Source organism: Bacillus sp. 16GRE42, assembly GCF_019837435.1.
In the GTDB taxonomy this organism is placed as follows: Bacteria; Bacillota; Bacilli; order Bacillales; family Bacillaceae_G; genus Bacillus_A; species Bacillus_A wiedmannii.
Map to the genome: position 1 here is coordinate 692,057 of NZ_JADAXF010000001.1, position 57,671 is coordinate 749,727.

Genomic DNA, 57,671 nt, shown 5'->3' on the forward strand with positions numbered 1-57,671 from the left:
GTGCTCGAGTAGCTGCTTCTTGAATTTCTACACTATAACTAAGAAGGTCAAATAAACTAACAGGACTGTCTAAAGGTATGTGATTTACACTTCGTCCACTTGCACTCAATATGACTTGATCCTTCCCATTTAATCCAAAGCGTTTTAAAATTCGGTTGACATTTTTCTCACTATTAATTGGCAGCACCCCAAGGTGGTCACCTTCTTGATACGTAGCACCTACTGGCAAGGATATCTCAATATGTCGCGTGCTTCTTTCACTGCTAGATGATTGAAGTTCACGATTTTCTAGTATAGATGCATAAACTGCTTCATATGTTCGTGCAAGAGGAGATCCTCCAAGACGACTAACAAATTGTAAACTTAATGTACTACGTTCTTTCTCAATGTTTTTGTTAAGTTCCAATCCAAATGCCTTCATCGCATCAGACCATATACTTTGTTTCCATTGCTCAAGTTGTTCCTCGAAATCACCACTTGCATCCGCTTCTCCACGTGTAGAAAATCTTGTTGCTCCTTTTTGAGCCATTTGCTCATCAATGTATCTTGGAATCCGCTGATAAGTACTAGCCCAATTATGATCTCCACAACCAAAAACTGCGTATTGAACACCTTTTAGCTCATCCGGTTTTAATTCCTCCAACCATTGCACAAACTGCCCTGCATTACTTGGTGGTTTTCCATTATAAGAAGAAGTTACAATAAGAACCGCCCCTTCTTTTGGCAGACTTCCAATTCGATCGTTAAGAGCTACCACTTCCGTTTGAACACCTTCTAAACTAGCTGTATCTGCTAGTTCTCTTGCAATACCTTCCGCTACCCCTGTATCCGATCCATACAGAACAAGAAGCGAAAGATTATCGGCTCCAATAATAGAAGGAGTTTTCTGAACTTGCTGTTCGATTTCATGGTTTTTCAGTTTCTCCTCGATAGGCGCAAGAACAGTAGTATGGCTAATAGTTTGTTTTCGTGGTAGAATCCTAATTTTAAAATCACCAGGCTTTAGCGTTAATGTTTGTTTTACGTCCAGCTGATAGTCTTGATAATCGATGAATTCAAAATGTTGAAGAAGCATTCCCATTACGAGTGTGGCTTCATGAAGTGCAAACTGCATACCGATACATGCTCGTTGACCATTTCCAAATGGCTTATAAGCATGATGGGGAATCTTATCCAGCTCTTCAAATCGTTCAGGTTGGAATTCTTCCACATTGTCTCCCCACGCGTCTTTATCCCTATGTAGCTGTGGAATAAGAACAGAAATACGATCTTCTCCTTTCTTAATAGGATATTTCCCACCAATCACTGTATCCTCTTTTGCATAGAGACTGAATGCTGGAGCAGTAGGCCATAGACGTAGCGATTCATTTAAAATCATCCGGATATACTTTAATTTCATAACTTGTTGGTATGTTGGAGTGGGATCTGTTAAAACCCGATCTACTTCTTCATAAGCTTTTTTCAATTTATCTGGATTCTTTAATAAAAAATAGATTGCAAAAGATAATAATCCACTTGTTGTTTCATGCCCAGCTATTAAAAAAGTGATAATTTGGAAACGAATATTTTCATCATCTAATTTTTCACCAGTTTCCGGATCCTGCACATTTAACATACGGGAAAGTAAATCATTTTCTTCCTGATTTCCATTACTTTTACGTTCAGCAATAATATTATCTACTAAAGAAAACATAGATTGAATATCATGCTGAAATTGACGTTTCGTTCTCCACATGAGTTTATCTTCTATATCCAGCCGCTGTAATTGGTGCATTGCCTCATCTAGAGCACGGCTCATGCTAGTAATAAAAGGATGAGGGGTCTCACGATAATAGCTATTAAATCGATAATTAAAACCACATAGACCAATTGTATCCAATGTAAGGCGAGTCATATCCTCCGGAACATCTACGTTTTCATTCGGATTAAGCCGTGCCCATTTTTGAACGAGTTGTACGGCAATATCGACCATCATAGCATGATAATCTTTCATTGCTCGTTGGCTGAATGTAGGCATCAAAATATTATGAGCTTTTTTCCAGTTAGGCTCTTGAGTCTCGCTTGTAAATAATCCATCTCCAGCAAAGGCACGAACTTTTGCTAAAGCACCCTCTATACTTTTATCGAACCGTGTTTCGTCACAGACTTCTGCTACCAGTTCATGTCCAGAAACGACAATGATGGTATCACTTAAAGTTTGAATTTGAAAAATGGGACCATACTCTTCCGCTATCTTGATAAAGGATAGGGTCGGTTTATCTTTATCGATTAGTGGGAGATTCCCCAGCAATCCATATGTTTTCGGTTGAGGAATGGCAGATACTTTTTTTTCCATTAAAAACACCCTTTCAAAAAAAACATGAAATAAAATATCCCATTCAATAAAAAGAAGATAGCAATGAATCGCCTGGGATAAAGATATGTAATTGATTACCTTATTTTATCTTTTCCCTAACTATTCACGATTATGATATTGCTTATAAAGTTGGTAATCTAAATTGTTTGTTGCTATTACATTTATAACTTGCAGAGAAAATACTAAATTAAAATGAAGCGTATTATTATAATGTTTATCAGAAATTGAGAGCTAAAGATTGTAGTATTGGGAAAACCAGTAGTTTCTAATGTCAATTCAAACAAATACGATAAGTAAGTATACTGTGTTGCTAATGAAAAAGGATCTGATATGAATATCAGATCCCTTTTACTATATATAATTATTTCACTGATTCTTTTCCAGATTTAAATACCAGCGCCTTAGCGGCAGAAATTTGCATTTCTTCATAGTCTAACTAAACAGTAAAAACTTAGAGGAATCATGATCTAAAGTTTTATTTTACTCTACCGATTTAACCTCTCGACAGCTTCCGCGCTTGTATCTACACGTTTAACGAAAAAAACTAATAGTAGTGCAACAATATTCATGCCAAGCGCTACATAAAATGAATATTGAATTCCAGATAATAAAGCCTTCTGAGTTAACATTGCCTTCGTAGCTTCTGTGAAGGTTGTTGGATCTACATCAGCCATTAGACTTTCAGCTTTTGTTTTTGTTACCGAATTCATAATCGTAACAAGGATAGCAGTACCAATCGAACCGGACACTTGTTGAGCTGTATTATTAACAGCTGTACCGTGCGGATTTAAGCGAGTTGGCAATTGATTAAGGCCATTTGTCATAAGTGGCATCATCACCATCGCCATCCCAAACATCCGCAGTGTGTAAATCAGAATAATATGTGTGTGACTAGAGTCGAGTTGCAGGTTTGCTAGCATATAAGTTGAAACAGCTGTAATGGAAAGTCCTACTATACCAAGAATCCGAGGGCCGTATTTATCAAATAGTTTACCTGTAATTGGTGACATAACCCCCATTATTACCGCACCTGGAAGCATCATCAGCCCAGAGCTCAGCGGCGAAATACCGCGGACGTTTTGTACATAAGCTGGTGTTAAAATCATACCCGAAAACATGGCCACTGCGTTAACAATCGCAATTACAGACGCAAGTGCAAACATTGGGTACTTGTAAACACGTAAATCCAATAACGGTTCATTCATTTTTAATTGACGGATAATGAAAGCGATTAGGGAAATAGCGCCTATGATTAAGGTTGTTAAAACAACTTTATTCGTCCAACCATCGGAACTTGCAGAACTGAATCCATATAACAAACCGCCAAAACCGATAGAAGATAATAGTAATGAGAGATAATCAAGTTTTGCATTTTTGTTTTGTCTCATGACATTCTCTGATTTCCAAATCCCTAACAGTAAGCTAATGATTGCTAACGGTAAAATCATTTCAAAAAGCAAACGCCAGTCATAATACTCTACAATATAACCCGATAGTGTCGGTCCAATTGCTGGTGCCGTAATCATAACTAATCCAAAAATCCCCATCGCTGTTCCCCTTTTTTCTCTTGGAAAGCTTACTAGCATAATATTCATTAACAAAGGCCCCATGACTGAAGAACCTGCTGCTTGAACCATCCGACCAGTAAGTAATAAACTAAAGTTCGGTGCTAAAGCCGCTAAGGCCGTACCAAGAATAAAAATTAACATAGATGTAATAAATAAGCTCCTATTGGAGAAGCGGGTTATTAAAAATGCTGAGGCCGGAATTAATACACCACTTACAAGCATATACCCTGTAGAAAGCCACTGAATCGTTGAATAATCTTTAATATCTAAATCCTTCATTATTGATGGCAAAGCAACATTTAAAAGCGAGTTATTTAGAAATGAAACAAATGCTCCAATAAAAAGGATTACAAGCATTAAATATGGTGGCTTTCTTTTATGTAATGTCTCACTCATATATTCATTTGCCCCTTCATTATAAATTCCATCGATTCGTTTAAATCGTTTGTATATCTACACAAGAATACATTATCCTTTCAGTATTTTGCCAAACTCTTCGAATGGATATTCTCTTTTTAGTAATTCTACTTGCTCGACATAACATGTTAAAATTTTTTTGTTGATTAAACCTTTATAAACGCGTTTGTTAACCAAAATTAAATTAGGCTAAATTAAACAAAAGGAGCGACTGAAAATACCCTTCTAAAATAAAGTGACACTTGAATCAGTGGTTCTTTTACAGGCAGCCGCTTTCACTTAATTTTGAGGTGGTGTCTTATGCCCACAAATAGCGGGATAAATATGACCACACACCCATTCCTTTCAATACAGGCTTGTAAATCTAGATATGTAACCATCCATAAAAAGGAATATTACATAGGCTAAGTCTAACATTACATTTTTAAAGTGAGGGGAATAAGCTTATGCACCAATATTGGTATTTGAATTCAAATGGAAACGGGGAGCAATATAATAACCAAATTTCAATGTCATCATTATATTCACAACCTCAAATAATTAAAGCTCAGGGAATGGATGGTCTGAAGGTTCCTGAGAATTGGAGTTGTCGAGTCTATCCATTTGGTTGGGATTCACCAGCCAATTATACGGGTTTCAATCCCGAGCCCCCTCCCTTCTCTTTAGGTCAGCCAATCCATTATGCAGGGATGATGCCCCATGGATATCCTGCTAATTGGGCTCCATTACAAGGTCATGCAGGTTTTAATTTTCAAAAACCTCCCCTCCCCTGGGCTCAACCATTCAATCATACAGGGATGTTCGCACAAGGTCATCTTGCCGCTTTACTATCGCCGCCAGCCAAGCCTTTTCATTTTAATACCAATAATAACTGGGGTATTTTGGGGAATTCTCCAGGATGGGGAGGACAGATAAGTCCCATGGGATGGGGGAATAACGGAGGTAACGGTCAGCCAGGAATGCTTGGAAACTTATTGACAGTAGGAAAAGGCACCATGAATGGAATCGGGATGCTTAGTAGTCTAATCGGTATGGGAAAGTTCTTCTTTTAGTTAATTAGAACGGGAGGATAGGTCCATAGCTCAAACATGCCCCCTCAATGTATTTATTGTACGCTTCCCATACTCCCTCCAAGTTCGTTCCCTCTCCTTTCAAATTATAAAAACATCTATTACCTTGTATGTGATAACTTGATAGAGGTGTGGTGACATCAACAAAACGCAAATTTCATCCGATAAGCAAAACGCTACAAAAAAAACCGGTTCCTTTACGAAAGAACCGGTTTTTTGTAGCGTTTATTTATTTGAAAAGTATTCAAATCTTTTTTCACTAGTTAACACTTTGAACACGGCCAATTTGTCCATCTTGTAATCGAACTTTAATTCCGTACGGATGTGTTTCACTATGCGTCAAAATGTCTTTCACAACACCACTTACAGTTTTACTATAGTCATTATCCAATTGAATAACTACATGTGAACCAACTGAAATTTGTGATCTTGTTGGTTTCCCACCTGTTGCTTGTGTTGTTTTTTCTTGTTTTTGTGTTCTCTCTTGTTGTATAGACTGTTGTTGCTGAGTCTTCTGCTTTTCTTGTTTACGTTTTTCTTCTTCTACTCTTTGTTGCTCTTCTTGCTTACGTTTTTCTTCTTCTACTCTTTGCTGCTCTTCTTGTTTACGTTTTTCTTCCTCTGCTCTTTGTTGCTCTTCTTGCTTACGTTTTTCTTCCTCTGCTCTTTGTTGCTCTTCTTGCTTACGCTTCTCTTCTTCTACTCTTTGTTGTTCTTCTTGTTTACGCTTTTCTTCCTCTGCTCTTTGTTGCTCTTCTTGCTTACGTTTTTCTTCCTCCGCTACTTTTTTATCTTCATCTATTTTTTGCTCATCCTCTGCTACTTTTAATTTTTCTTCATCACCTTTACAAGCACTTAAAGCCATTACACACAAGCTCATAAGTACACATAATAACAATTTCTTTAACATTAAAAAAATCCTCCTATATATACATTACAAATTAATAACTTTCATAGCATAACAAAAATATATGTATTTATTTGTCAAAATTTGTCGTAAATATTTAATTTCTACTAAAAGACTGACACTACAATAAAAGCGGAAATTATTATATCGATTCGTGCACAGGAATTACGTTCGTTTGCTAGTCAATTAAACTTAATTAATGAAATACAAAGAAAAACCTTCATCTTATGTATAAAAGGATCTTTCAATTAAAGATCCTTTTATATCGCTCATTCAACTAAATAAATTGGTTAATTGCATAACGCTTTTCTAACTTTCCTTGCGAAGCTTAGCGGATCATCAACGTCTTCGATATTAACGTAAATTAAATTCGGCTCATCACATAACCACTCATTGTGTATAGACGAAACGATTATTCCTTGTTTAATAATTGTAGCAACAAACCCATTGACTTCTCTTTGCAAGAGCGCTATCCTGCCTAAACATAATGCTCGTCCAGTTTTATTATCTCGTGATTCGAATGAGAAGGAAGTTGTTACTCTAAAACGTTTTCCTAAGATAGTTGCTTGTATTTCATCCCGATTTATTGTAGCCACGCATTTTCCACCGGCGAACCCTTCTTGGCCACCTATAATTCTCGCAAACTGTTGACAGATTAATTCATCATAAAACGCCATACCTTGAATCATCCCCCCTTTTACTGTTAGGTTATGAATGAATACTTAGGTCTGAAACGGTAATGAATCTATTCTATTACAAAAAATATTATCGAAATCTAACGAAGTCTATTATATGGTAAGGCATTTTTAGAGAGCACAAAAAAACACCCTAAGGTGCCATCCTCCGACTTGAGAATCATATCTATGTATGGAGAAATTTAGAAAAGAGAAGGTTCTAACTATAATTTATAGAGCTCTTATACCATGAATTACTTACATACATATTTCCTTATTTACTCGAAGAAGAATCCCGTTATATTACTTTCTGATCAGTCTCGTTAAAGCCATCCCAATAAATCCAGCACCCATCCCTATTAGCCATCCAGCATGAGTATCACCTAATATAGATCCCACTCCTCCGCCAAGAAACATGCAGCCAACAAATACTAATCCTCCAATTCCCCAATTCGGCCTTTCCATAATTCAATCACATCCTTTCAATAAAACATATGCTTTTAGCTATCTAAACTTTCTTGCATAGGATGGTTAATTTTTTGCTTAAGTTTAGTACTTTCAGGGAATTCATAAGATGCGAAGATTGAACCCTTTGAATGAATTACAGAAGGAGAATTTCATTTTTTCATATTAAATAACTTAAGAATGTGTTCCACAATTTATGACTCACCCCACCGCTATCCAGCTCAGAAAAGAAAGCAAAAACGAAAATTATATGCATCATTGACTACTGTTAATGAGACGTTATGTTAACCTCACATGAAGATCCTATTCATCCAAATTTACACAAAGTTGTCCTTGCTGATGGTACAATTAAAATTATGGAGGGATATTATGGGAATTTTTTTGTAATAACACTACTTCTTATAAACGGCACTGCAATATTCTTATTTTTCTTGTCTGTTTCACCAAAAATTAAGGCTAAAAACCTATCTTCAATAATGATCTGTTTAGGGATAAATCTAATCATAAGTCCAGCGGCTTTTCTTATAGGTGGGATAGCTGATTATGCAGGTGTAGCGGCTAATTATGGGGCTTATTTTGCGGGTGAGTCGGCAACAGCCCCTCCTCTAGTTAGTCGTGCACTTTATTTTTTGGGAGGATTTCTCTTTATTCAGGGAATTCCACTGCTCATACTACTTGCAGCTTTTTGGAAGTTTGCTAGAGCAAAGAAAATAAAACAAGTATAGAAGGATGAGTGGATGCTTTTTAGAGTAGGGATCCGCTTTTTTCTCGCTACCAATAATAGGATTTCATGTCATACAATGGAGTTAATATTAGAAAACTGTGAGGATGATTAACGTTGATGAAATTTGTAATTAGTTATGCTGCAAGTCTGTTTGCTTTTATTTTTGGATGGTTCTTGATTTCATATATTTCTCATCCTAGCTTTATTCACCCGAACGTTGTATTAGGATTCATTAAAACGATCGTCACTTATGGTAGTATACCGGCTCTTGTAGCCTGTCTAATTGGGGAAGTGTTATACAGGAAAATCAAACGATGTAGAGAATTTCAATTTGGAATTCCTGTATTTATAGGACAAGCAGTTATCTATACACTTATACCATTTCTTTTTCTTTTTCCTTTTAATTTTTCCCATTTCTTTGATTTCGTTGCACCTGTTATTATGGGGGCCTTATCTTTTTATTTAGTACGTAGAAAAATATAATTAACTTCAAGAGTGTGACAGAAAGAAGCCGGAGTGAGTAAAACCACACTGTATAACCATACAGAACTCAAAGAACGCATCAATTCTTGCGAAATCAACAAGAAAAATTATTTGTGGACTCTAGGTTTAAATAAAACGAGAACAATCAAAATGCCTTCATTGCTTCTCTTAAAAGAAGAATTGAAAAGAGAGAGAAAAAAGAATAAAGGGCTTGAAGAAAAAAATAAGTAATTGCGTGAAAAAGAAAATGTAAAACTTACTGATTACTTCATGAAGTTATAAAATTAGGACCGTACATATTAGACATATCTAAAATGTACGGTCCTTTTGTTTACTAGTCGTTCACTTATCTAACCTAAAGATAAGTATGTGGTCCTTTTACAAATTGAATTTCTTTTTAAGCTTCTTATATTTTCTATACGAACGTCTAACAATGTTTAACATAAAATACGGTATTTTAATAGGGAAAGGAAAATTATAAATGAAAGGCAAATAAAATATAAAATATGCCTTTTCTAGGTCTCTCCACTTACTATCTTCTTTTGTTTTTAAGAAATCAGATACATCGACTACATATCCCCTTCCGTTTTCCATCATCACATTTTTCCCGTGAACGTCACAAGGAGTTAATCCTTGTTCCCTTGCATACTCTAAAGCTTCATTGATATCAAAGATCACCTGCTTAGGAATTTTAATCCCCTTATGAAGGGCATCGTATAAAGTAATTTCTTTTAAACGTTTCAATACTATGAAATTTTCTCCTTTATATATAAGCTTCGAATAAGAAGGATGGTTTCCAATTCTTCGGTATACTTCTGATTCTTTTTCAATTCCTTCTCCTTCTCGTGCGTAAACTTTCACTACCCAATCTTTGTATTCTTTGTGCATAAATACTGCGGCATAATTACCTATCCCTAAACACTTCCAAAGTCTAGGAATATCTTTAACTACTACAGGCTCAAATTCATCCTCACTTCTTATCCTTACCTCTTTTAATAATTCATCCTTTATCAATCTCACAAAACTGTTTATACTCATCATTTCCACTCCGGTTTTGCTAAAAGGGGGCCCACCCACATTTTAACGAAAATATACACTAAGTGAATTTTAGCATAAAATGAGTCATCTTTTTTCTTAAAATAAAAAGATGACTCGTTTTATTTGAACTGTTGAATACTTAATATTTATTCCACTATTCATAGCCAAAAACCGTACAACATAAAAATATCCCCAACTATTTTTACGTATTTTCATTTTTTCAGAGGCAGCCGTATAAGAGCTTTTCTTAGTGCAAGTTCTCTTCGTTCATTGGTCATGCAAATCCATGTTTCCCCATAAGCATAACCTAACTTTTCATCTGGATCGGCAAAACAAAATGATCCTCCTGCGCCTGGGTGACAAAAAGAATTTTCACTTCCATAAAAATTATGATTCAGGGATGTCTGCTTTCAAATCGGATGCTTAGTACTCTATTTTATAATCTAAAACATTGTTTATGTTGTTAACACCACATGTCTATAAACCTAACAAAAAAGGTTTCCTCAAAACGTTAAAAATGAACCTCGGTGCTGTACAAAACACAAAATTATCGTTCTGGGGTATTTACTTTTCTTAGCTTGATAGCGATATGGTAGGGCCCTATATTTGACTCTTTTTCTACACCTAGATATTCTAGAGTTCGTTCTAACATAAGTGCAGCCTGTTGACGTGTGAGTGTGCCATATGGCGTAAACTTAGTAGCTGAAACACCTCCGATAATTCCTGTATCGTATAGGGCTTGTACATCATAATACCGGCTGCGAACGTATTTACATCAAGAAGATTAATGGAGCAAATGATGATTGCCCTGAATTAGTATGATAGCTGTTTTTGCAGAGTTTGAGCGTGATATTATTCGTTGAAATTCTCTTCTTAAAGATAATACGTAAATACAAACAAAACCAGCAAAACACCGTTCCTATGTCGTACTGGTTTTGTTGAAGTCCATCTTGAATTGTAGCTAGTTCAACGTAATTGCAAATTCTGAGTTCGGTGCCCCAGCAATTACAACCGTTCCATTCTTCGGCAGTTTTACTTTGTTATTGCCGCTCACGATGGTAAAGTTGACGCATACTCCATTCTCATCATACACCGCGAACGCACCCTTCGATGGCAATGTCACGGTCATCATTTTTCCTACTGCCGCTTGCGGGATCGTAAACCATTTAGCATGCCCATTTGCTTGCAGCGTAACTTTGGATGATTGGCCAGCATCGAGTGGTTTTACGTTGGCTCCACTTACGTATAACAACCCGGCCATTTCCATATATTCATTACCGCCTTCTGTATAGAAATGCGTTTCCATCGTATCACGGCCATTCATCACGGGGATCTGGAGCTGATGCGTCGCGGTGTTCGGACCTGTAATTTTTCTGCCCTCCCAATAGCCCGCCAGGCCTTCCTTACGAGTAATTTGTGTGGTAATAAGTTTCGGTTGTACGAGATATTCAATAGAACTAAATTTCTCATTCACCAGATAGAACTTGACACCTTCCCGCTTCGCCCATGCGGCAGCGGTTTTCTTCGATAGCACATTGTCTTCTAGTTTCTCGGCTAAATAGTGAGTCATCGCACCTTGCCCTAAGTCTGGTGTCGATTTATATGTGCTCTCCCTCAAATAAGTTCTTCCATTCTTCTCGGTGACAAAGTTGAGCTTAGAAGTACCCTTCTCATTAATAAAGCTTCCATCCGCAGTATATACATATTTTTCTTCTCGATTAGATGGTAAGAACAGTTCTCCATTCTTCGTAATTTCAATTTTGAAATGAGTTTCGCTATTGCCATAAAAGCCCGCTTTCTTTGCCACGTCTTGAGGCATCTTGACCTTGACCGGCTTGCCAAAAGATTTGTTCGGCTTGATGTTCTTAATTGTACCCTTCTCTTTAAGCACGGCGAGCAGCAATTCTGTTGCCAGCAGTTGATTTGTAGAGCTTCGTCCACCGGATGACAACACAGCCGCTGCCATTTTCTGTTCTGGAAGCACAACCAGTATAGCATGTTGCAGTGCCGTGTCGCCGCCTTTAGCCAAGCCTCTTATCCCATATTCACTGAATGGGTATAGTTTCACACTATCCCAGCCAAGACCATAGTTAAAAATATTATCTCCATCCCCCGGCCACATTCCTTTTTTATATTCCTCTTGCTCCATCGCCTTGACTACCTTATCAGAGAGGATCCCTTTTCCCTGTCCCATAAATAATTGTGAGAATCGTACCATATCTTCTGCTGTGGAAGAGACCCCTCCCGTACCAATCACATTCACCGATTCAATTGGAAGCTGCCCTTGGTACGCCGGAAAATAAAGTCCAGCCCGCTTTTCGTCTCTCCATTTGTCCTGTGGCGTTTTTGTATGATTCATCTTTAAGGGCTCTGTAAACCGTTGATGTAGAAATTCGGTAAAGCTCATACCGCTGACTCTTTCCACCAAAATTTCGGCCAGCGTAAAGCCATCGTTGCAGTATACCGAGAACGCACCAGGGTCTGCTTTCAGGCTCTGGTTGGACAATTGCTGCAACAAGAAATCATGGGAATAGGTATCATTATCGTTAAATAAAAATGCATTACTTAACGTGGAACCTTGCAAGCCGGAGGAGTGATTCAACAACATACGCGGAGTAATGCGTTTGTACCGCCCATCTTTCATCTTAAAATCAGGAACATAGTTGACCACAGGAGCATCCAAATCGACTTTTCCTTCGTCGACCAATTTCATTACAGCCGCTGTTGCATACATTTTACTGACTGAACCAATCCCGTATAGAGTATCTTTGGTTAGTGGCTGTTCCCCTTCCATATCGTTCTTTCCAGCCTGCCCCGACAAAGTAAGCTTGCCATTATCAATTAGCGCATACTGCACGCTAGTCGTCCCATGGGACTTCGTGAGTAGCGCAGCCTTCTCTGCTGCAAATTTCTTCAGCTCTTGGCTAGCTACTTCTGCGTTAGATACAACTGTAGTCTTACTGTCAGAAAATGCTTTCGCCCCTGTTGGTAGAATCATAGTTAGCGCTAATGTAGCGGCTAATACACCAGTTAGTTTATTTTTCATGAGGGAATTGCCTCCTTAGATAAGTAATCAATTTCATCATTTATTTGTTTAACTATGAAAATATGATAAAAATTATCCGTTCTTTCTTTTGGCCTACTTGCTAAATTCAGCAAGTAAAATATTTTTAAAAGGATCAGGACTATCAGCTTTAAGGCTGTTCAAATTCACGGCCAATGTATGCTTGCCTCCAAGTGTGCCCCCAGCAAAAGTTAAAAATCCAGGAATGGTTCCTCCATGCCCCCATATCGATACACCATTTGAAAGCTTCATTTTGAAAATTCCAAGCCCGGAATCGCCAAGTTCATCTATTCCTGTAGGGACTGTTGTAAGCATTTGCTTTAGTTCCTGTTCTTTCAGTAATTTACCCCCAAGTAAATAAGAGAAGAATTTGTTTAAATCATCAGCTGTAGAAATCATATCTCCGGCCGAGCTCCCCATACTTGGGTTATAATCAGTAACATCTTTTGGCTCACTTGCTCTGTCTAATTGGATATATCCACGGGCATGTTTGGTTCCTGGAATAACGCTTGAATTTCCGGGTAAGAATGTATTCGATAATTCAAGTGGTTCAATAATTCGATTTTCAATTTCTTCCGCATAGCTGTTACCAGTTACTTTTTCAATAAGAATCCCTAGTAATACGTATCCTGTATTTGAATACGACCAGCTCTTTCCTGGAGCAAAATCTAGAGGCATGGATATTCCCATCTTTACTAATTCTTCAGCAGTATAAGATTTTTTTGTATCCATGATATTAAAATCCTTTGACCCTGTGTAATTAGCGATACCACTTGTGTGGTTCAATAATTGCCGGATAGTAATCTGTTTATCATCATATCCATTTCCTTGAATGACACTAGGCAACCATTTTTCAATAGAATCGTCTAGATTCAAGCGGTTTTCTCCTGCTAATTGAAGTATAACTGTTGCAGTGAACGTCTTTGTCAAGCTGCCAATTCGGAATCGAAAATCTGTTTTCATTGGTTTCTTGGTACTTAAATCCGCTACCCCAGCTGCATAATTCCATGTTTTTCCACCCTTAGAAACTTTAGCAAGTATCCCTGGATATCCAAGTTTCAATGTATCCCACATTGCCTCTTTGACGGAATTTTGATCTCTTTGGTTGCTTGTTTGTAACGAACTAGATACATTTTGAATGGACTCTGCTTTTACACTTGAGGTTGGAGTTGTATAAAACAGGGAACCTCCAGCTACTAAAAGGGCAAGACTTGCAAATGTAATTTGACTACGTGTTTTCATTGGGCATTCCTCTCCTCTATTCATATTGTATAGGTGGTTTCTTGCTATTTCGTATTAACCACACAGCTATCATCTCCACCAAAGAAAAAAAGTCAACATTGAATTCGTAATCATCTTCATAATTATTATTTTTACAAACGCCATTCTGTCCTGGATAAATCCCTCTTTTTCTACATATATGTTAACCACATAAATTACTTCTTTTCCTTGAAACAGTCTTGTTACTGGTCTGTTTTTCATATATAAGTCATATCTGTTCCGCCTTTCACGCCTCTTTATATTTTTATCATACACAATGAAAATTTCTTTTTTCTTACCCATTTCTTACAAATTACTTACGTTCAAAATCGCTTTTATAATAGGATAGAAGGAGCATCTGTGCCGGAAAGTTCAGTAAATATATTAATCAAAAAGAAACACAGAAGTTTTTACTTCTGTGTTTCTTTTTTCCATCCTTTTAAATATTAAGATTCGATTTACCCTTAACAGGATGTATTCTGGCTCTTTTCTAATGTAATTTTTCTTCTTGCAATACAAAACAAATGACATTGTGCTGCATGAAACACTCCTAACGTTGTTAAAATCACTTGTTTTTAAGTCAAAATTTATTTAACTTAGGGGCGGATACTCCATATCCATCAGCTTAAGAAAAATAAACTACCTTCTCAAAGTAACTACCTGTAGAAAAAGAAAATGTTCATTTAGGAGATATATTAATACCTTAGCTTGATAGTAATGTGGTGCTACCCCACATCCATCAACTTAAGGAGAATAAACGCCACGAAAACAAAAAAGCCCCAAATTTGTCTTGAAAATAAGTTGGGGCTTTTGAACCAGAAAAGTATATTTTTAACTATGAAAACTACGATAAATTTCTTCCTTTTTTCCTACTTGCTAAATTCAGCAAGTAAAATATTTTTAAAAGGATTAGGACTATCAGTTCTACCCAAACTATTCCAATTGACGACCAACGTATGCTTGCCTCCAAGTTTACCTCCAACAAGAGTAGTAAATCCTAGAATGCCACCTGTGTGTCCCCATATCGAGACACCGCTTGGAAGCTTAGTTTCATAGATTCCAAGACCATATCCATCGATTCCTTCTTTTCCTGTAGGAACTGTAGTAAGCATTTGTTTTAGTTGCTGTTCTTTCAGTAATTTGCCACCGAGCAAGTAAGAGAAGAATTTGTTTAAGTCGTCAGCAGTAGAAATCATATCTCCAGCAGAGCTACCTGCACTTGGGTTATAATAAGTAACGTCTTTTAGCTCACTTGCTCTGTCTGGTTGGTCATATCCACGGGCATGGTTGGTGCCTGGAATAACACTTGAATTCCCAGGTAGGAATGTATTCGACAATTCAAGTGGCTCAATAATCCGATTTTCAATCTCTTCCGCATAGCTGTTTTTGGTTACTTTTTCAATAAGCATACCCAGTAATACGTATCCTGTGTTTGAATAAGACCAGCCCTTTCCTGGTTCAAAGTCTGGGGGGAGAGAAATCCCCATCTTCACTAACTCTTCAGCCGTATACGATTTTTTTGTATCCGTAAAATCAGCGTCTTTTGACCTTGAGTATTCAGCGATACCACTTGTATGGTTCAATATATGCCGGATAGTAATCTTGTTACCATCATATCCATTTCCTTGAATGACACCAGGCAACCAGTCTTCGATGTAGTCGTTTAGATTCAGGCGATTCTCTCCAGCTAATTGAAGTACAACTGTTGCAGTGAACGTCTTCGTCACACTCCCAATGCGAAAGCGAAAATCTGTTTTCATCGGTTTCTTGGTTCTCAGATCCGCTATTCCAGCGGCATACCCCCACGTTTTTCCACCCTCAGAAGTTTTAGCAAGTATCCCCGGGTATCCAAGTTGCAATGTATCCCGCATTGCTTGCTTGACGGAAGTACGATCTCGTTGAGTATTTGTTTGTAACGAACTAGATACATTTTGCGTGGGCTCTGCTTTTACAATTGAGGTTGGTGTTGTATATAACAGGGAACTTCCAGCTATTAAAAGGGCCAGACTTGCACATGTAATTTGACTACGTATTTTCATAAGGCATTCCTCTCCTCTATTCATATTGTATAAGTGTTTGCCTACGGTTCCTTACTTCCTGACAAGACTTAGGGAAAGGCCCTCACGCATATAGATAAAGCCCCAGTACAAAGGTATCTATCAATACCAACAATTTGAGCCATTTAAATCTCCATCCCTCCTATAACAAAATTATTCAAAGGTATGAAAGCATATTATGTACCCTTAGTTATTGTTAGGATTAACACAACATGAGACATAACCCCAAACCATATTTTACTTTATTTATCCATAATATGTATTGAGAAAGAATGTAATTTCGAATCCTTTCCGTAACCCAACTATTGATCGTTTTTTCACCTATTATAATTAGTTATTTAGAATTTCATAATAAAAAACTGTAAAAAAATAACGAGTCCCTTAACGTACAGGAAGCGGTTGAAAAATATGTCTATACGCACAATTTTCTTTTTTTGATATGGTGACCCCATCGCAATCAAGCTAAGGTTTTGAAGTACCTACTAAATGAAATTTTTCTTTCTCTACAGTTAGTTATTCTGAGAAGTCAGTTCATTTTTTTGTTTTAGGGGTGTTTACTTTTCTTAAGTTGATGGGTATGGGTGGGACCCCAAACAGTGCAATTTTATTTCAAAGACACAACGATCTTACTACACACTTTTTATTTATCCCACACTCTCATCTGCTAGTATTACTATTTTTTATTACTAATGTTGCCGTTTCACTCGGATGGCTAAGAGGAAAATGATGGCCATATGGAACAAAATCAACCTTACCAAGATGCGATGGAGCAGAATAGCCTCTGTCATAATCCCCCCAAATAATGTGAAGATTATACTTTGTTACTTCATTGAAATCACCTTGATCGTTTTTAAGTAGTAAACTGTTAAGCTGAACCGTAGTATTTAAAATTCTAGGAGAAGTAAAACTGTTAATTATTTTTTCAATATAATGTCCAGGGATGCTCTCCGTACTTTCAAACAAACCATTACTTAATAAATAACGCTCTATCAAATTAGCAGTTGCCAATTTTAATGTCCATTTGTTCATAAATCGAGGAACATTTAGCGATTTAGCATTTTTTTTAGCAACAGGTGGCTGAAGTAAAGTGATTGAATACTTCTTATCTATGTACTCTTGTACCAATGCTTCCAGAAGAATAAACGCACCGAATGAATGGCCAATTAGATGTGCACCATTAGTAGCTTTCTCCAATAACTTTTTCACTACATTCAAATAGATATCTAGAAGATTTTTCTCTCGTTTAAAAGGAGAACGTCCCAAACCTGGAAGATCCAAGATCCATACAGGTTGACCAGTTTTTTCATGAAGCTCTTGTGCTAAAGGAAATAAATCCTCTCCATCACTCAATAAACCATGTAATAAAATAAACGGTTTACCCTCTCCTTGTAATTCGTAAAGGGTAGTGTTATCGCATAATGTTCGTTTAAATAAATGATTATGCTGGCCATTTTGATACATCATTCGATAATCCAGATCAGCTACTACGGCAGGGAAAAATTTCATTACACTCGTCTTCTTAAACCAATCTCCTCCCATAATTTTTTTCGCTGAAACATTTGAAAATTTTCGTTTTGTAATAAAATTTAGTCCATCAGAAGGAATTTTTGTTATTTTACTTACTCCACTATTCATAATTGCTTTCATAAGTGGCATTGGGACAGAGATTTTTGGTGCCCTCATATTCATACTTTCCGACATAATACTTAATAATTCAGCAATGTTCTGATCGTGCTGTTTGTCTTCAACAAGTGTAAATGTTTGAATAGTCGGTTGCTCCAATCTGAAAACCTGCACAATAAACTTCGCAAGCTCATCGTTTGAAATAAGTGGTAACCTATATCCCTTACCTCCAGGAATCACTGGCATGAGCCCTCTTCGCATACTCATCACAAGCAAACCTAATCCTGCTATCTGCTCTGTACTCCCTGTTTTACTACTACCTACTACAGTTGGCGGATTAATTACAGAAAGCGGATAACCTACTACTGATGCCTGGTGACGGATATAAAGATCTGCTAAAAATTTTGTTCTCTCATATGGATTTTTTATTTTCAAATAATTGTTTCCTTCTTTAAACACATCAATTGCAATCTTGCTATTTTTATCATCAAAGGGACTCATATAACCTACAACATGAATAAATTGTTGCAAGCCCTTCAATTGATGAATACTTTTAGCTAATTCACTAATATGTTTGGCACCATTTAAAAATACAGACGCTGCATCTTTACTTGTCACTTGAATATCCATGGGGCCTCCTGCGTGAATAATCACATCCGTTTTCAATATCCTCTCCTTATCTTCAGCACTTAGGCCTAAATCTATTTTCGTCAAATCACCTTCAATAAAGTGCATAACTGCCTTTTTTAAGATGCCTCTTTCTTGAAAAATGCGTGTTGCTTTACTTTTCGACCTCACTAAAAGAAGAATTTTAACATCCTCTTTGGCTAATTCTTTCACTAATTGCTTTCCAATAAAGCCTGTTCCACCAATTAAAAATACTGTTCTCATATAAAATCTCCTTTTTAGTACTATTTAGTACTAATTTGATGTAAAAAAAAAGCTTCTTTTATCGAAGCAAGTTTAAAAAATTATCTGCTGTTTTCGTGATTACAGTTGCATCCTTCAATGTTTCTGAAATAAATAACGCTCCTTCAAGATTTGTAATAAAAAGTGATGCAACCTCATCAATATTAATCGTATTTCTGAATTCCCCATTCTCTACCCCTTGTTTAAGTAATAGAGAAACTTTCTTTTGTAATTCTGTAAAAAAAAGACCTATTTTTTCTTTTATTTGCGTGGCCTGTGTAGGACTTTGAATATAAAGAGTAATAAATGGACAGCTCCCCTTATACTCTCTCGACTGAACTCCTTGTGATAATTGCTTTAAAAACAGTTGGATACGATCTTCAACTAAAAATTGGTTCTGAGAAAGTACGTCATCAATTGCAGATTGATACATTTCAATCCAATAATCAACGACCCCTTCTAATAATACTTCCTTATTAGAAAAGTGATAATACACATTAGACTTTGAAACTTTGCTTACACGTACTAATTCATCCATACTTGTATAAGCAAACCCTTTTTCTAAAAATAATGTTGCAGCTACTTCAATCACACGTTTTTGATTCATTAATTTTACCTTTGTCATAACTAGAACTATATAGTACTAATTTAAATGTTGCAAGTATTTATGTTAATTTAGAAAAAAGTTTGATTAAAAAAGTTCCACTAACATTGATTTTACTGCAAAAAATTCTTATTTTGAATAAAGTTGAACTGAACCCCGAAATTGTTAATTCACTATCGTCTAATAGGGGGCACCATACATGCCCATCAACTTAAGAAAAAGAAATTCCCCCAAAACGAAAAAATGAGCTGCTTCTCAGAATAACTATCTGTAGAGAAAGAAAATTTTAATTTAGGAGGATATGAAAATATTAGCTTGATGGTGATGGGGTACCGCCAGAATTTCGGAAAAAACAACACTAAGAGTATACAAGATTTTATACAGTTTTTTGGTTAATCCAATAACAGACAAGAAACCTAAAACCGCGGCAGGATAGAAATGTATAAGAAAATGCATAGATCCATAGAACAAAAAAAGACGATTCCCTTGTGAAATTAGGGATTCGTCTTTTTCTTCGCTACCGATAACAAGTATTGTGTAAATAAGCTGTCCATATGGGCAGCTTATTTTATTTTTGCTTAGCCTGAATTTTTTCAAATATACGATATTTTATTTGTCGATATTTTTTTAATCTTCTTTATCGATTTCTATTGTACCTGTTCTAGCACTAACCTTTAAAATATTTAACAAATTATCAGGTGTCTTAATTTCCATTTCATATTCAAATGTAGATTGTGCTAAGTTGTCATCTTCTAATTCGAATTCTTTTTTCACATTAATAATTTCTCCCTTTGTATGAGCTAAAGAAATTTCACGAACTTGTTTCTCTGTGTAGTTTTCATTCTTTTTCGCATAATTGTAACCCATACCATAATATCCACCAACAATAGCAATACCACTTACTAAAATAGCAATTACACTTATCATTATTTTCTTTTTATGTTTTAACATTTTCATCCACTCCTTCATGATTAATCATCTATTCCAAATCTTGTTTCAAGTGCATTTTCTGCTTGCTCTAATTGATCTTCCAATATATCGTGTTCTCTTTCTTGCGTTTCATATTGTTCAACAGTTATCGTTCCAGCGTGATAATCTGCTTCTAGCTGATTATCAGATAGATCTATCTTGTCATCTAATTGATCAATTTCTTTTTTTGCTGCTAAGTACGTATTTAAGTTTTCTTCTTTTGCTCCAACTGGTTTCGTGTTATTTGCCTTTTCAACGATAGATGTGACTTCGTTTTTGAAATCTTGTATTTGCTTCGTGTCATTCGTAGCAGGCCCTGTTTTGTTTGGTTCTTGTTGTAGTTGAGCACTTTCTTTTTGCAATGTATCATTTTCCACTTTCAGTTGTTGTACTTCTGTATTGTTATCAGCTTGAGTAGAACAAGCTGTTAAGAATAAACAAGACATTGCTCCAATCAACATCCACTTTCTCATTCTGTTTTCCTCCCTTTACATGTGCACCTTATCCTTGCCTTTATATTACTGAACAAACATTAAAGGAAGATTAATGTACAAAAAAATAAAATGATATAATTAAATAGTTTCTAATCTTTCTTTAATGTTTTGGAATTATACTGATACATATTAATAAGAAGAAAAGGAGAATGTTAATGCGAGTTCTTATTGTCGAAGATGAACAAGACTTACAAAATATATTAGTAAAACGATTAAATGCAGAACATTATAGTGTCGATGCATGCGGGAATGGCGAAGATGCCTTGAATTATATAAATATGGCTACGTACGATTTGATTGTGCTTGACATTATGATTCCTGGAATAGATGGTTTACAAGTATTACAAAGATTACGCACGGATAATCATACAACTCCTGTCTTGCTTCTTACAGCTAAAGATACAATTGATGATCGCGTAACAGGACTCGACTTAGGTGCGGATGATTATTTAGTAAAGCCGTTTGCTTTTGATGAACTGTTAGCAAGAATTCGAGTGTTAATGCGAAGAAATACAGGAAACACATCTAATGTGTTTGAAATCGCTGACCTAGTGGTAGATTGCAATATGCATAAAGTAACAAGAGGAGATCAGATTATCACTCTTTCCAGTAAAGAATTTGCTATTTTAGAATATATGATTCGTAATAAAGAAGTTGTGCTCACACGAGATAAAATTGAGCAACATGTGTGGAATTACGACTATGAAGGTGGCTCGAATATTATTGATGTTTACGTCCGCTATCTTCGTAAAAAAATTGATAGCCAGTTTGAAACGAAGTTAATTCATACAGTCCGAGGAACTGGTTACGTATTGCGAGTAGAATCATGAAAAGACTATCAATCAAAATGAGAGTAACCCTGTGGTATACAGGGCTAATTGTAATTATTATGGCACTCGTGTTAGCTTTTATTTTAACTTCTTCAGATAAAGTTTTGCTTTTTAATATGAAAGATCAATTGAAGAGTACAGTAAAAGAAAGTATTGAAGATATCGAATATAAGCATGGACAATTAAAGATGGACGATGATTTTGAACCCATAGAAGATGGAGTAAATATCATCATTTATAATAAACAAGGTGAGCTGCTGGCAGGAAATAGTCCAACAAGCTTTAATAAAAAGATATCGCTTAAATCCGATGAAATACAAACCATTAAAGACGGTAATAAAGAATGGATAGTCTATGATTTTCTCCATAATGCAGGCGGCGATGAGCAAGTCTGGGTTCGTGGAATAATGACTATGAACCAATTATCATCAACGATGAATACGCTTATTGTGGTAACACTCATCTCATTTCCATTACTTATTCTCATTGCCGCAGTGGGAGGATATTTTATTACGCAAAGAGCGTTTCGACCTGTACAACAAATGAGTGATTCAGCTAGTAAAATTGGTGATGGTAAAGACCTTTCGAAGAGAATTCATTTACAAGGTTCACCGAAAGACGAAATGTATCATTTAGCACAAACCTTTGACAAAATGTTTGAGCGATTAGAGACATCATTTGAAAGTGAAAAACAATTTACATCTGACGCATCTCATGAATTAAGAACACCAACATCTGTTATTATTTCGCAATGCGAATACGCTTTATCACAGAGGAATAATCCGAAAGAAATGGAAGAATCGTTAGAAGTAATTTTAAAGCAATCACGTAAAATGTCCACGCTTCTATCCCAACTCTTATTATTAGCAAGAGCTGACCAAGGAAACCATAATACTTTCCAATTTGAATGTATCAATATGAGTGAATTAACGGAAATCGTTGTAGAAGAGCTTTCATTAATGGTTCAAGAAGCTTCGATTGATATCACAACTCATATAGAGGAAGACTTGTTTATGAAAGCAGATCAAACATTGATGATGCGTTTATTAATGAATTTACTAACGAATGCGATTGCTTATAGCAAAGCGAACGGCACTGTGCATATGCAACTGTTCCGTGATGAAACCAACATAATAGGTAAAGTCTCCGATAATGGCATAGGCATCAGCGAGCAACATATTACGAAAATATGGGACCGCTTCTATCGAGTTGACGGGGCACGAACATCTTCAAACATCGGAAATACAGGTTTAGGATTGTCGATGGTAAAATGGATTGTCGAACTACACGGAGGAGAAATTACAGTTGAAAGTAAATTAGGAGAAGGCAGTACTTTTACCTTTAAACTACCAATTGAAAAACGAGCATAATGTATGAATGTTTATAGCTCCAGAATAAAGATTCTTCAATCCTTATATAAAAGTAACCGACGCATTTTAAACAGCATTGATTTTATCATTTTTGACAACCCTTTCTGTTAAGTTGATATGCATATGGAAAAGATATCGAAATAAAACCCCAGAAATCCAAAGGTCTCTGGGGTTTTATTATATATTTAGCTCTTTTTGCTTTTTGTTTTGTTTATGTTTATGCAGCAATTTTCGGCTTATGAGAGAAATCAGTAATAAGATCAGTATTAGTACGAAAAGTTGCATAAATGATAAATCAAAATATTTAGCACCTGTAACAATTAAAAGTGTAGAAATCGTACCTTTTACAATGAAAAAAATAATAATCCATAATCCGCCTTTTTTCCAGTTCATTTTTATATTACCCTTTCCTACGTTTAAATTCTTAAATGGGACACCTTATTAAAAATCTATTATATTAATAAAAAAGTCATGTCTAATTAAATGCAATGATTACATAATAAGTGAAAATGATATTCAATGTCAATTTTATTGACTGTTTGAATATCTGTTTCTTCACTTCAACCTCTTCCTACTTTGTTTCTTACAGGCAATGAACTCTTGTTTCCAAACAAAAAACACCTCCATTGAATTTACATACTTCGCATGCGAATTCAAGAGGTGTTTTTTCATATACCATCAAGTAAAATTTCCTGCCTTATTTCTTGATACGTACCTATTTTCTAGTACACAATAACTGGATCATACGTGTTCAAACTATCATATACAGTTTTTGCAACGTTAGGCAGAAGGTTTACACACCCACCTGATCCCCCTGTTAAATAAGCATTATTTCCCCAGTCTTTTCGCCAGCCTGCATCATGGAATCCTTGACCACTATTTGTGAATGGAACCCAGTAATCTACTTTAACTGCATAATCAGCTTTCCCTACTGCGCTTCCTTTCAGCGTGTATGGTGTTCGTTTATATAGAACGTACCACACACCTGGTGATGTATCTTCACTCGTGCTATGTTTACCCGTTACTACATTTGTTGTGACGACTAATTTCCCATCTTTATAAATCCAAATTTGCTGATCTGCAATGGAAACTTCTGCATATGTATCTCCGATGCCATTATTCGATGTTGTTTTATAGCCGATTCCTTCCTTCTCCCAACCATTCCCGTGAATATTAGAAGCAGAAAGCGATTTTTCGCCTTTCTCAAAGGCTTGTTGAACTTGTTTTGTTTCTTTTTCCACATCTAGTGCCCAGCCGTATCCTTGTCCTTTTACTGATATAACCGAACCCGAATGTGTTTTAAAAGCGAAGTCTTTATGTAATGTAGATTTAGCCTTATTAATTTCAGCAACCTTATTTTTAATGTCGCTCGCATCGATTGTCACTTTCATATCCTTTGACATAGAGGCATTTTGAATTAAATCTTTCGCTTTTAATGAGTACACTTCATCCTGCACTTTATAATCAACAGACTGCTGAAGAAGATTTTGTAATGCTTTCTCTTCTTTTTTGATAATCGGATCGTCTTCTTTAATAGGCTGTATGTATGTAGACTTTAGATGAATTTCGCTTTTATGCTTCTGCTTGTCGTAATCTTTTAGTAGATTCTTAACGTCATACTGTTTTCCATCAACGCTCTTCGAAATAACAACTTTTCCTTGTTCGAGCTTCGCCATAGCATCTTGAGGCGCTTTTAATTTTTCATTCATAGAAACAAGCTTTTCTTCTACAAGTTTTTTCATCGTTTCACTACGATACTGATCCGCTTCTTTCGGTAGCAATGAATAATCTTTGTCCTTTGCGGAAGGGAAAAATGTCCACTGGCTTTTTAATAGTTTCTTAACCTGTGGCAAATCGTTTTCTGTCAGTTCCGTTTTTGTATCTTGTTCATCTAAAATTTGTTGTTGATCAATATAGACTTTATTTGCTAGTCCCGATGTTTTTAACTTCTGTATTGCCTGATCAGCGCTCAAACCACCGACTTTTGTATCGTTAATCGTAACATTCGAATTGAAGTGAGTTGCCTGATAATAACTCATTCCTCCAATAAGAAGTGCAATTACACCGCCACCCGCAGCGATTAGCTTCCAATTTGTAAAACGTTTTCTCGATCTTACCCGTTTTTTCTCAACTTCTTCCACAGATTCATTTACTGTATTGTTGTTCATCAATCTTTCCCCCGTATACATAAACGTCAATTGATTTTAAACCAAAACCATTGATTAGTGTACCTTATTTTCCCTGAAATTTCATTGTTTTTTACCAGTTTCATCTAACTTTAATCGATTAAAGTTAGATTTTTTAATAGAAAGATATATAAAGATGGTAGATAAAGTGAAAAAAGGACCATATCAATCGAGTTATTACGCCCCCCCTCGCATTTCCCTAATGTTAAAGGGTAATCCTCTCTATAAATATTTTAACCTAGTGAAATAATTTTGAGAAGTTTCAAGTTAGAGGAAGGCAACATAGAATGCCTTTTATTTGTGAATAATTTAATGTCGCATATTTTATAAATTTAAATGTAAACTATGCTTCCCACATTTCACCAGGTTTCACAACCTCTACTATCGGCCTAACGAATTTCACCTTATGACCTTATCATCAACAATTTCAAGTTTCTTTAAAACTATTATATATGTTTGTACCACGCTTTATTAATACGATTAATCTTTTCAAGTGTTGAATTTTCAGACTCATTCTTTGGTGTAATCCTAGTATTAGAACATCCTGCAATAGCGAGACAGTATGTAACCAATAAAACTAATAATATTAATTTCTTCAAATAGCCACTCCTATATAAGGAAAATATTATATTGAGAAAATTAAACATAACATCGAATCTTTGTAAAAACAATATATTTCCTAGTATTATTATGTAATGGCGGATTAATGCACACCTTAAGGTTCATTAATCCGCTTATAAGCGTAGAACCTCATGCTCATCAAGTAAATGTTCAATTTACATTTTATCCGATTCTCAATGTTTATTCCAATATAAAAAAATAGCTATTTTTGTTGAAAACTAAGTGTCTCCCAAAATGATAAATACGAATTGAATTCCTATAACCATATATATTTATTCAGCTAACTTCTCCCCTGTAACAATCCGAAATAAAGTAGCTGCATGTTTTCCTTCTAATTGAGCGTACAGATGATTCCCCGACTTAATTTCCAATTTCTCCTTATTAGTACTTACCCAAATTTGATACAACACAGCTTTCGCCTCTATTTTCGGATTTTTAAATTGAAAAATAAAGTGATAAGCCGCTGGATGAGACATTTCCACTTTTTTATTTTCAAAATTAATATCATTTAATATTTTCTTTACTTGCAACACTTCATTATTATCTGTCACTACCTTAAAATCTTTATATTCATTATCACCAATATGTTTTTGCACTTGAATTCTTTGATCTTCATTTCCTACTATATTTGAACAGCCGGTTACTATGAATATACATATGGTAATAAAAACTAGAGAAAAATTTCTAACTCTCATATTCATCAACCTCTTTTCAATACAAAATATCTCAAATTGTAAAATAAAGGTAATTATTTTACACTTAGAAATATAAATAATAAAGAGAAAGGAGTGTCGTTCTATGCAGTTACAAACATACACTTGGAAAAGTTATATGTTTCTCATTGTAAGTATATTCGTTACTATTAATCTCTTTCTCTTCGCACCTATTTTAGACAGAGTTGGAATAGAATATGTCGTGCCTTTCGCCTACTTCATATTAGCTTCCGCTGTTATAGCGATCATTTTATTTTTCCTTTGGTTTGGTTACCACTTCACTTAAGTGAAATATAAATACACTCCATAAGTCACAAATAAAATTAGTAAAATAGCAATGCCGAGTACCGTGTATATAATCCATTGTAAGTTCGAACTCATATACTCCCTCCTCTTGCCTCCTAACAATTCCAGTATATAACAAAAAGCATTGGATACCCAATGCTTTTTCATACTTACGCAAATAAAGACGTATTCGCATATAAAGCTGGTGAACCACCTGAATGTACGAATAAAATGTTGTCTTCTTTATTAAATGTACCTTTTTTAATTAAGTCGATTAATCCCGCTATCGCTTTCCCTGTATACACTGGATCCAGTAAAATACCTTCTGTTTTCGCAAGTAATTGAACTGCTTCCACCATTTCTGGCGTTGGTAACGCGTAACCTGGTCCTACATATTCATCAAAGCATGTAACAGCTTCGCGCGGGATAAAGTTCGGAATACCAACGTGAGCTGAAGTTTCCTCTACAAGTTTTGCTACTTTCTCTTCTTGTTCTGCTTTTCCTCTACTTACGTTGATTCCAATTACAGGAATGTGACTTTGTGTTCCAGCAAAACCAGTAATTAAACCAGCGTGCATACCAGCGCTACCGCTTACGCAAACGACTGTACTAAAATCAATTCCTTGGTCAAATGATTGTGCCATAATTTCTTGCGCACAAGCAACGTATCCCATTGCACCAGTAGGATTTGATCCACCAACTGGTATGACATATGGTGGATTACCTTTTTCACTAACTTCTTTCGCTACTTTATGCATCTCTTCCATAAGATCTGCCCCGTTTGGTACAACAATTACATTTTCAGCACCTAGTAAATGATATAAGAAATAGTTTCCGTTAAAGTCTGGCTTCTCTTCTGGCTCAAGCCCTTCTTCTAATACAAGGATACATTTCATTTTTTCTTTTACCGCAGCTGCCAGTGTTAGACGGCAATGGTTTGACTGAATACCACCAGCTGTAATTAACGTATCTGCACCTTTTGCCTGTGCATCCGCAACTAGAAACTCTAACTTTCTCGTCTTATTACCACCAGCTGTTAAACCAAGTAAATCATCTCGTTTAAAATAAATAGTCGGCCCACCAAGTGCTTCAGAAAAATTGTTTAATTTTTCAATTGGTGTATATGACTCTGTATATTTTTTTCTCGGGAATTTAGCTAAATTCATAAATAACGCTCCTTTTGTACTTCTTTCACAATGTATGTAACGATACTATTATTACATGTAAAAATGATGAAGTCATCTTTCCGGGTGAAAAATGTGTTGGAATTCGGTGTTAGTGAATGAAATTGTATTAACACTTCGGCTCTTAATACGATACATGAAATTTATATCGGCGCAACTCGAATTATATCAGCGATTTTTCAAATATATCGACTTACCGAAAAGAACAAACAACACCAAAAGGCACACTCGATGAAAAGTGGGCCCTCTTCCAATCACTTATTTGCCGAAAATCGAAGAAGCTGCGTTAATCCTGGTTCTACATTCATTTCGCCTTTATGGCGTACGTATACAATCTTGTTCCCATCAAATTTTGGAGGATTTGCTGGATTATACGTCAGCCACTCGTTCGTTCCTTCTACAGAGTACTCCATATACTCCGTTGCACCGACGATTATATTTTTACTATCATCAGCGGCTACATTTGGTGCCATTTGTGCAATTTTCGAATCACTAATTAATAATTTTTTTATCTCCTTATCACGTTTGTAATCATAAGCTGTCACCATTACATCGCTACCATATGCTTTTACTTGCAACCCTTGTTTAAATGAATAGCCATCAGGAGCAGTCTTCTCTCCGCCATTTGGCCCAGCCGACATCCAGCCCGTTTCAATCCCGCCTGTATTTACAACAGTAAATCCTTTATTATCTCCGCCTGTAATTTTCTTTTTACCGGCCCAGTCTGGTAGGTTTAAATCCCAATGCGTGTGGCTTGTGAAGAAAACAACTTGCGGATAGTCTTTTAATATATCGTACAACTTATCAACGTTTAAATAATCTTGTAAATACGGATTTTGTCTTGATCCAGATACTGTATCAGGTAAAACGTGATGAGAGAAAATGAAAATCGGCTTATTTTTATCTTTTTGGCTATATTCTTCTAAATTTTGTTTTAACCAACCTAATTGCTCATCACTCATAAATACTTCATCCCACATTTTTGAATCGTGGTATTTCATATATTTTTCAGTTCCTAAAAATAAAAGCGGATGACCGTCTAATTCTTTTTTATGATATACCTTTTCTTGCCCGCTAAATTGTAAGTAGCGGTTGAATAGCGTTTCTTCCGTTACACCATTTGGCCATGTACTTTGAGAGAGCTTCCCATCAGCTGTCCATTTACCAGCATAAAACTCATGATTCCCAACAGTTGACCATACATTCTCTGGATGCTTATTTTTGTTTAACACACGCTTCACATCATCATATTGTGACTGTTGTCCCGTTGGCGTTATATCCCCATTCATAATAAGCGCTCTAGAAAGTGGTGTCACTTTGTTCATATCTTTTAATACGTGATCAAAATCCCCCAAATCCCCTTGAATATCACTAATAACGTTAAAAGTGGTAGCTGATTTTCGAACTTGTTCTTTCCCTTCCGCATGTGCTGAAAACGTCGGTAATAATGCCGTCATAACTGCTAACGAAGCAACTGTCTTTTTCATACAAATTCTCCCCCTAATCATAGAATGTATAAACTGACATGTTCTGCTTTCTCTAAGGTGCTTGTCCAATTCACATTATAAGGAGGGATTGTAAAGATAGATGACGTTAAAAGTTAAGTGTTTCTTAAGAGATTTTGTCGTTTTTTGCAAACCACAATTAGCGATTCACGCCAATCTAGCTTTCTAGCCTTTAACATTACATACATGTAAATTTTGATGTTAAATCTTTTAGTCTCATACGTTGTTTTTTATTACTTCTAATTTTCGGGAAAAATCCACTAATTAATAATGTTATAATCCATACCATTATTAGAATAAAGTTTATTGTATTACCGGAATTCAAGCTGAAAACTCTCCACAAATAGGCAGCAGAAAAAACGAGAATAGCAGTAATAATAAGTAAAAATGTCCTAACTACTAATCCGATGTAGGGTTTCTTCTCTTGCTTAAAAATGAAAGTTCTTCTACCTTTGTACAATCTAATTACAAATAGCAGCAAATATACACTAAGTGTGGCTCCAATAACAATTGATGTAATGGAATTGCTTTTTCTCTGCTCAGCTAGAGAGAAGTAACTTTCAGGTAATTTTCCAGTTTCATATTCCATCCATGCGTGGTAAATATCCTGTCGTAAATCTATACCACCTTCACCATTTGTAAGGATTACCAATCCATCTTTTGTATTAGGAATGAAACCATAAAAAGAGTGCCAGCCTCGATTGTCACCAGAATGATAAATTAATTCCCATTGATTAGATATTTTTTTTTCAAATATACCTAAACCATTCTCCCCTAATACTGGCTTTTGCATTTCCTCAACACGTTCACTTTTGATGACACCATTCCCTTTATTATTTGCATCCATGCTTGCAAGTATTAATGTCATCATATCCGTAACATTTGTCTTGAGACCTGCAGCAGCTTGTTCAGTAAATTGGTAACTAGGAAGTTCCTCTCCAAAATATCCATAAGCTTTCGAAAGGTTATAGTTTTCAGGACGTTGTAAGAATGAACTAGATTTCATTCCTAAAGGTTTCATAATTTGTTCTTCCATATAACGATTAAACGGTATTCCGGTAACCTCTTCAATTACAAGTTGTAAAATTGTATATCCGCCACCAGAGTAAATTGTTTCTGAACCTGGTTTATTGGTAACCTCCACTGGTTCATTAAGCCATCCTTTTCCAGACAGAGACTCCTCGATAGAATTAAGATTTTTCCCTGGTACAACCCCAAGGTATCCTTTATGTGCAGACAGTCCTGCTGTATGACTTAATAATCTTCTTATCGTAACTTCATTATTATTAAACTCTGAATTAGGTAATTTCCATTTGGTCAGATATTTTCCAACGGGATCATCTAGTGATAAACGACCTTCATCTACAAGATGTAGGATTCCCCACGCTGTAAGGCTTTTAGATATGGAACCAGCTTGAAACAAAGTATCATCACTCACCGCTTTTTTTGTCTTTTTATCTACATAACCGTAGTTTAGTGTATAAGCAATACGCCCCTCATGTACAATCCCTATTGCAATCCCTGGTACCTCATAATTCCCCTGCCATTTTGGTACCTGTTCATCCAACTTTTTTTTGAAATCCTCTATACTCCTATCAGTCAACATACCCGATTCTGCCCTCACCACATTTGTAAAACACGCTTCATTCGTAATAAATATGCAAATAATTAAACATAAAATACTTTTGCATATTATCGATGCTTTTTGCCTATTCTTCATTTGTTCTACCCCTTTTTTCAGAATATTCTACCCATCAATCAGAGTATCCCATTCTAATATCCCGTTCTATCGATTTTTATTACTTAACCTTACATAATTGTAATAAAAATCAAAAATTTACATGCTTAGGGGTTTTACTGTTCTTTATTCAAGGGCAGGAAATTTAATAAAAAAAGACACAGAGATTTCTCCCCATGCCTACTAATCCTCTACCTCTTCACCGCATGCACATAATGCACCGTCTCAAAAGCTTCTAAATAATCATTTCGTCCTTCAAAGTATAACTTATCAATATCCTCTGGTGATAAGTGCTCATAAATGAGTAAGCCCGCCTTCTCTAATAGTGCTTCCATTTCTGTATAAGAAAAACACGATTTCATCGGTTCTCCGCCTACTGCAGCTATTTTCACCATATTTTCAACTCGATTGGACAGTCCTTTTTCCGTAAATAAATTTTCATCCGGATAATCAACAACGATAGAACTTCCATCTGGAACCATCGCAAATAAACGTTCTATTAAACTAGATAGTTCCTCTTTCGTTAAATAGTACGTAACACCTAATAGGCTAAAAAACGTCTTTTTATTTTCAAATCCTTCATTTACTAATGTTTGCTTCGAGAAATCTTTAGTGAAATCCATCGAAACAAAATGAAGATTGTTTGGAATTTCATACTTTGCTTCTTTCACTCTTTGTATTTTAAACGCTTGCGTAGAAGGATGATCCACTTCAAATATTTCTATTTTATTCTCTAACTCTCGGTGTCTAAAACTAAATGTGTCTAAGCCAGCACCGAGTATGACGTATTGTTTTGCGCCTAATGTAATTTCATGTAGTAATACTCTTTCACAATATGCCGCGCGTGCCAAAGGTGTTGGTGATAATTGAACTTGTGTAATCCATTTTAATATTTCTTGTGGATTGTCTTGAAACTGCTGTGCAATGTCTGTATTGAAAAAATGTATCCCTTGAACCATATTCGTTTCAATATCGTTACGTTCTTTTGGTGAAATGAAATCTTTAGCTACATAATCATCAAAGATTTTAGGACGATCAAATTCACTATGATACGCTCTTCCGAAAGCTGATACTAGCGACGTTACACTCGCTTCACCTTTTTTCACGCACATACACTCCTTCATTTTTACAACAAAAATAGGGTTCCCCTGGCCAGGAGAACCCTATTATACACTTTATTTATATATCGGTAAATTATAGAATAAATAAGTTTTTTTGTCAAGTTTCTAGCCTGCTATCAAACCAACAATTTGTATATTCTCTGGCAGGAAAATTGTCGATTCACACAGAATGTTCCAAATTATAACAATACATATGGAGGCCAATATGAAACGATTAGTCATTATTACCGTAGGAAAAACACACAGCGGAAAAACTACATTTGCTAAAGAACTAGAAAAAGAGTTACCCAACTCTTTCGTTATGGATCAAGATAACCAAGCTGAATTTATCAACACACATTACGAAAAATTACAGCCGGATGAAGGCACTAATACATTTAAGCACGGTTTTTCGAAATTCATTGTTGATTATGCAAAAGAACATACGAGTTTACACCTTATTATTTGCAACTCAAATAGAAGTCGAAACGGCAGGATGTATTTACTCAATGAATTGTTTCAGAAAGATGACTATGTACGCATACTCGTTCATTTTGATATTCCAGATGATGTCCTTTACGAAAGAGTAGCTCGAAGCACGCGAAGTACAAATATTTTTAGAGGTGATTATTCTAGTTTCAAAGAAGTACTCGATCGACAACATTCTGAATCACTTCACGAAGATGTGGTAGATCCTATAGAAAACGAGGCTGATTATTTGTTTGTTATTCGCAATAGCAAGGATATAAACTCTACTATAGAAGAAATTGTGCATCTTGCTAAAGATTTGTCCCCTACCCAAAAATAAGAGACTATAAAAATTACATAATCATAGATTATTATGCAAATACTTCCTCTAGACATCGTACATGGTATATAATGATAAGATAATCTACTTCTATATGCTCAATTTTACACAAAACAGCTCATGCATATGAAAGAAAAGAGGTACAATAATATGAAAACAAAACAAACAATTGCTGCGTCTACACTAGCTTTAGCAATGATTGCTGGCGCAAACTCTGCTCATGCGGAAGTAACTGATGCTACTCCTCAGCAAAGTACGGGAGATCGATTAGCTGAAATTAAACAACATAGACAAGAGTTAGATGCGAAATTGCAGCAGCACAAAGAAAACGTGGATCAAACATTGAATGAACTTAACCAAGTTAAGGAAAATGTTGATACGAAGGTTAATGAACTACATGAGCGTAAACAAGTTGCTGATGAAAAAATTAACGAAATGAAACAACGTAAACAAGAGTTAGATGCAAAACTTCAGCAAGACAAGCAAATCGCCGAAGATAAAATCGCTAAAATTAAAGAGCATAAAAAACAAGTAGAAGACAAAGTTGCTGAAGTTAAAGAACATAAGCAAAATATCGATAATAAGGTTAATGAGATTAAAGAACATAAACAAACTGTCGATGAAAAAGTGAATGAAATTAAGCAACATAAAGAAAATATCGATCAAAAGGTTAATGAACTTAAGGAAGTTAAAAAACAGGTAGATGAAAAATTAGCTGAGTTAAAGAAAGCAAAACAAACTGCTGAGGACAAACTTGCTGAGCTAAAAGAAAATAAGCCGAATACTGGGAACACGTTAGAGGAACTTAAGAAAATTAAAGGCAATTTAGATAGTCTTTCCGCTAACTTAGAACTAGCTAAACAAGATGTAAAAAACAAACTTGCTGAATTACAAAAAGCTAGAGAAGATTTACTAAATAAAATTAACGAAATAAAACAAGCGAAACAAACTGTTTCAGACGATTTAACAAAGAAAAAACAAGACTTAGATATTAAAATCAACGACTTTAAACATACTGAGAAAAAAATTGATGACAAATTAGCTGAGGTACATACAACGAAGCAAAATGTCGATAACAAAATTAATGAAGTATCTCAATCGAAACAAACAGAAACAAAGACTGGTACTACAAATGTAGACAATAATACTAGAGAACTTCCTAACGCCGGTAGTGAGCAATCAAATAATATGGCTTTAGGTATGTTATCTGTATTAGGCGGCGTTTTATTAGTAACACGAAATAAAATTAAAGCGTTATTCTCAAAGTAAAGCAATTATACCTATTTTAAAATAATTATACGAAAGACAACCGCACATTTATGTGTGATTGTCTTTTTTCTTTATATTAACTTCCCATCTCTAAGCGTCAATATACGATCACATACATCAAGCATTCTTTCATCATGCGTAATCATAATTGCTGCTTTTTGGCTCTCTTTCACTTCACTTTTCATCATTTCAACGACTTCACGTGCGCGTTTTGAGTCTAAACTTGCTGTTGGTTCATCCGCTAATATTAAGTCGGGGTTGTTCATAAACGCACGAGCGATTGCTACCCTTTGTTTTTCCCCGCCAGATAGTTGATTTGGATAATGATTTTTTCTTTCTCCTAATCCAAATGCCGCTAATAAATGATCCGCACGCTTTTCTGAGTCTTGTTTGTTTTCTTTTTTAAGCTTTGCAATATAAAGCAATTGTTCTTTAACATTTAAATATGGAACAAGATTTGCAAACTGGAAAATGAAGCCGATTTTTTTCAAACGAATGTCTGTCATTTCCTTTTCTGATAACTGTGTAATATTTTGCTCACGAATGTAAATATCCCCTTTTGAAGGTGATAATAATGCACCCGCGATTGATAATAACGTACTTTTCCCTGATCCAGAAGGACCAACGATTCCGATAAATTCTCCAGCTTTCACATCAAGGGACATCGGATGAAGGGCTGTTACTTCCGTATTCCCTTCTCCGTACACTTTACTTACTTTGTCTAATTTCAATAATGAAGTCATTACATCCCGCCTCCAATTGCTTCTAATGCATCAACTTTTAATACTTGGTATAACGAAATAAGTGTTCCTAAAATACTAATTACGATAAAGATTGCTGCATATTGTGCAATCATCGGTGTTGTTAATAAGAACGGCATACCTGCTGGTAAAATTTGTTCTAATCCTTGTACAAGGACAATACTAATTACCATCGCAACGACTGATAAGAATAACGCCTGCACGACTAAGCTATTTGCTAAATAAGAATTCTTTGTACCGATTGCTTTTAATACACCTAATTGTTGTGTTTTTTGCAGTGTAATGACGTAGAAGAATACACCGATTAGTAACGCAGCGATAACAAGTAAGAACGCAATGATCATCGTTAATGTTCCTTGCTCTTCTTTAAATCCTGGAATACTTTGTAATACTTCTTTTTTGTCGATAACATGTGCATTTTTAATTTCTTTATCTGTATGCAGCGCAATTGCACTATAATCTTTTTGGTTTGGTTGTGAAATAGAGCCCCATACGTCTTCATTTACATAAACGACTGGTGTATGGCTAAACATTTGGTCTTTCGTAAATCCAACGATTGTAAATTCTTTCTTTGAAACAGGATCAATAATTGTATCTCCAATATCGATTCCTTTTTCTTTAATAGATTCATCAGCAACCATTTCGTTATTTGCTGTGCCTAATTTCTCACCTTTTACAATGTTCGGTTCTAAAAATGAATCACGTTCACTGGAGAAAATAGCAACATCCACTTTTTTCGAACTATCTTTCTTTTCATACGTTGAAACTTTCACACGAAACGGAACGGCCTCTTTCTCGCCTACTTGATTTACTACGTTATCTACATCATCTTTCTTAATTTGTGAACGAAGTAATTTATTTTCCGCATCATCTGCTAAAACAAACTTGTTTGCCTCCATATTTTGAATCGATGAAGCATTATCATATGATAGTCCATTTGCTAATCCTGAAATAACAAGAACTAAAAATGATAATAACACCATAATCAGTCCGATTAATCCGTATCTTAATTTTGATTGTTTCAATTCACGCAGAGCTAAAAACATTTCGCTCGCTCCTTCCTCTTTTTTTCTATGCACTAATCATAAAAAAGAAATATGAACGGAATATGAACAGAAGATTACAGAGGGGAAGATTTAATTTTCAGAAAGTATTGAAAATAACTAGAATCCTTGATACAATTCAGTCAAATAATCTTGACCGAGTAATTTTATTTAAGGAGTTGATCATTTTGAAGCCCATGTTAACACTCACTACTTATAGCCAACTAAAAGCAATAAGCGATCCACTACGTGTCGAAATGATGATGCGTCTATGCGAACGTCCTTATACAGGACAACTACTATCTGAGAAATTCGGCATTCCAAGGGCGAAAATTCATTATCATTTAAAAGAATTAGAAAAGAATGGTTTTATAGAAATTGTTTATACAGAAGAAAAGAATGGCATCATTCAAAAGTTTTATCAATCTGTCGCTAAAGGCTTCACCCCTGCCGCGAACCTATTACCTCATTTAGAAATATTAAGCGAATCCGGTCGCCAAATCTTTTTACAAATGACGGAAATGACGAAAAGCCATATTCTCGCTGCACCTGAAGAAGCTTTTACATTACGGAAAATCAGCGAAGATCCAGCTGAGTGGAATTACGTTTCATCTTGCTGGGAGTTTGATGCTACGCCAGAACAATTTCAAGTGTGGGTGAAAAAGTTTTATGAAGTGATGTCTGAATTAAACGAGATTACAAAAGATGCAGATAAAGATCCAAATAGTAAATCTTATTACATTTCTACTACTGCACTACAAATCGACGAACGAGCGATGCAGCGCTTTGTGAAAAAAGAAGAAAAATCGTAATACGATTTTTTTACATAAACGGTCAAATTTATTTTACCGAATAAATATATTATAAAGGAGTAGATTAAATGGACATATTGAAAAACCGGAATTTCCTCTTATTGTTTTTAGGGAGAATTTTTACAAACATAGGAGATAGTTTGTATTATGTAGCGGCGATGTGGCTCGTATATAAACTGAGTGGTAATCCTTTTTATTCTGGATTGGCTGGTTTCCTTACATTATTACCTTCTGCACTTCAATTTCTTACCGGTCCATTCGTTGATAGATGGTCAATCAAAAACACCCTCGTCATTACACAAGTTTTGCAATGTATTCTTATATTAATCATTCCTATTACACACTACTTCGACCTATTAACTGTTCAACTACTACTCATCATTATGCCTATCGTAGCCTTTATCGAACAATTCACCTATCCCGCACAATCAAAAGCTTTACCACTTCTATTGAATAAAACACAATTATTAAAAGGAAATTCACTCTTTTCATTTGCATATCAAGGCATTGATTTAATTTGCACGACGCTTTCTGGCATATTAGTAGCACTACTTGGCGCAATCACTTTATATGTAATCGACTCTTTCACATTCGCGATTACTGCCCTTTTGTTCTTTTCATTGAAAATGCCAAAGCAAGCGGAAAACAATACATCACTTTCAACTAAACAATATTTCTCTGATTTAAAAGAAGGCTTTTCGATCGTCTTCCGTTCATTAATGGGCGCCTTCTTAATCGGTTCAGTTGTCGCTAATTTTTCAATCGGTATGACAATGGCGATACTCCCTTCTTACGCTGATTCTGTTGGAGGCGTGAAAACATATGGCTTCTTCTTAGCTGCTATATCAGCAGGTAGTCTCATCGGTGCATTATTCAGTTCATGGGTTGGCAAACGTAATGTTGGCCGTGTCTCCATTATTAGCTTTGCGACTGGCGCTATCTTTTGGTTTCTCTCTACGATTGTACCGTTTCAATGGCTATCTATTCTCTTTTTCGGCCTAGCTTGGATACCAATCGGTGCCACCAACATATTATTTGCGACAATTAGTCAAATTGCAATTCCAAATCAATATCTTGGACGCATTAACTCAGTCATGCAAAGTATGGGCACAATTGCTATGCCGTTCGGTTCTTTAATTGGCGGATACACCGCAAATGTATTTAGTAGCCAACTCATTTTTGCGCTCGCTAGCATCGGTATTTTATTTATTTCTCTCATATGGCTGCTTCATCCGAAATTACGAGCATTGCCGAAAGCTGATGAAATTACAGCGGATACTTTTGGAGTTCATTTTAGGGAAGAGCGCGGGAAAGGTACAGCTTTATAGCAGGAACAAACATAACCCCGTTCTAGATTTGGGACGGGGTTAAAATGTAGTTATTTAATTTTGGATGTAAAATACTTCACTAAAAATATAACAATAGCACCAACTAAAACGTTCAATTAACGATTTGATGGCCAAGACCCCTGCATTTTCCTTAATTGAATAATTTGGCCTGTATGATAAGCATCATGAAGCATGATGTCCAGTAATTTCTTCTCGAGTGAATTTTGTTCAAGCTCTTTTTCGGAAATCGCGCTCAATACCTGTCTTAAATTACGCTGAGCATTTTCAGAACGTTCAACGACTTCCTTCCATTCCGTGTCATCATTAGATTGCTTAGTAAGATAAAAAGTGTCATTACCGTCAAGATTATGTGTCCATTCACGGCCTTCCAAGTTTGCAGCAAGCCTCTCTTTGTAATAAATGAGATGATTAACGCTCTCCCAAATGGTATTCGTTGCCTCACCATATGGTTTCCACATAGCCTGTTCGGCTGTAAGTCCTTCTATAGCATGTTTAAACGGTGCATACCAACTCTCTTTATCGAATGTTGAATCTAGTACGTTTAATAACAAGTCAATTCGTTTCAAAGTAATTTCCTCCCTATACGGTTCAAGTTTTAATACAATCCTTATAACTCTGTAGAGATTCTACATGTTTAAATAAACTTCCTCCTGAGCTCACTCCACAAACTCGTCCGATTATGTAATGAAAATGACTCACATTTTTTCACTTTACACGTATACTAGAAACCAAAAAAGAAGAGGCCCTTCCGTAGCAGCCTCTTTCATCTATTTCGGAAGCTCCACCTGAACAGTAGTCCCTTCCCCTTTCGTACTATACACTGAAACGTTTCCGTTATGCAGTTCTACAATCTTCTGTACAATCGATAATCCTAAACCGCTACCTTCTACGTTTCTTGCTCTTGCTGTATCTACTTTGTAAAAACGATCAAATATACGATCCATTTCTTCTGTTTCCATACCAATTCCGTTGTCTGATATATAGATCATCACACTTGATTCTAATTCTTCTACAACAAATTCAATCGTTCCGCCGTCGTTTGAAAACTTAATACTATTCGTAAAGATGTTACTCCATACTTGATGAAGTAAGTTTTCATCGCCTTGTATTGTAATGTCTGGCACATCAAATTCAACAGCGATATCTTTTTCACGCCATTTCCATTCGAGCATAAAAATGACGTCTTTAATTTGCTTCTGCAGATTAAATTCTTTTATTTGCAATACTTTCTCTTCTTTGTCTAAAGAAGCGAGCGTAAGTAACTGTTTACATAAACTAGACATTCGCTTACTTTCGCCCTCAATAATTTGTAAGTAATGGTTTCTTTCTTCTTCACTCATCTTTTCTGTTTGCAATGTTTTCGAAAAACCTTGTATGGATGAAAGTGGCGATTGAAATTCATGTGAAACGTTCGAAACGAATTCTTGTCTCATTTCATCTAACTCTTTTATACTTTTCGTCATCTTTTGGAAGCTTGTAGATAACGTACCAATTTCATCTTTTCGTTTTACATCTAATTCAATTTCATATTTACCACTCGCAATTTTTTGCGTAGCCCTCGTGAACTTACGAATTGGGCGAATGATATACCCTGCTGCAATCGCAATAAAAATAATACTTAATAAAACGATAAACCCTAGTAATACCGCTAGAAAAATTCGCATCTCACCAAATTGTTGCTGAATGTCAGGACGAATGAATAAAGCGTACTGTTTATCACCGTGTTTTACCGGCACACCGACACTATTAATTAATTCATTATCGAAAAACCCCGTAATAAAGAGGCGTGTTGGATATGTAGAAACGCCGTTAAACGTTTCCCCTTGCAATACTTTACGAACGGTGTCATCACTAATTGTCGTCTTACGAAACGCATTGCCAATACGCTTTCCGTTCTTTTGATCATCGACAATATAAATTTCATATCCTAATTTCGCGATAGACTGTAAGTACGCCTCTTGATTTTCTTCACTTTGCTTTTCATATAACGATTTTACTTCTTCCGCATACATTAAAATCTTTTCACTATTGTACGGTTTTAACTTCACTTGATAGTATACATTTGTTAATAAAAAACCGATAATACTGCTAAGTAGCATGATTCCAACCGTCATAAAAACAAATCTAGAGTATAATGATTTCATCTTATTTCAACTCCAACTTATAACCGAGTCCGCGTACTGTCGTAATTTGAAAATCATCCGTTCGTTTTGAGAAACGATCTCTCAGTCGCTTCACATGAACATCAACTGTTCGTTCGTCCCCTTCAAAATCCATTCCCCATACTAATTCAATTAATTCTTCTCTTGAAAATGTCCTTCCCGGATAACTAGCAAGTTGTGATAATAACTCAAATTCCTTTAATGGAAGCAGAATCGTTTGACCATTACACTTTACTTCGATACCTTTACGATCAATTGTTGTTCCATGAAGTGTAATAATATCAGCACTCAGCATTTGATAACGACGCAGTAATGCCTTCATACGGAAAATGACTTCAGCTGGTTCAAATGGCTTTACAATATAATCGTCCGTACCAGAAATGAATCCTTTTTCTTTATCAACTAACTGATCTTTCGCAGTTAATAAAATAACCGGTATATCATGATACTTCCGGATTTCTTCACATAACGTATAGCCATCAACAAACGGCATCATAATGTCTACTATCGCAAGGTGAATATTCTCTTTCTCTAATACGTCTTGTGCTACCTTTCCATCTTCTGCTTCAAAAACTTTAAACCCCTCTTTTTGCAAATGGTAATGTAACAATTCTCTAATATGCTTATCATCATCAGCTAATAAAATATGTATCATCTTCATTAAACCCTCTCTTGTTCATCCTTCTACATCCTTACCTTAAGAAACAATTGGATTTTTTGCAAGAAAAAGAAAAACAAACCAACATTTTAAGATAAATAAAAAGAATCTATTTTGAAAAAAGATTATTCAAAATAGATTCTTACGTTTTAGTATTAAGATTATTTTAATGAAAAGTAATTTCTATGCTTTAGAAATATCTACGAATCCTTCTCCAAATACGTCACGAACATCGTGTATAGCAATGAACGCAGCCGGATCTGTAGTTTGAACAATCCGTTTTAGCTTGACTACTTCTTGCTTATTAATAACAACATAAAGAATTTCCTTCGGAGTTTTCGTGTAATAGCCATGACCTGAGTACACAGTAACCCCTCTGCCCATTAAGGTAGTTACCTTCCCGGCAATTTCATTCGGGTTATCAGAAATAATCGTAATGGCTTTCTTCGGATTTAAACCTTCAATTACAAACTCCATCACTTTCGTTGCTACATATAGCATAATAATTGTTATCATCAGTTTTTCTGCACCAATGATGAAATAAGATGAAAACGCAACAATTAAATCGAAGAACAGTAGACCGTAGCTAATGCTCCATCCTAAATATTTATGCGTCATCCTTGCTAAAATGGTAGTACCTGCTGTTGTTCCGCCAACGCGAATAATAAGACCAATCCCGCACCCAATAAATATTCCTCCGAAAATGGCATTTACAAGCATTTCATCCGAAGCAATCGTCCAACCTTCTGTCAAATGAAGGAATAGCGAATTCGTAACTACAGCGATAATCGTATAAATTGTTGTAATCTTATTCAAAAATTTATAACCAGCTATTAACAAAATCGCATTTAAAATTAAGTTAACTAAGCCTGGTGACCATTCAAATAAATAATACGTAATAATCGTGATACCAGTTACTCCACCCTCACCAAACTCGTTCGGGATAACAAACAAATTGACACCTAACGCAAATAGAAATGCACCAATAATAATAAAAATAATGTCTGTCGTTCTTTTTTTCATACAGTACCTCACTTCTTATGTAAATATTTATTCTGTCATAAACTCTCACCATTATATCGTGGAATATTCAAATCGAACAGTGGTTTATTTTTATTTTAATATAGGATGATAAAACAACTTTATCCTATATCCACATGTAATTTAAAAAATAAAACAACTGTATTTATTATGTACTACAAGTAAAGTTTTGATTTCACATGCAGTTGATGCTAAAAAATGAATATGAACACTCACTCGCACAAACTTCGAATACAAAACAAATAGGCGAAGCTATAGAATAGACTTCGCATCAAACATTTGATCCCAGAGATTTATATTCATACATTCCAGAAATAAATTTACTTATCTTTCTCCATATATTCTTTAATCTTTCGTTCTTCCCACTCTTTTCCGAATATCCCAACTGGAAAAGTTGTCAAACCGTGTATAACGATACCGATCCCCCAACCTGCAAGTGGATATACAAACCATAATTTACTTGAATCAGAGCTTATATTTATAATAAAAAGCATTAAGTTCACTAGTATATAGACCGTTAAATGAATATAAAACGCTTGTAAATTCTCTACCCTTTTTTTAGCTCGTAAATAAACCTCATCTCGCTCCACCCTTAAACACCTCTTTTCATATTATTTTTTTCACCTTCGCTCCAGTATTAACATCATATTCTAATCAGAAATCCGTTATTCTCAAAAAAACATAAAACAAAAAAGTACCCATCGAATTATCATACATATGATGATTCGATGGATACTGCATGATACATTTGTTATTTACAGAATTCTAATTAAGACCAAATCCAAACATCATCATTATTTTCAACGTCGCTCTTTACCTCATGAACTTTTTCAATGTTGTCCGTTGTGTTCCAGTTAATAGAACTTCCGCCCCATCCTACAAACTTCATATCAATTTTTACTTTCTCACCCGTATGAAATACTTGTCCCTTCGTTAAGAAAACATCAATAATAACTTTCTTCCCGTTTAGTGATGGATACTCAACTACGACATATTTAGTAGAACCTTCTCCTTCCTCTTCCCTCGTTCCTACTTTTGATACTTCCCCAATCACATAATCAGGAGAACCATCTTCTTTCATGTGCATACCTAATTTATGTGACGTATTTTCAACTGAATTTGCAATCATATATTCCGTGAAATTACGCATCATAGATCCAGTAACTTTTACTTCATCTCCTACTTTCACATTTGAAAGGGAATCCATATACACACTAACAGGTTCCTCATATTGCTTAGATTTTACGACAATTACACCGTTATCTACTTCTATTACTCGTCCTTCTAACGTCGAGAAATTGGATTCCATAGAAGCGGCACTCGCTTTTGACAGTTCTAATCCTGGTAAATTCGTTCCTGATAATGCTGCGATTCCTAAAGCACCTGCTAAAATTATTTTTTTCATACCCATATGTAACCTCTCCATTCATGATGATTATATTTTTTGATTGGATACGACCAACCTGTAACCATTATAGTTACAGGTTGTACAAAATAGCAACTATCTTTCTTATGCAATGTTGCATACTGTAACTTTTAAATATACTCAACACTAAGACTGAATTCTTAAATACTGGCAGGTAAACGGATTAATGATGAAGAAAATAATGTGATGCATCATATTTTTTCAATGCTACAGTTTGTATAATCGTAGTCCATTACATTATGTAGGAGCGGAGTTAATATGTTAAAGAAACCAAAGAGATTACAGGCAGGAGATATTGTGGCAACAGTAAGTCCTTCATGGGGAGGCGCAGGCGATTCTGAGATAAGATGGCGTTATGAACAAGGAGTAAAAAGATTAGAAGAAGTTTTCGGTCTTACGGTTATCCCAATGCCAAATAGTTTAAAAGGTAGCGAATTCATTTATAACAATCCACAGGCTCGTGCGGAAGATTTAATGACAGCTTTTAAGGATACGCGCGTGAAAGCAATTATTGCGAATATTGGCGGTGAAGATAGCATCCGCTTACTTCCTTATATAGATTTTAATGTAATACGTGAAAATCCGAAAATTTTTATGGGGTACTCTGACGTTACCGTTTCACACTTGTTTTGTCATAAAGCAGGAGTTTCCTCTTTTTACGGTCCAGCCATTTTAACTGATTTTGCCGAAAATGTAGAGATGGATCCATATACAGTTGAAATGGTAAATCGGACTCTCTTTTCAAATGAGACAATTGGCGAGATTCAACCAGCTCCTGAATGGACAAGTGAGCGTTTAGAATGGATAGAGGTAAATAAAGATACAAGGCGTACGATGCAACAAAACAATGGCTATGAACTACTTCAAGGCTCTACTACCGTACAAGGACGCTTAATTGGTGGTTGTATAGAAGTATTGGAATTTGCAAAAGGTACGGAGCTTTGGCCTGAGAAAAAATATTGGGAGAATCGTATCCTTTTCTTTGAAACTTCTGAAGACCATCCAGAACCAAGCTATATAAAGTATTGGTTACGAAATTATGCAGCACAAGGCATTCTGCAAAAAGCAAGGGGCATCATTTTTGGTAAACCAAAAGACGAAATGTATTATGAAGAATATAAACATGAAATACTGCAAGTAATGAAGGAACATAATTTAGAAGATTTGCCGATTCTTTATAATTTAAATTTTGGCCATACCGAGCCGAAGTTTATTTTACCTTACGGTGCGATGGCAGAAATTGATTGTGAAAATGGGTCTTTCTCTATTTTAGAGAGTGGCATAGAATAAAGGAAAACTTTAAATAAGTATAGCCATTTTCCTGATCCTACAGAAAAAATAGCGTGTTTTTTCATTTTAGAGAGTATTTTATTTTGGTTAGCTTGATAGCGCCATGAAAGGACCCCAATAAATAAAATCACTCCTATGAGATATGACTGTGAATTAATACTTTTTAAAAGTATATAATTGGAGGGAGATTACGTGTATGGAAGTAACATTTACAGTAAGTAAATGGGATGAAAAACTAATCGATGATACTAGAAAAGATTTCCCTATCAATATTGCCCATGTTGAATATGATATTGATGGTGAATTAAAAGGAAAAGCTTTTGTTGAATACTTGTTATATTATTTAGACTCAAATATAAATGATGGTCACTTGGCTACTGCTAAAATTTCTGGATTTTTACACTTTGAAGGAATTTATAAGGGGCAACAAGGGACATTTACAGCTATAGAGCAAGGAATATTTGATAAAGGAAATCTAGATTCCCCAGGAACAATTATTAAAGCTACTGGTAACTTAGAAGATCTGAGAGGGTCCTACCATTATCAGTTTACAGGTCAAACTAGTAAACTGATTTTAGAGTTTGAATTTTAGCAAAATATCCTATAATTTAGTGGAAAGGACATTTCTTGTAATACTAGGAATGTCCTTTTTTTGTTGACGAGCTTATTCAACTATTCTTCTATTAGTTAAGAAAAGAACAAAGTATATTACATAACGTCTTATTATCAGTATTCAACGATGCATAAAATTTTCGTTATGGTGGAATTAAAAATCTAAGCTCGAGAGGCATGTGGCCCCCACCTATTCATTACTTTTCCTACTAACTAAAGAATAATCCCAGAAAAACTCCCCTTCATAACTTCTTTTTCAAGTTGATTCCTACATACAAACATCGCAATAATCTTTGTACGATTTTTTTCATCAGGCTCAAATTGTTCAATGGTTACGTCACAACGAATCGTATCACCGCTAAACACAGGACGTAAAAATTCAAAATCCATCTTGCGAGCTAATACGTTATAATCACCGCCAATTTTTGTAGGCAATGTTGATGTTAACAGTCCTTGTACAACGAATCTCCCCTGCTCATCTGGTGTAACATGATGAACACCTTCATCTTTCGATACTTCCGTAAATAACGCAACATCTTCTTTTGTAAAAGTTCGTTCAAAGGTGATTTTTTCTCCTACTTTCAATTCCATCCATACCCCTCCTCAAAAACACTTTTAACATAAGAAAAACCGAAACTATAATCATTTCGGTTTTTCAATCTAACGAAGTCTATATTTACTTTAAAGAATGTACAAACAACCCACTACGCAGTTTCGGTTCAAACCACGTTGATTTCGGCGGCATAACTTCTCCAGCGTCTGCGATTGCTAATAAAGATTCCATTGATGTCGGATATAATGAGAACGCTGCTTTATATTCACCGCTATTTACAAGTCGTTCTAGTTCTTCTAATCCGCGGATTCCTCCTACAAAATCGATACGTGAATCAGATCGCGGATCATGTATTTCAAGTACTTGGCTTAATAAATGATCTTGCAGAATAGATACATCTAAACCTTTTACAAGGTCGTTCGCATCAAATGTTTCCTCTTTCACATTGAGCTTATACCATTTCTCGTTTACATACATTCCAAATGTTTTTGGCTCATTTGGTTTATACGGAGAAACAGCTGCTTCTTCTACATAAAAGTATTGTGCAATTTGCTTTAAAAACTGTTCTTCTGATAAGCCGTTTAAATCTTTCACAACTCGGTTATAGTCCCAAATGGATAATTCATCGTGAGGGAATAATACAGATAGGAAGAAATTAAACTCTTCTTCTCCTGTGTAATTCGGATATTGTTCTCTTCGCATGATCCCTACTTTTGCAGCTGATGCAGAGCGGTGATGTCCATCTGCAATGTACAGGTTAGGAATATCTTCAAATAAGTTTACTAAACTTGCAATTACTTCTTCATCAGCTATTTTCCAAGCAACGTGCCTAACGCCGTCTTCTGCTGTAAATGTATAGATTGGCGCATGTTCTTCTTTCCAGCTGGCAATGAAACGCTTTATCTCTTCTTTTGTACGATACGTTAAAAAGATAGGACCCGTATTTGCGTCACATACATCTACGTGGCGAATGCGATCTAGTTCTTTTTCATGACGTGTTCTTTCATGTTTTTTAATTGTATCATCTTCATACTCATCAATCGATGTACAAACGACAAGGCCTGACTGCGTTCTTCCTTGCATCGTCAGTTCATAAATGTATAACGCTGGCTCTTCGTCTTGAGTGAACACTTCTTCTCGTATAAATCGATTTAAATTTTCACCCGCTTTTTCATATACACGATCATCGTACGGTGAAAGTGCCGGGTCTAAATCAATTTCCGCTTTATCAACGTGTAAGAAAGAATACGGATTCCCTTTTACAACCTCTCTTGCTTCTTCACTATTTAATACGTCATACGGTAAAGCTGCAACTTCCGCTGCTTTTTCTTCTACTGGACGAATGGCCCGAAACGGTCGGATTTTTGCCAAGTTCCTCTCTCCTTTACACAATCATTCGAACGGCTACAACACCTGTAATTTTGCTTATATTTTCCACTATATTCTCTTTTATTATATCATCAATTCCGTTATCAATATCAATCATTGTGTACGCCCAAGAATGTTTACTACGATTAATCATATCGGCAATATTAATATGATGTTCTGCTAAACATCCTGTAATTTGTCCTACCATGTTCGGAACGTTTTGATGCATAATCGTAATTCGTTTTTTTCCGATATACGGCAGTTCGACGTTTGGATAGTTTACTGAATTACGAATATTTCCTGTCTCTAAATATTCACGTAATTGGCGCGCTGCCATGATCGCACAATTTTCTTCCGATTCAGACGTAGATGCACCAAGATGGGGCGTCGCTGTTACATTTTTCATCTTTATCACATTTTCATTCGGGAAGTCTGTTACGTAATGCGTAATAACATCTTCTTCTAACGCTTTTTGAAGAACATTTTCATCTACAAGTTCTCCTCTAGAGAAATTGAATAAACGCATACCTTTTTTCATCTTCTCTACAGCGTGTTCACCAATAATTCCCTTCGTTTGATTCGTAAGAGGAATATGAAGTGTAATATAATCACATGTTGCAAAAATTTCATCTAAACTAAATGCTCTTTGCACATGTGTTGAAAGGCGCCATGCAGTTTCAACTGAAATGTAAGGATCATATCCGACAACGTCCATTCCTAAAGCTAACGCATCATTCGCAACTAAAGCACCGATTGCACCAAGGCCGATTACACCTAGACGTTTCCCTGCAATTTCTGATCCAACGAATTGTTTTTTCCCTGATTCAACAAGCTGCGGTACTTCTTCACCCTCTAAATTTTTCGTCCAGCTTACACCGTTAATAATGTTACGTGAAGACATAATAAGACTAGCGATAATAAGCTCCTTTACTGCATTGGCATTCGCTCCTGGTGTATTAAATACTACAATCCCTTTTTCTGTACATCTCTCGACAGGAATATTATTTACACCAGCACCAGCTCTTGCAATCGCCTTTAATTCTTTTGAAAATTCTTCTTGGTGTAAAGAATAGCTGCGAAGTAAAATACCGTCTGGGTGGTCCATTCTATCCCCTACTTCATAACGCTCTCCGTCAAGAACTTGCAAACCCTTTTCCGCAATTTGATTTAACGTTTGAACACGAAACATATCCCCATCTCCCTATCTATTCTCAAGCTCAAATTCCTTCATATAATTTACTAATTGCTGTACACCGTGTACTGGCATCGCATTGTAAATACTTGCACGCATACCACCGACTGAGCGATGTCCTTTTAACGTAACAAGGCCGTGTTCTTTCGCTTTTTGTAAAAACTCATTGTTCAGCTCTTCTGACTGTGTTGTAAACGGAATATTCATAAGTGATCGATACGTAGGATCAACTGGTGAAGTAAACAATTTTGATTCATCTAAGAAATTGTAAAGAAGTGAAGATTTCATTCTATTCTGTTCTTCAATCGCAGATACCCCGCCTTGCTCTTTCAACCACTCTAGTACAAGTTTCGTTACGTAAATACTAAAGGACGGCGGTGTATTATATAAGGAGTTATTTTTGCTGTAAGTTTCATAGTTTAACATTGTAGGACAAGAGCGTTCTGCTCCCCCAATTAAATCTCTTTTTATAATAGCAATCGTTAAGCCCGCTGGCCCTAAATTCTTTTGCGCTCCCGCATATATAAGACCAAACTTCGTAACATCATATTGTTCTGATAAAATATTTGAGGACATATCCGCAACGAGCGGTACTGTATCTAAACGTGGAATGTCCACATATTTCGTACCCTCAATTGTATTGTTTGTTGTAATATGTACATAATCTAGTTTTTCATCGCCTAGTAAACCATCCAGTTTAGGAATTGTAGTAAACTTCTCTTTTTCAGAAGAAGCAAGCACTTGTACTTCTCCTACTTTTTCAGCTTCTTGCAGTGCCTTTTTAGACCATGAACCAGTCAATACGTACCCTGCTTTTTTGTACGTATTCATTACATTTAACGGTATCATAGAGAATTGTAATGACGCACCGCCTTGTAAAAACAGTACTTCATACTCATCAGGAATGTTCATTAATTCACGAAGTAGTTTACTCGCTTCATCTATAATACTTTGAAAATAAGAAGATCGATGACTCATTTCCATAATAGACATGCCTGTCCCGTTATAATTTACAAGCTCCTTTTGCACTTTCTCTAAAACTGGCAAAGGGAGTATTGATGGTCCAGCTGAAAAATTATATACTCTCTCCATCACCTTAATAACCTCCCTATTTCTCATTTTTATTAATTTTTAAACTTTCTGAATTATAACCCGAAATATAATACGTGGTCAATTTGTTTTCCACTATTACGGCGCAAGACGCAATGGAATCGCTTGCAATTGCAAACTATTTTTTATAAACATACAAAAAAGTGTTAAGTACATAATCGTACTTAACACTCTAGTAATAAAGTATAATTGCTAATTGTCCGTGAAGAACCTATCAAAAATTTGATAAATAGCAGAAAGACCAAAGAGCCAATAAATAGTGTCCACAAGCGCCGGCATAGAACCAAACCATTTCTCAACTACATTGTAATCTAACGCTACAAATAACCAATTCAAACCGCCAAGAATCACCAAAATTACTGTAAGGTAAGACAAAAATTTCATTATGATTGCCCCCTAGGTGATAAGATGGTGAAAGGCCTTTCTCTAGAAATATATGTGGTAAAATTCAAAACTTACCTATTTAATAAAAATTATTTTTGATACCAGCCATTAATAACCGTTTCGGCTTCTTTACTATGTATTTGATACGCATGTGTACTATCATTAGAGCCAATAAACCAAATAGAAAAACCTTTAAAATACGGTTTCGTTTCTAATACTTCTCGGTAAGCGCGCCATCCGTTTAATTGTACGTCCTTTGAAAACATATTAGAAACATCTGGATTCCACGGATTTTGTAATCCAAGCTCACGCGCCGGAACGTTAAATCCACCAAAATAAACGGGCTTTCCTGTTGCTTTATGTAATTGTTCCAATTGCTGCACAACATTTTGCCCACGATTATACACTGTCGTCGCAAATAAACTTTGCTTTACTTCTTCGTATGTTGGATTTCTTTTTCCCGAAACTTCAAACCAACTATCGATACTTACAATATCAACCTTTTTTAAATACGGACGATTGATTTTCTCCTTAAACTTTGCTTCATACGAAAGATCAAAGCTTGCTGTTAACCACCAATTCATTTGATACAAAACATTTCCTTTGTACTGCTTACGAACAAAATCAATCGTATCGTTCCAGTATCCTTCTGCATATTCCATGTTCACGAAATTAGAGGCAATCTTAAGTCCGTACACATTGTATTTACTCGTAATCGAATGAAAGATGTCTTGCAGAATAACCGTTTTCCAATTCCAGAAGAAATCATTAATATTACTCGGATTCCATTCCGTTTCCCCAACATTTCCTTGCTGAATATATGGGAACGGTTCCACAATAACTTGAATATTACGCTTTGATAATTCTTGAATTAAAATAATAGCCTGTTGCTTTTGCGCTTGATTAATTACCATGTTCGTAGAAGTCACGTTCGGAATATCTACCTGAATCGGTACATTTACTGTATTTAAATTTAAGCGCTCTACATCCGCTAACACTTTCGATACATTTCCAACTTCCCACACCGTTACGTTTCCTGACTTTATCTTTCCTGATTGAACAGTATTCACATCTGCCTGTACATTTCCTTGGAAACAAAAAGAAAACAACATCATACACACTCCTAAAAAACTTACTAAACTCTTATTTTTCTTCACAACTTTCCTCCTATAATTTTTGGCATTCTTGCTTATTCTATACAACGTTTCACATATATTCCATTAAAAAAAGAGTGGAATTTTCATCCATAAAAATGCTATTCATCCTTTATTCATATCTTATTCATACTAACCTCCTAAAAATAGTAAGGTAAATAAAAAGGAGCTTATTTCCGCTCCTTTTTTGTCCTTATACAATTGAAATTGTCGCCTTCCTTCTAACGGCCTAATTAAATTATATTTTTCATATAAATAAATTTTTATAATCATAAATGTATCAAAAAAATTTTATCTATATTCGCTTTTTATTTGTATTACTTTTATATTTACTTCATTATTTACTTTTGCAGTTAAGAATTCCTTTGTTCTTCTTTCAAAAATCACACCATCATACAAATAAATGCTTAACTGTGTACAAAGTAATAATTACTTCTTTAAGAAGTACCCATTTTCTTGTCTCAATATATGGACAAGAAAATGGGTACCAAATGAAAGGTGTCTATAGTTAATTCAGCATTCTACACTGTATAATTAGTTCCTACTTTCATGTCTTTCTACATCACAGTTATTGACTTTCTTGAATCCATATTGTTTCCGTATCTCCAGTAATCTTGTTTAAAGCTCGTTCAGCTACAATAACTGTTGATGCTGTAATATAAAGGTAATCCAAAAAAGTAATCGTAATTAAACTTGAGAAAGCGGATGATGGTTAGAAAATTAGTAAATCATAAAAAAACGTCCTAGAATTCTAGGACGTTTTTTTAGTTCCCTCAATCTTCTTCTTCGAAATCACGTAGACTAGCAAGTAATTCTGTAAATGTTGAGCAAACAGGATATATTGCTTCCTCTATGTCTTCTTCCTCATGATCCCAGAATACGATTATTGGTGAATCAGTGTTGTTTCGATAATCAAAGCATAGAAGATTGCCGAATGGATCTCTAGCAAAAGGATATATTTTGTCAGGTAATCTATCTTTCGTACTATTATATGTTTCTAGAATTGAATATTTTCTATCAGAATCTAAGGTTAAAAGATTATTAAGTGAATTTTCATCTTGATTTGGAATGTTAAATGTATCTGGCGTTGGATATCCACCATCATATTTTTGTACACAATCAATAAAATCATTAGGAAATTTAATATTTAAGTATTGTTCTAATTGTTTAATTTGGTCATCTGTTACTCTTTTTTCATTTACATTAATCCATGTAATGTGACTCATGGCTAAATACCTCCCTATTTATCGCTATCTTTTCCCCAAATTTTATATCCACCTGTATGACCAGTATCATGATGAGTCTGATAATCTACAAGTTGCATCCTTCCAGTGTCTTGATGATGATGCCATGTATAATGCTCTGGAGTTTTTCCCATTTTAAATAATTGAATTTCTTCATCCGTAAATTTTAAAGCTAATTCAGGACTTTCCATTATTTGTTCATATAATGCCTTACTACACTTTCTAGACTGTGTTGTTCTAGACTTTTTGAAATCTGCCTCTTTTAACATTACCTCGCCTTTTGATTCAAAAATAGGAAATCCTTCAGCATCATACGGAATACCTGTAACAGGGTGCTTATCTCCTGCTAAGTCTCCTTTACGCAAACGAATCGTTTTTGGTCCATTTGCACCTTCATAAGTATACGTAGCTGCTTTCTGTAAATATGGTTGTGTACTACCGACACCTGCATATGAAAGATGATTACCAGCTTTAAATTCATAGTTATTTAATATGTGTAATGCATTTCTGTATGCCGGAGAATTAGTCACAAGTGATTTTCCCTTTAGTAAACCCTGTAATAGCAGCCACCTTACCTGCTTGTCCTACTTTATCTAGCCTTTGCTACCAACAAAGCCTGTGAGTAGCGTAGTGACTGCGTAAGCTGCATAATGTTCTCTGCTTTCCAGATCTCCATTCCAAAAATTATTCATAAATGTATCTGATACAGTGTTCCATACAGCAGGAATAGTCTCTCTATAGTTTACAATCGCATCTCGCATATTTAACTAAGTTTCTTTATCTCCTAAAGCTACGAATCCTTTCCATGCATCTACAACACCATCTACAAAACCAGTAGAAATACCCGTCCACGCAGCATTTAAATCCTTTTTATTGAAAAATGACTCTTCTGATTTTGGAGGGAGTTTTCCACACATGGCTCCTTCTTGAATATCAGAGTCAACTAAATTTCCGTCATACGATTCATCCGCTTCTCGGAATTTAACAGCTGCACGTTCTAATTCTACTGCGATTTTATCTAATTCTTGCAAAATGTTAAACATCATTGGTTTTGCTTCATTAAACATCTGATAGAAACGATCACTGCTTGCTCCGCTCCACTGAGAAGCTATATATTCAATTTGAGAGTATAAATCTTTATGTATATATTCTAATGATGATCTCGTATTGCTTACGGTTTTAGCAGCTTGTTCTAATTGTTCCGGTGTTACCTTTATTTGTGTGCTCATTCCATCCTTTCTTTGCATATATATTATGAAAATTATAACATATCATTATTTCATTAAGGGTTAGCATTTGAAAATATCCGTTCCTAAAAGTGAAAGTATATTCCATCATAAAAACAGCTCCAATTCCTCATTAGAAAAATGAACTGCCCCCTTAAATAACCCTCGTTGTTATAAAAGACATCACGTTTTTATACTGATAGTATTATAAAATAAGCGGTTTATTAATTTTGCAATGAAATTCATTTTATAGACCCCTCTCTTTGTCAATAATTTATCTATTCAACAAAATTATATATTCAGATATATAATTAATAAAAAAACAAATTTCCGAAAAATATATTTCGGTCATTACATAATTTTTGATATTCGATTGATAGTCATAAGAAAAACATAATAGGGTAACGCCACATGCTCATCAAGCGAAGTTAAAATTATATCCTCAAAATAAAAAAACGCTATACTTATTGTAAAAACTTTCAACTGGAGTACTGATGAAATCAAAAGAATTGAATCAATGCTTTCAGTATCCGTTGTATTTCTTCCAGAAGTCCTTACTCCTCTTTTTACACAAAAACAGACTGTGGAGAAGATTTTCTCCACAGTCTGAAAAGAATCCATATATGTTTTTTTATTTATCACCTTAACTTACTGTAACCTATATTGTCCTGTTAATTGTTCTTCTGTCATTCGAACTAAGCATTTTGTAATTTCTCCACCGACAGAACCATTTGCACGTGCTGATGTATCCGGTCCTAATGTGACTCCTAATTCACGAGCAATCACGTACTTCATCTGCTCAATAGCTCTCAGCAGAAATAAGAATCTCATTTGTATTACTTTCATGTCTTTGAACATCCATAATTGCGCCTCGTCATATTTCACTAATTGAATTTAAAACACATCCGTATGCTATTTAGTAAGATTTACTATTCGAGACGTAATTATTGCAGTAATTAAGATAATACTAGCGGTTATCAAGCCAGATTCTCCAATCCAAATCTCAGTTTGATATCCTGTACTTGCACGTGCGAAAGGTCCTTGTATAATGGCATTCCAAGTGGTATGGATGATAACCGAAGGCCAAACGCTACCTGTGATAAGTCGTAAATAAGCTGTAATATAACTGAAGGGCACAATACAAAAATAGATGCCAAGTACTGAAAGTAGGATAGATGATCCCTCTACATATAGACCAGCAATAACAATTGGAACATGCCACGTTGCCCAAATCAATCCACTAATAAGGATAGGCCGTGAAAACTCTGCATCGACTAGCCTTGTGAGCATATAACCTCGCCAACCCATTTCTTCTCCTAAAACTGGGATTAAGTTAAGCAAACTTCCTAAAATGCCGCTCAATATTACTAGATAAATGAAACTGAATGGTTCCGGTAGATACTGAAGTCCAAGTATATTGTAGATCGGTTCTAACATACCACCTTCGGGATGCTGAAACTCCGCAATTCCGCTCAACCAGGCGATAGAATAAGTAATTCCACAAATAATCATAGGTATTAGCAGAGCAAACCCAATCCCCTTCCATATCTTTAAGTTACCGAGACTAAAAGATACATCTTTAAACCCTTCTTTCAGTATTATGCGAGTCAAAATAGAAGAAAATGCTGGGGTAAACATATATACCACAATAAGCGGCATACTTTTAGTAATTATTACTACTACATTTAAGATAATAGAAGTAATGATTAAGATACTCAGAAAGAGTTGAAGTCCTATTTTAGCACGTTGGATTTTATCTTTATTGTGAAACGATTTTGCGTGTAATATCATTGTAATCCGCCCTTCCCCTTTAATTCACTTGTTTATCGAATTTACTTCTTCTCATTTCCACAGACACAACTTAGCATAAAAATATTTTGGCATACAGATTCATTCATCTTTAAAATCCCTCCCAAATTTATAATCTAGTCTTACTTGCGACTCATCAATGTAATTATTATTTATAAGTTGTCATAGCCGATAGTACAAAAGTGTAATGATTAGTCTATGACCTGTGTCAATTAACCTTATGACAATATGTAACTAGAAAATATGATATGGGATAGATAACAATTGAATGAAGGCAATTGATACGTGCAAGTACATGAATCAATCTTGCTTTTAAAAATAATTCAATTGGGGTGGAAAAAAATGAATAAGAAAAGAATAATTGCAATGGTTAGTACAGCTTTATTAGTCACAGGATGTGGGGAAGTAGGAAACGCTCAAACGGTAGCAGTCGAAAATTCAGGTCAATCAATCCAAAAAAATATAGTTAAATCAATACAATCACAGGCTTATCCATTAAAAACGATAGAGCCGTCAAAATCATTTGAGGATTTAAAACCACTTAAGAAAATGATTGGGAGTGCACAATATGTAGGATTAGGAGAGAATACTCATGGAAGCTCTGAAATTTTCACTATGAAGTTTCGACTTGTGAAATATTTGGTTACTGAGATGGGTTTTACAAATTTTACAATGGAAGAAGATTGGGGAAACGGCTTAAAGCTAAATGAATATATCCAAACAGGAAAAGGAAACCCTAGGGAGTTTTTAAACTTGTTATATCCTACTGATGAAATTATAGCCATGATTGAGTGGATGAAAGATTATAATGCTGATTCATCCAATAAAAAAAAGATCCAATTTATTGGGCTCGACTTAAAAACGTTGGACCAAGGTAGCTTTAATAAAGTAATTGATTATGTAAGGGTACATCGACCAGATTTGCTGGCAGAAGTAGAAGAAAATTATAAAGAATTATCGTCTTTTACTGGAAGTGTACAGGAATATATGAAACTTACTCCTGAATTGAAAGAGCAGTTCAAAGCAAACGCTGAGAGAGTAGCCCGATTACTAAAAGATGAGAATGTGCAAGCCAACACAGAAATAGTTTCACCTGAGTACATCTGGGTTAAAGCAACGGCAAGTGCAATAGAGAAATTTACCACAATGCTACTGCCTAACGACTATCCAAGTATGATAAAGCTACATGAGCAATACTTGGCCGATCATGCAATGTGGGCACAAGAGACATTTGGTGGTAAAACGATGGTTTGGGCACACAATATTCATATTGCTAAAGGCATTATCGATGAGGAATTATACCCTGATGTTGCGGGGCAGTTTTTAAAGGAACGTTTAGACAATAATTACGTCACAATTGGTAGTACAACTACGGAGGGGAATTTCACCTTATACAGCGAATATAATCCTTCCACCGGGGGTAAGATTACAACGGATACGATTCCACAAAATGTAAATAGTTTTAACTATACCCTCGGAAAAGTACCATATAACATGTTTTTATTGGATAACCGTCACCTTAAAGGACAAGCAGAGAAATGGGTTAAAGCAAAAAGACCATTACTAAGTTTAGGGGGACAAATCCTCCCGAACAGTTCGTTATACTTTGATACTTCATTGCTTGAGCAATTTGATATTATTTTTCACATTCGAAAAACAAGTCCATCTCATATTAAATAAAAGTACAAAACAATCCCTTCTTGCATCTGCCAGAAGGGATTGTTTTATGGAGATTAATATAAGCATCTTTTTTAACCAGAAGTAGGTTACTCTCCCCTTTTTAGCATCATTTAGAACTGTCATATGACACTTTTACACTAGTGAGAATGACAAAAAAAGCAGTACAATTCGGTTATTACATAGATAGGAGCGATGAACTTTATGAAATCAAGATTCATCCAGAATGGTTATTTTTTATTGCTAACTTTCGTTACAGGCTTGTTTTATTTTTGTTTTTATCTAATAGCTCTGCTATTCAGCTTCACCCTTTCATTCACGGTAATTGGGATTCCACTAGTTATACGCGTACTACAGACTACTACACCTTTTATCCAATTCGAGCGCATACAGACGAAAATTTATACAGACATTTCAACAGACTCTTACGATAGAAGGATAACAATGGATACATCGAACTGGGCTCAGATGAAATTAGTGCTTACAGATCGTCGCACTTGGTCTGCTGT

At 35.4% G+C, this 57,671-nt stretch carries 52 protein-coding genes and 3 pseudogenes (2 of these 55 running past the window's edge); 15 read left to right on the top strand and 40 right to left on the bottom strand.

Going from position 1 to position 57,671, the window contains the following annotated elements; genetic code table 11:
* Window positions 1–2,335: the 5' portion of a bifunctional P-450/NADPH--P450 reductase gene (gene cypD, locus ILS93_RS03615; protein WP_222659989.1), read on the bottom strand. Its footprint begins 863 nt before the window's first position; the window shows 2,335 of its 3,198 coding nt (coding positions 1–2,335); it begins with the start codon at window positions 2,333–2,335; its stop codon lies beyond the left edge, outside the window.
* A 506-nt stretch (window positions 2,336–2,841) separates the two neighbouring features.
* On the bottom strand, window positions 2,842–4,320 hold the full coding sequence (locus tag ILS93_RS03620) for a DHA2 family efflux MFS transporter permease subunit (protein ID WP_222659991.1): 1,479 nt from the start codon (window positions 4,318–4,320) through the stop codon (window positions 2,842–2,844).
* Window positions 4,321–4,787: 467 nt separating this feature from the next.
* On the opposite strand from ILS93_RS03620, the gene ILS93_RS03625 reads away from it, so the two are divergent.
* Complete coding sequence (locus ILS93_RS03625; RefSeq protein WP_064475784.1) at window positions 4,788–5,393, top strand: hypothetical protein; 606 nt, start codon at window positions 4,788–4,790, stop codon at window positions 5,391–5,393.
* Between the two features lie 277 nt (window positions 5,394–5,670).
* Here ILS93_RS03625 and ILS93_RS03630 read toward each other — a convergent pair whose 3' ends face one another.
* The 3 genes from ILS93_RS03630 to ILS93_RS03640 form a co-directional block, all read right to left on the bottom strand.
* Window positions 5,671–6,321 carry a YwbE family protein gene (locus ILS93_RS03630; protein ID WP_064475785.1) on the bottom strand — a complete coding sequence of 217 codons (651 nt, stop codon included), beginning with the start codon at window positions 6,319–6,321 and terminating at the stop codon, window positions 5,671–5,673.
* Window positions 6,322–6,608: 287 nt separating this feature from the next.
* Window positions 6,609–6,995, bottom strand: a complete 387-nt coding sequence (locus tag ILS93_RS03635) for a DUF1259 domain-containing protein (RefSeq protein WP_222660547.1) — start codon at window positions 6,993–6,995, stop codon at window positions 6,609–6,611.
* Window positions 6,996–7,295: 300 nt separating this feature from the next.
* On the bottom strand, window positions 7,296–7,457 hold the full coding sequence (locus tag ILS93_RS03640; RefSeq protein ID WP_000441003.1) for a hypothetical protein: 162 nt from the start codon (window positions 7,455–7,457) through the stop codon (window positions 7,296–7,298).
* 356 nt (window positions 7,458–7,813) lie between these two features.
* Between ILS93_RS03640 and ILS93_RS03645 the strand changes: the two genes are divergently transcribed.
* From ILS93_RS03645 to ILS93_RS03655, 3 genes are all read left to right on the top strand, one after another.
* Window positions 7,814–8,182 (top strand): hypothetical protein, encoded by a 369-nt coding sequence (locus tag ILS93_RS03645; RefSeq protein ID WP_098103030.1) that lies wholly within the window; start codon window positions 7,814–7,816, stop codon window positions 8,180–8,182.
* A gap of 116 nt (window positions 8,183–8,298) precedes the next feature.
* Window positions 8,299–8,664, top strand: coding sequence for a hypothetical protein (locus ILS93_RS03650; RefSeq protein ID WP_064475787.1), 366 nt, complete (start codon window positions 8,299–8,301; stop codon window positions 8,662–8,664).
* Window positions 8,665–8,697: 33 nt separating this feature from the next.
* Window positions 8,698–8,895, top strand: coding sequence for a hypothetical protein (locus tag ILS93_RS03655; RefSeq protein WP_241753413.1), 198 nt, complete (start codon window positions 8,698–8,700; stop codon window positions 8,893–8,895).
* A 147-nt stretch (window positions 8,896–9,042) separates the two neighbouring features.
* On the opposite strand, the gene ILS93_RS03660 is transcribed toward ILS93_RS03655, so the two are convergent.
* The 10 genes and pseudogenes from ILS93_RS03660 to ILS93_RS03705 all read right to left on the bottom strand — a co-directional run bounded on the left by ILS93_RS03660 (window position 9,043) and on the right by ILS93_RS03705 (window position 20,661).
* Window positions 9,043–9,702, bottom strand: coding sequence for a protein kinase family protein (locus ILS93_RS03660; protein ID WP_088047438.1), 660 nt, complete (start codon window positions 9,700–9,702; stop codon window positions 9,043–9,045).
* Window positions 9,703–10,249: 547 nt separating this feature from the next.
* Window positions 10,250–10,441: pseudogene (locus tag ILS93_RS29060) on the bottom strand (S-layer homology domain-containing protein); the annotation flags it as partial.
* Between the two features lie 222 nt (window positions 10,442–10,663).
* Window positions 10,664–12,748, bottom strand: coding sequence for a serine hydrolase domain-containing protein (locus ILS93_RS03670; protein ID WP_098103029.1), 2,085 nt, complete (start codon window positions 12,746–12,748; stop codon window positions 10,664–10,666).
* Window positions 12,749–12,841: 93 nt separating this feature from the next.
* Window positions 12,842–14,008, bottom strand: a complete 1,167-nt coding sequence (locus ILS93_RS03675) for a serine hydrolase domain-containing protein (protein ID WP_222659993.1) — start codon at window positions 14,006–14,008, stop codon at window positions 12,842–12,844.
* A 69-nt stretch (window positions 14,009–14,077) separates the two neighbouring features.
* Window positions 14,078–14,329: a hypothetical protein gene (locus ILS93_RS03680; RefSeq protein WP_098103652.1), complete on the bottom strand. Its 252-nt coding sequence runs from the start codon at window positions 14,327–14,329 to the stop codon at window positions 14,078–14,080.
* Between the two features lie 566 nt (window positions 14,330–14,895).
* Window positions 14,896–16,065: a serine hydrolase domain-containing protein gene (locus ILS93_RS03685; RefSeq protein WP_222659995.1), complete on the bottom strand. Its 1,170-nt coding sequence runs from the start codon at window positions 16,063–16,065 to the stop codon at window positions 14,896–14,898.
* A gap of 675 nt (window positions 16,066–16,740) precedes the next feature.
* On the bottom strand, window positions 16,741–18,597 hold the full coding sequence (locus ILS93_RS03690) for an alpha/beta fold hydrolase (RefSeq protein ID WP_222659997.1): 1,857 nt from the start codon (window positions 18,595–18,597) through the stop codon (window positions 16,741–16,743).
* A 58-nt stretch (window positions 18,598–18,655) separates the two neighbouring features.
* Entirely contained in the window at window positions 18,656–19,222 is a 567-nt protein-coding gene (locus ILS93_RS03695; protein ID WP_064475794.1) for a TetR/AcrR family transcriptional regulator, read from the bottom strand.
* Between the two features lie 624 nt (window positions 19,223–19,846).
* Window positions 19,847–20,170, bottom strand: a complete 324-nt coding sequence (locus ILS93_RS03700) for a PepSY domain-containing protein (RefSeq protein WP_064475795.1) — start codon at window positions 20,168–20,170, stop codon at window positions 19,847–19,849.
* Window positions 20,171–20,190: 20 nt separating this feature from the next.
* Window positions 20,191–20,661, bottom strand: a complete 471-nt coding sequence (locus ILS93_RS03705) for a hypothetical protein (RefSeq protein ID WP_001233665.1) — start codon at window positions 20,659–20,661, stop codon at window positions 20,191–20,193.
* A 176-nt stretch (window positions 20,662–20,837) separates the two neighbouring features.
* Between ILS93_RS03705 and ILS93_RS03710 the strand changes: the two genes are divergently transcribed.
* Together ILS93_RS03710 and ILS93_RS03715 are read left to right on the top strand one after the other, a co-directional pair.
* Window positions 20,838–21,512: a response regulator transcription factor gene (locus ILS93_RS03710; RefSeq protein WP_222659999.1), complete on the top strand. Its 675-nt coding sequence runs from the start codon at window positions 20,838–20,840 to the stop codon at window positions 21,510–21,512.
* Complete coding sequence (locus ILS93_RS03715; RefSeq protein ID WP_222660001.1) at window positions 21,509–22,882, top strand: sensor histidine kinase; 1,374 nt, start codon at window positions 21,509–21,511, stop codon at window positions 22,880–22,882. Before ILS93_RS03710 ends, ILS93_RS03715 begins: the two co-directional genes overlap by 4 nt.
* A gap of 177 nt (window positions 22,883–23,059) precedes the next feature.
* Here ILS93_RS03715 and ILS93_RS03720 read toward each other — a convergent pair whose 3' ends face one another.
* The 3 genes from ILS93_RS03720 to ILS93_RS03730 all read right to left on the bottom strand — a co-directional run bounded on the left by ILS93_RS03720 (window position 23,060) and on the right by ILS93_RS03730 (window position 26,384).
* Entirely contained in the window at window positions 23,060–23,275 is a 216-nt protein-coding gene (locus tag ILS93_RS03720; protein ID WP_064475798.1) for a hypothetical protein, read from the bottom strand.
* A 329-nt stretch (window positions 23,276–23,604) separates the two neighbouring features.
* Entirely contained in the window at window positions 23,605–25,050 is a 1,446-nt protein-coding gene (locus ILS93_RS03725) for a L,D-transpeptidase family protein (protein ID WP_064475799.1), read from the bottom strand.
* Between the two features lie 911 nt (window positions 25,051–25,961).
* On the bottom strand, window positions 25,962–26,384 hold the full coding sequence (locus tag ILS93_RS03730) for a hypothetical protein (protein ID WP_064475800.1): 423 nt from the start codon (window positions 26,382–26,384) through the stop codon (window positions 25,962–25,964).
* Between the two features lie 103 nt (window positions 26,385–26,487).
* Between ILS93_RS03730 and ILS93_RS03735 the strand changes: the two genes are divergently transcribed.
* Window positions 26,488–26,688: a hypothetical protein gene (locus ILS93_RS03735; protein ID WP_154131362.1), complete on the top strand. Its 201-nt coding sequence runs from the start codon at window positions 26,488–26,490 to the stop codon at window positions 26,686–26,688.
* Between the two features lie 169 nt (window positions 26,689–26,857).
* On the opposite strand, the gene cuyA is transcribed toward ILS93_RS03735, so the two are convergent.
* From cuyA to ILS93_RS03755, 4 genes are all read right to left on the bottom strand, one after another.
* Window positions 26,858–27,853 (bottom strand): D-cysteate sulfo-lyase, encoded by a 996-nt coding sequence (gene cuyA / locus ILS93_RS03740; RefSeq protein WP_222660003.1) that lies wholly within the window; start codon window positions 27,851–27,853, stop codon window positions 26,858–26,860.
* Between the two features lie 272 nt (window positions 27,854–28,125).
* A complete protein-coding gene (locus ILS93_RS03745; protein WP_222655268.1) occupies window positions 28,126–29,358 on the bottom strand; it encodes a DUF4073 domain-containing protein in 1,233 nt (410 codons plus the stop codon).
* A 196-nt stretch (window positions 29,359–29,554) separates the two neighbouring features.
* A complete protein-coding gene (locus ILS93_RS03750) occupies window positions 29,555–31,096 on the bottom strand; it encodes a serine hydrolase domain-containing protein (protein WP_222655267.1) in 1,542 nt (513 codons plus the stop codon).
* A gap of 209 nt (window positions 31,097–31,305) precedes the next feature.
* Window positions 31,306–32,226: a class I SAM-dependent methyltransferase gene (locus ILS93_RS03755; protein WP_088047170.1), complete on the bottom strand. Its 921-nt coding sequence runs from the start codon at window positions 32,224–32,226 to the stop codon at window positions 31,306–31,308.
* A gap of 202 nt (window positions 32,227–32,428) precedes the next feature.
* Between ILS93_RS03755 and ILS93_RS03760 the strand changes: the two genes are divergently transcribed.
* On the top strand, window positions 32,429–33,022 hold the full coding sequence (locus tag ILS93_RS03760) for an ATP-binding protein (protein ID WP_149174103.1): 594 nt from the start codon (window positions 32,429–32,431) through the stop codon (window positions 33,020–33,022).
* A 150-nt stretch (window positions 33,023–33,172) separates the two neighbouring features.
* Window positions 33,173–34,291, top strand: a complete 1,119-nt coding sequence (locus ILS93_RS03765; protein WP_149174086.1) for an LPXTG cell wall anchor domain-containing protein — start codon at window positions 33,173–33,175, stop codon at window positions 34,289–34,291.
* Window positions 34,292–34,362: 71 nt separating this feature from the next.
* On the opposite strand, the gene ILS93_RS03770 is transcribed toward ILS93_RS03765, so the two are convergent.
* Together ILS93_RS03770 and ILS93_RS03775 are read right to left on the bottom strand one after the other, a co-directional pair.
* Entirely contained in the window at window positions 34,363–35,034 is a 672-nt protein-coding gene (locus ILS93_RS03770) for an ABC transporter ATP-binding protein (RefSeq protein ID WP_222660005.1), read from the bottom strand.
* A complete protein-coding gene (locus ILS93_RS03775; protein WP_064475807.1) occupies window positions 35,034–36,098 on the bottom strand; it encodes an ABC transporter permease in 1,065 nt (354 codons plus the stop codon). Before ILS93_RS03775 ends, ILS93_RS03770 begins: the two co-directional genes overlap by 1 nt.
* A 185-nt stretch (window positions 36,099–36,283) precedes the next feature.
* Here ILS93_RS03775 and ILS93_RS03780 point away from each other — a divergent pair, with 185 nt between their 5' ends.
* The gene (locus tag ILS93_RS03780; RefSeq protein ID WP_048559929.1) at window positions 36,284–36,907 is read left to right on the top strand and encodes an ArsR/SmtB family transcription factor; all 624 of its coding nucleotides are present in this window, start codon (window positions 36,284–36,286) and stop codon (window positions 36,905–36,907) included.
* 68 nt (window positions 36,908–36,975) lie between these two features.
* Window positions 36,976–38,235: an MFS transporter gene (locus tag ILS93_RS03785; protein ID WP_222660008.1), complete on the top strand. Its 1,260-nt coding sequence runs from the start codon at window positions 36,976–36,978 to the stop codon at window positions 38,233–38,235.
* Window positions 38,236–38,351: 116 nt separating this feature from the next.
* Here the strand turns inward: ILS93_RS03785 and ILS93_RS03790 are convergent, their stop codons facing one another.
* The 6 genes from ILS93_RS03790 to ILS93_RS03815 form a co-directional block, all read right to left on the bottom strand.
* Window positions 38,352–38,822 (bottom strand): DinB family protein, encoded by a 471-nt coding sequence (locus tag ILS93_RS03790; RefSeq protein WP_064475810.1) that lies wholly within the window; start codon window positions 38,820–38,822, stop codon window positions 38,352–38,354.
* A 201-nt stretch (window positions 38,823–39,023) separates the two neighbouring features.
* Entirely contained in the window at window positions 39,024–40,400 is a 1,377-nt protein-coding gene (locus ILS93_RS03795; protein ID WP_064475811.1) for a sensor histidine kinase, read from the bottom strand.
* Window position 40,401: 1 nt separating this feature from the next.
* The gene (locus ILS93_RS03800) at window positions 40,402–41,079 is read right to left on the bottom strand and encodes a response regulator transcription factor (RefSeq protein ID WP_081257291.1); all 678 of its coding nucleotides are present in this window, start codon (window positions 41,077–41,079) and stop codon (window positions 40,402–40,404) included.
* A 180-nt stretch (window positions 41,080–41,259) separates the two neighbouring features.
* Window positions 41,260–42,099, bottom strand: coding sequence for a YitT family protein (locus ILS93_RS03805; protein ID WP_000747488.1), 840 nt, complete (start codon window positions 42,097–42,099; stop codon window positions 41,260–41,262).
* Between the two features lie 338 nt (window positions 42,100–42,437).
* Window positions 42,438–42,707 (bottom strand): 2TM domain-containing protein, encoded by a 270-nt coding sequence (locus ILS93_RS03810; RefSeq protein ID WP_000438999.1) that lies wholly within the window; start codon window positions 42,705–42,707, stop codon window positions 42,438–42,440.
* Window positions 42,708–42,886: 179 nt separating this feature from the next.
* Complete coding sequence (locus ILS93_RS03815) at window positions 42,887–43,528, bottom strand: ATP F0F1 synthase subunit alpha (RefSeq protein WP_064475812.1); 642 nt, start codon at window positions 43,526–43,528, stop codon at window positions 42,887–42,889.
* A gap of 273 nt (window positions 43,529–43,801) precedes the next feature.
* Between ILS93_RS03815 and ILS93_RS03820 the strand changes: the two genes are divergently transcribed.
* A complete protein-coding gene (locus tag ILS93_RS03820) occupies window positions 43,802–44,833 on the top strand; it encodes a S66 family peptidase (RefSeq protein ID WP_222660010.1) in 1,032 nt (343 codons plus the stop codon).
* A 196-nt stretch (window positions 44,834–45,029) separates the two neighbouring features.
* Window positions 45,030–45,425, top strand: coding sequence for a DUF3224 domain-containing protein (locus tag ILS93_RS03825; protein ID WP_064475814.1), 396 nt, complete (start codon window positions 45,030–45,032; stop codon window positions 45,423–45,425).
* A gap of 233 nt (window positions 45,426–45,658) precedes the next feature.
* Here ILS93_RS03825 and ILS93_RS03830 read toward each other — a convergent pair whose 3' ends face one another.
* The 10 genes and pseudogenes from ILS93_RS03830 to ILS93_RS03875 form a co-directional block, all read right to left on the bottom strand.
* Complete coding sequence (locus tag ILS93_RS03830) at window positions 45,659–46,036, bottom strand: hotdog family protein (protein ID WP_064475815.1); 378 nt, start codon at window positions 46,034–46,036, stop codon at window positions 45,659–45,661.
* An 85-nt stretch (window positions 46,037–46,121) separates the two neighbouring features.
* Window positions 46,122–47,369 (bottom strand): DUF1015 domain-containing protein, encoded by a 1,248-nt coding sequence (locus ILS93_RS03835; protein WP_064475816.1) that lies wholly within the window; start codon window positions 47,367–47,369, stop codon window positions 46,122–46,124.
* A 13-nt stretch (window positions 47,370–47,382) separates the two neighbouring features.
* The gene (locus tag ILS93_RS03840) at window positions 47,383–48,555 is read right to left on the bottom strand and encodes a 3-phosphoglycerate dehydrogenase family protein (RefSeq protein ID WP_064475817.1); all 1,173 of its coding nucleotides are present in this window, start codon (window positions 48,553–48,555) and stop codon (window positions 47,383–47,385) included.
* A gap of 12 nt (window positions 48,556–48,567) precedes the next feature.
* Window positions 48,568–49,650, bottom strand: coding sequence for a 3-phosphoserine/phosphohydroxythreonine transaminase (gene serC / locus ILS93_RS03845; RefSeq protein WP_064475979.1), 1,083 nt, complete (start codon window positions 49,648–49,650; stop codon window positions 48,568–48,570).
* A 210-nt stretch (window positions 49,651–49,860) separates the two neighbouring features.
* Complete coding sequence (locus ILS93_RS03850) at window positions 49,861–50,052, bottom strand: DUF378 domain-containing protein (protein ID WP_000670800.1); 192 nt, start codon at window positions 50,050–50,052, stop codon at window positions 49,861–49,863.
* Window positions 50,053–50,141: 89 nt separating this feature from the next.
* A complete protein-coding gene (locus ILS93_RS03855; RefSeq protein ID WP_064475818.1) occupies window positions 50,142–51,209 on the bottom strand; it encodes a glycoside hydrolase family 113 in 1,068 nt (355 codons plus the stop codon).
* Window positions 51,210–51,979: 770 nt separating this feature from the next.
* Window positions 51,980–52,432 (bottom strand): SMI1/KNR4 family protein, encoded by a 453-nt coding sequence (locus ILS93_RS03860; protein WP_000018399.1) that lies wholly within the window; start codon window positions 52,430–52,432, stop codon window positions 51,980–51,982.
* Window positions 52,433–52,446: 14 nt separating this feature from the next.
* Window positions 52,447–53,679: pseudogene (locus ILS93_RS03865) on the bottom strand (WXG100 family type VII secretion target).
* Window positions 53,680–54,324: 645 nt separating this feature from the next.
* Window positions 54,325–54,538 (bottom strand): annotated as a pseudogene (locus tag ILS93_RS03870) (alpha/beta-type small acid-soluble spore protein).
* 50 nt (window positions 54,539–54,588) lie between these two features.
* Entirely contained in the window at window positions 54,589–55,467 is an 879-nt protein-coding gene (locus ILS93_RS03875) for a CPBP family intramembrane glutamic endopeptidase (protein ID WP_088047162.1), read from the bottom strand.
* 360 nt (window positions 55,468–55,827) lie between these two features.
* Here ILS93_RS03875 and ILS93_RS03880 point away from each other — a divergent pair, with 360 nt between their 5' ends.
* Window positions 55,828–57,165: an erythromycin esterase family protein gene (locus ILS93_RS03880; protein ID WP_064475821.1), complete on the top strand. Its 1,338-nt coding sequence runs from the start codon at window positions 55,828–55,830 to the stop codon at window positions 57,163–57,165.
* A gap of 201 nt (window positions 57,166–57,366) precedes the next feature.
* Window positions 57,367–57,671, top strand: the 5' portion of a protein-coding gene (locus tag ILS93_RS03885) for a sensor domain-containing protein (RefSeq protein WP_088047160.1). Its footprint extends 274 nt past the window's final position; 305 of the gene's 579 nt are visible here — the first part of the coding sequence; it begins with the start codon at window positions 57,367–57,369; its stop codon lies off the right edge, out of view.

Bases quoted from the DNA above. Each gene is read 5' to 3' on its own strand.
- ILS93_RS03620 (WP_222659991.1), bottom strand. From the start codon at position 4,320: ATGAGTGAGACATTACATAAAAGAAAGCCACCATATTTAATGCTTGTA.
- ILS93_RS03625 (WP_064475784.1), top strand. From the start codon at position 4,788: ATGCACCAATATTGGTATTTGAATTCAAATGGAAACGGGGAGCAATAT.
- ILS93_RS03630 (WP_064475785.1), bottom strand. From the start codon at position 6,321: ATGTTAAAGAAATTGTTATTATGTGTACTTATGAGCTTGTGTGTAATG.
- ILS93_RS03635 (WP_222660547.1), bottom strand. From the start codon at position 6,995: ATGGCGTTTTATGATGAATTAATCTGTCAACAGTTTGCGAGAATTATA.
- ILS93_RS03640 (WP_000441003.1), bottom strand. From the start codon at position 7,457: ATGGAAAGGCCGAATTGGGGAATTGGAGGATTAGTATTTGTTGGCTGC.
- ILS93_RS03645 (WP_098103030.1), top strand. From the start codon at position 7,814: ATGGAGGGATATTATGGGAATTTTTTTGTAATAACACTACTTCTTATA.
- ILS93_RS03650 (WP_064475787.1), top strand. From the start codon at position 8,299: ATGAAATTTGTAATTAGTTATGCTGCAAGTCTGTTTGCTTTTATTTTT.
- ILS93_RS03660 (WP_088047438.1), bottom strand. From the start codon at position 9,702: ATGAGTATAAACAGTTTTGTGAGATTGATAAAGGATGAATTATTAAAA.
- ILS93_RS03670 (WP_098103029.1), bottom strand. From the start codon at position 12,748: ATGAAAAATAAACTAACTGGTGTATTAGCCGCTACATTAGCGCTAACT.
- ILS93_RS03675 (WP_222659993.1), bottom strand. From the start codon at position 14,008: ATGAAAACACGTAGTCAAATTACATTTGCAAGTCTTGCCCTTTTAGTA.
- ILS93_RS03680 (WP_098103652.1), bottom strand. From the start codon at position 14,329: ATGGGTAAGAAAAAAGAAATTTTCATTGTGTATGATAAAAATATAAAG.
- ILS93_RS03685 (WP_222659995.1), bottom strand. From the start codon at position 16,065: ATGAAAATACGTAGTCAAATTACATGTGCAAGTCTGGCCCTTTTAATA.
- ILS93_RS03690 (WP_222659997.1), bottom strand. From the start codon at position 18,597: ATGAGAACAGTATTTTTAATTGGTGGAACAGGCTTTATTGGAAAGCAA.
- ILS93_RS03695 (WP_064475794.1), bottom strand. From the start codon at position 19,222: ATGAATCAAAAACGTGTGATTGAAGTAGCTGCAACATTATTTTTAGAA.
- ILS93_RS03700 (WP_064475795.1), bottom strand. From the start codon at position 20,170: ATGTTAAAACATAAAAAGAAAATAATGATAAGTGTAATTGCTATTTTA.
- ILS93_RS03705 (WP_001233665.1), bottom strand. From the start codon at position 20,661: ATGAGAAAGTGGATGTTGATTGGAGCAATGTCTTGTTTATTCTTAACA.
- ILS93_RS03710 (WP_222659999.1), top strand. From the start codon at position 20,838: ATGCGAGTTCTTATTGTCGAAGATGAACAAGACTTACAAAATATATTA.
- ILS93_RS03715 (WP_222660001.1), top strand. From the start codon at position 21,509: ATGAAAAGACTATCAATCAAAATGAGAGTAACCCTGTGGTATACAGGG.
- ILS93_RS03720 (WP_064475798.1), bottom strand. From the start codon at position 23,275: ATGAACTGGAAAAAAGGCGGATTATGGATTATTATTTTTTTCATTGTA.
- ILS93_RS03725 (WP_064475799.1), bottom strand. From the start codon at position 25,050: ATGAACAACAATACAGTAAATGAATCTGTGGAAGAAGTTGAGAAAAAA.
- ILS93_RS03730 (WP_064475800.1), bottom strand. From the start codon at position 26,384: ATGAGAGTTAGAAATTTTTCTCTAGTTTTTATTACCATATGTATATTC.
- ILS93_RS03735 (WP_154131362.1), top strand. From the start codon at position 26,488: ATGCAGTTACAAACATACACTTGGAAAAGTTATATGTTTCTCATTGTA.
- cuyA (WP_222660003.1), bottom strand. From the start codon at position 27,853: ATGAATTTAGCTAAATTCCCGAGAAAAAAATATACAGAGTCATATACA.
- ILS93_RS03745 (WP_222655268.1), bottom strand. From the start codon at position 29,358: ATGAAAAAGACAGTTGCTTCGTTAGCAGTTATGACGGCATTATTACCG.
- ILS93_RS03750 (WP_222655267.1), bottom strand. From the start codon at position 31,096: ATGAAGAATAGGCAAAAAGCATCGATAATATGCAAAAGTATTTTATGT.
- ILS93_RS03755 (WP_088047170.1), bottom strand. From the start codon at position 32,226: ATGTGCGTGAAAAAAGGTGAAGCGAGTGTAACGTCGCTAGTATCAGCT.
- ILS93_RS03760 (WP_149174103.1), top strand. From the start codon at position 32,429: ATGGAGGCCAATATGAAACGATTAGTCATTATTACCGTAGGAAAAACA.
- ILS93_RS03765 (WP_149174086.1), top strand. From the start codon at position 33,173: ATGAAAACAAAACAAACAATTGCTGCGTCTACACTAGCTTTAGCAATG.
- ILS93_RS03770 (WP_222660005.1), bottom strand. From the start codon at position 35,034: ATGACTTCATTATTGAAATTAGACAAAGTAAGTAAAGTGTACGGAGAA.
- ILS93_RS03775 (WP_064475807.1), bottom strand. From the start codon at position 36,098: ATGTTTTTAGCTCTGCGTGAATTGAAACAATCAAAATTAAGATACGGA.
- ILS93_RS03785 (WP_222660008.1), top strand. From the start codon at position 36,976: ATGGACATATTGAAAAACCGGAATTTCCTCTTATTGTTTTTAGGGAGA.
- ILS93_RS03795 (WP_064475811.1), bottom strand. From the start codon at position 40,400: ATGAAATCATTATACTCTAGATTTGTTTTTATGACGGTTGGAATCATG.
- ILS93_RS03800 (WP_081257291.1), bottom strand. From the start codon at position 41,079: ATGAAGATGATACATATTTTATTAGCTGATGATGATAAGCATATTAGA.
- ILS93_RS03805 (WP_000747488.1), bottom strand. From the start codon at position 42,099: ATGAAAAAAAGAACGACAGACATTATTTTTATTATTATTGGTGCATTT.
- ILS93_RS03815 (WP_064475812.1), bottom strand. From the start codon at position 43,528: ATGGGTATGAAAAAAATAATTTTAGCAGGTGCTTTAGGAATCGCAGCA.
- ILS93_RS03820 (WP_222660010.1), top strand. From the start codon at position 43,802: ATGTTAAAGAAACCAAAGAGATTACAGGCAGGAGATATTGTGGCAACA.
- ILS93_RS03825 (WP_064475814.1), top strand. From the start codon at position 45,030: ATGGAAGTAACATTTACAGTAAGTAAATGGGATGAAAAACTAATCGAT.
- ILS93_RS03830 (WP_064475815.1), bottom strand. From the start codon at position 46,036: ATGGAATTGAAAGTAGGAGAAAAAATCACCTTTGAACGAACTTTTACA.
- ILS93_RS03840 (WP_064475817.1), bottom strand. From the start codon at position 48,555: ATGTTTCGTGTTCAAACGTTAAATCAAATTGCGGAAAAGGGTTTGCAA.
- serC (WP_064475979.1), bottom strand. From the start codon at position 49,650: ATGGAGAGAGTATATAATTTTTCAGCTGGACCATCAATACTCCCTTTG.
- ILS93_RS03850 (WP_000670800.1), bottom strand. From the start codon at position 50,052: ATGAAATTTTTGTCTTACCTTACAGTAATTTTGGTGATTCTTGGCGGT.
- ILS93_RS03860 (WP_000018399.1), bottom strand. From the start codon at position 52,432: ATGAGTCACATTACATGGATTAATGTAAATGAAAAAAGAGTAACAGAT.
- ILS93_RS03875 (WP_088047162.1), bottom strand. From the start codon at position 55,467: ATGATATTACACGCAAAATCGTTTCACAATAAAGATAAAATCCAACGT.
- ILS93_RS03880 (WP_064475821.1), top strand. From the start codon at position 55,828: ATGAATAAGAAAAGAATAATTGCAATGGTTAGTACAGCTTTATTAGTC.